Here is a 57,031-nt window from a genome sequence, read left to right as displayed (position 1 = left end):
TGACCATCGAACCGCCGAAGGTGAGTACGCCACCCTTGGCTTCTCCGGCAGCGGCCTGCTGCTTGTCGGCGGCCTTGAAGAACGCCTCGGCGCCCGCACCCTGCCAGGATTCCTTCGACTTGAGCTGGCTCGGGTCCAGGGACTCGGCGAAGTCGGCGGTCCGCGGACCCATGCCGTCACGGATCTTCTCACCGATGCACTTGATGTACCACGGCGCCACCAGGCCCTGGAGCGCCTGCTGATAGATGTCATAGGCCTTGTTGACGGCTTCCTGCCCCTTGCGGCAGGCGGCAAGCACGTCGTCGAGCCAGGGGATCACGCCGAGCGTGATCTTGTTGGCCCAGTCGATCGCCGTCTGCACGGTGTTCATCACGCCGTTGAAGATCGTCTGCAGCACTTCGACCGCAGCGACCACACCGTCGACCATGACACCCAGCGGTCCGGTATCGCACTCCTTGGCGAGCACACCGTCCGTCGCCCCGCCGTCTTGGGATTCTGTTGCCATGTAGGTCATCTCAGGGCTCCGTCCTGGTCGCCTGCTGCTGGTTCTGCATCTCGGTCTGGTCGTACTGGGTCGCGGTCTGGGTCAGCTTCTCCGACATCCGGTCGAGCGCCTTCTCCGCGTCGGTATAGATGGTCACGCAGCGATCGATCGCCTCGCCGTACGGCCCGGCCGCGGCGAACCAGAGGCCCCAGGACGGGACACCGCTCTTGAGTGAGCCGAAGGTCTTGGCGATACCGGCCGCCCGATTGGCCCGGTCGGCGTAGGTCTTCGCGTCCTCCCGCATGTCCCCGGTGTTGAACTGCGTGTCCTCCTTGGGCCCTCCGGGTTCGTCCGGCGGGTTCGTCGGCGGGGTCGGTGTCGGGGGCGGAGTGGTCGGGGGCGGAGTGGTGGGGGGCGGCGTGGTCGGGGGCGTGTTGGTACCGGGGCCACCGCCCTGGTTGCCGCCACCGCCGCCCTGGTTGCCGCCACCGCCGCCCTGGTTGCCACCGCCACCACCGGTGTTGCCACCACCGCCGCCCGAGTCCTGCTCGTCCTCGGCGTCCTTGTCGTCCTTCTTGTCTTCCTCGTCCTCGGCCTTGTCCTCGTCGCCCTTGCCGTCGGAATCCGCGTCCTCGCCCTGGCCGGCATCCTTGCCGCCGTCGGGGTCCGGTTTGCGATCGGACAGGTCGACCTCGACCTGGCCGTCGGGGGTGATGACGAACCGGGTGCCGTCGAGCTGGGTGACGGTCACCTTGTCGCCGTCGGTCTGGACCTTGGTGCCGTCCTCGGTCATGAGTACGCCGTCGCCGTTCAGTTCGGAGACGTCGTCGCTCTCCGCACCCGGAGTGTCGTTGTTGCTGATGTCGGCATCGACGGTGACCGAGCCGTCGGCCTTCCGGGTGACCTGCACCCCGCCGTTGGTGGTGATCACGGTGTCCTGGCCTCGGGTGTCGACCACCCCACCGTCAGCGAGCACGCCGACCTCCTCATCGGCGAGCGTGGTGTCGGAACTGATGTCCTGGTGCTCCGGCGGCACCTCGACCACCGGATCCTGGCGTTCCTTGTGCGCCGGTGCCGGTGACAGGTTCACCGCCTGATCGCCGACCGCCTCGGTGCTCGTGCCGATCTCGGTCTCGGTGACCACCTGATCCTGCTGGAGCTGCTGTTCCTCGAGGACCGCGTCGTCGACGGGCGCCTGCTGGGCGTCCTCCGGCGCACTCAGCAGGTCCGACGCCGGGCCCGCCTCGTCCAGCGTGTCCGAGGCCGGCGGCTGCACCATCGGCGCATCGCCCTCCCCGGCGTACCCCGACCAGTAGTCGGTCTCGTTGCTCTCGGTCGTCATCTCCCCGCTCCGCTCACTGTCCGAAGTTGCTCAGTTGATGGCGCTGCTCGGCCGCCTGCTCGAGGATCTCGGCGAAGGCCGTGGTGATCGTGTTGCCGCTCAGCCCGCGTACCCAGTTGCGGTCCAGGCGTACCTCGACCGGAAAGCCCGACTCGTAGACGATCGACGCGCGCCGGGAGTTGTTGAAGTACTCCACCCGCGCGCCCTCGTTCGCCCGCCGCTCGAGATCCGCGGCGATCCGGTCGAACTGCGCCATCGCCTGGTTGAACTGCGCCAGCAGGGCGTCCTGATCCCCGCTCGCGACCGCGGCGTCGAAATAGCGGGTCCGCTCGGCGACCATCTCCTGCGCCTCGTCCCGGATCGCCGGAGTGATCGCGGGCTCCCCCGACTCCGCCACCTCGGGCTGGTCAGCGCCGCCGAAGGACTGCACCATCCCGTCACTGATCGCTGCCTGCACCGCCTGCGCGAGCGCATCCGGTTCGACCTTCTCCTGCCACTTCGCCGCCACCGTGATCGCGGTCAGCCGCTGCTCGGCGTCCAGCGCGGCGGTCACCACACCGGCGGGGTCGTGCCCCTCACCGGGTTGGCTGACGACCTTCAGTTTCGCGGTCAACTGGTGCAGCTCGGCGAGCGACTGCTCCAGCTGCTGCATGGGATCCTGTGGGCTCATCTGGTCCTCCTTGCCACAACGGTGTCACCGGGCGGGGCCAGCGCGAGCACCCTGCGATACTCAGACCGTGAGCCGGGATACTCAAAAACTCCTCCCGCGCCCCCGCGGCGGCCTGCGCTGGCTGCTGAACTTCGTGAACCTGTCCACCCCGCTCGGGGTCGGCATCGCCCTGCTCGGCGGCGCGCGCCCTCGGCCCGGACCGCAGGGGCTGCTGCTCGCCGAGGGTTACCGGCTCGGCTTCCCGATCGCCGGCGCGTTCACCGTCGGAAACGTGGTGATCACCGCCGGCGGCCTGGACCGGTTGCTCGCCGACGACGGTCGGATGCTGCGGCACGAGGCCCGGCATGCCTGGCAGTACGCGGTCTGCGGTGGCCTGCCTTTCCTGCCCCTGTACGCCGTGGCGGCGGCCTGGTCGGTGGTCAGCACCGGTGATGTGGCCAGCCAGAATCCGTTCGAACGTCTCGCCGGGTTGGCCGACGGCGGCTATCCCCGCCGGCCGAGCCGATTCGCGATGAACCGTGGGGCCCTACGCTGAGCAACCGTGACCTCCGGATCCGAGATGCCCCCGATGCCCGATCCCAGGCGGCTGCTGGCGAAGCTGCAGGCCGATGTCCGCGGGTTCGAGGCCCGCGCCGAACGAACCAACCAGGCGCTGCGCCAGGCGAGCGTCGAGGTGCCCGGTGAGCAGGTGACGCTGCGGTTGCTCGGCAACCACCTGACCGGCATCGAGTTCCACCAGGCCGCGCTGCGGCTCACCCCGGCCCAGCTCACCGCCACCCTGGACGCGGCGCTGCGCCGCGGTGCGGGTCAGACCAACAAGAACGCCGAGGCGGTGGTCCGCGACGCCTTCGGCGACGAGGCGGCGGCCCGCGGGGTGGCCGCGGTCGCCCCCGAGGAGCGCCCGGTGGACGTGGACGCGGACGCGGGTGCGGGCGCTGCGGCGTACCGCTCCCCGCAGGCGGATGCGCCGATGACACCGGAACAGCAGGAGGACCTGCTGGACGACATCCTGAACCGGATGGACAGCGACGACGAACCGCTCGACCCGGCGGCGATCATGGCCGAGATCGGCTACGTCCCCTCGAGCGTGCCGCCGGATCAGCTGCAGGCCGACTTCGACGCCGAGATCGAGCGGATCAAGGCCAGCGCCACCCGCCTGCCGGAGCTGATGGAACGGGTCACCGGGACCGGCAGCGACGGTGCGGTCGAGGTCCGGGTGAACGCCGCCGGGGTGATCCTCGGCACCCGCTTCGGCGCCGGCTTCGACCGCGAGGGCACCACGGTGCTCGGCGAGCGCTTCACCGCCGCGTACGCCGCAGCGCGCAGCGACGCGCAGGCCCAGTTGCGCGACCAGCTCGATGACACCCTGGCCGGCAATCCCTTCCTGGACGAGCTCTGAGGCAACGACGAGCCGGAAGTTTCCACACCCGCTGACCGGGCGCGCGCGCCGGCCGGAATCTAGATTGGCCCCAACCCCGCAACCACAGGAGTCGACGTGACCGAGACCTTCAGCGTGCCGGAGATGCGGACGCATCACAGCAACCTGCAGGCAGTGGATTCCAGCACCCAGGACGTGGTCGGCCGGGCCCAGGACACCGGCATCGGCGACTGGAAGATGTATGGCATCTTCGCCAGCCCGATCGTCTGCCCGATCCTGATGCTCGGCGACCAGCTGCACGGGCGGACCATCGACGAGCTCGGCCGGGTCAGTGCGACGGTGACCGAGGGTTTCGGCACCACCGCCGACCTCTACGACGCCACCGAGCAGAGCAATGTCGATCTGGCGAAGTCGATCACCGCCGAACTGGCGAGCATGCGGGAGGCGACGGGCCGATGACCGCCACCAGTCAGGGTCTGCCCTTCGTCTCGGTCGGATCGGCCAATGTCACGCTCCCGATCTACAACGACATCGCCAGCGCCAGCCAGCACTGGGCCGACGGTGAGGCCTCCATCGGCGACGTCACCGCGGTCGCCGACATCGGCCTCGGCATCCTGTCGGTCGCCCTCGACCCGCTGAACGCGCTGATCGGTGCCGCGGTCGGCTCGCTGATGGACATCCTGGTCACGAACGTCTCGTGGTTGAAGGAGCCGGTGGATTTCCTGCTCGGCAACCCGGATGCGATCTACGCCCATGCGCAGAAGTGGCAGACGATCTCCGACGACCTGGTGGGCGTCGCCAACCAGCACGCCGGTACCGCGGGCGACCTGCCCGGCTGGCAGGGCCGCGCCTCGGAGGCGTACACCCAGGTGATGCAGGGGGTGAACGACAACTACCGGTCCGCCTCGGCCGCGGCGGCGAAGATGGCCGACTGGGTCTCCACCGCCGGGATGGTCGTCGGCATCTTCCGCGAGACCATCTGGAACCTGATCAAGATGTTCGTCACCGAGGTGGTGCAGGCCGCGATCCTGGCGGCGGCCGCCGCGGTGCCGTCGGTCGGCGCCTCGCTGGCCGCCTTCACCGGTTGGTTCGGCGCACGGATGGCGATGATCGGCGCCAAGATCGCGTCCAAGATGGGCAAGCTGATGCGGATCCTGTCGAAGCTGGCCAAGAAGATGAACCTGAGCAGCAAATTCTTCGACGACGCCGCCCGGGCCCTGTCCAAGGTCTCGCAGAAGCTGGCCCGCTCCGCCCGGCTGAAGATCGCCGGCGACGCGACCCGGCCGGCGGTCCGCGGCCGGCACTCGATCCCCAACGACCGGATCCCGATGAAGCCGAAGATGCCCGGACGCACCACCTCCGCGGAGGTGTTCGGCGAAAAGGGCGGGGAGATCTATGACCGGCTGCGCACGGTGAACCGGAACGTGGTCAAACCGATGGACCGCTCGCAGACCAGCGGCACCCTGGAGGCCAACGACACCCAGGAAGAGATCCAGGACATCGACCGCTGAACCGACCCGTCAGGGTGCCCGGATGCCATCCCCGAGTTCTTCGGCGTACGCCCGCCGCGGCGAGCGGGCGCGGGTGCTCGCGATCGTTGCCGGGGTGCTCTCCCTGGTCGCGGCGACCTGGGCGCTGCTCGCGGCGAGCCACTGGATCGGTCTGCAACCCAGTTCGGATCTGCTCGGCCGTGGCCGGGCCACGGTGACCGAGTGCCGAGCCGATCCGAGCCAGCTCTGGCTGATGCAGCGGTGTGTGGCGACGGTGGAATGGGATCCGGGGGCGGCCCCCGACGGTTACCGGACGCCGGCGACGATCGAGGCGCGGGAGCCGGTCTCCGGTGAGGTGGCCGTGGAGGCGTACCGATCCCAGTGGTCAGTCGGGACGAGCAGCAACCCGCGGACCGAGGTGGTGCAGGTCGCCGGCGACCATCGCTCGGCGGGTGGGTTGCTCACGGTGCTGTGCGTGCTGGGCGTGCTCGCGGTCCCGATCCTGGTCAGCGGCGCGCTGTCCGGGCTGCGACGCTGAGCGCCGGTCGTGCCGAGGTCAGTCCTTGTCGGGATCGAACCCGAGCCGACGCGCGGAGCGGGCGCGCTGCCGAGTGGCGCGCAGCCGGCGCAGCCGCTTCACCAGCAGCGGGTCGTGGGCCAGCGCCTCGGGCTTGTCGATGAGGGCGTTCAACACCTGGTAGTAGCGGGTGGTCGACATGTCGAAGCGCTCCCGGATGCCCTGTTCCTTGGCGCCGGCGTACTTCCACCACTGGCGCTCGAAGTCGAGGATCTCCGCGTCCCGCTCGCTGAGTGCGGCGGGGGCGCCGGTGGACGGCTGCGGGTTCAGGGCTGACATGGCCCCCATCGTAGGCGGAAACAACAACGGTGTCATTACCTTCGGCGCGTCGCGGGCTACGATGCCAGCATCCGCAGAGTAAGGGCCGAGGAGGCAACCGATGCAGCCCATCACCGGAGTCATCCAGGACTACCCGTGGGGGTCGACCGACGGCATCCCCGGCGTGCTCGGCCGCGAGGTCACCGGCCGGCCGCAGGCCGAATACTGGCTGGGCGCCCACACGAAGGCACCGGCCACCCTGGCCGAGGGTGATCTGGCCGGGTTCCTCGCCGACCACCCGGCCGAGATCGGCAGCGTCTCGGTCGAGCGGTTCGGCGACCGGCTGCCGTTCCTGCTCAAGGTGCTGTCGGCGAAGCAGGCCCTGTCGCTGCAGGCCCATCCCTCTCGCGCCCAGGCGATCGAGGGGTACGCCCGCGAGAACGACGCGGGGGTGGCTCTCGACGCCCCGGACCGGAACTACCGCGACGACTGGCCGAAGCCGGAGGCGATGGTCGCGCTGACCGAGTTCCACGGGCTCTGCGGGTTCCGCGAACCGGCGGAGACGCGGGCACTGTTCGCGAAGCTCGGCGTGGATGAGGCGGATCAGCTGATGGAACCGCTGACCGATCCCGACGGCATCGCGCGGGTGTTCCTGGAGGTCCTCGGGCTGGCCGATCAGGAGGGTGAATTGGTCGCCTCGGTGGTCACCGCCGCGTCGGCGTACGCCGCCGAGGATTCCGACTTCGGCCGGTTCTGCCGCACCGCGGTGGAGCTGAACGCCGACTACCCGAACGATGCCGGCATCCTGGCGGCGCTGCTGCTGAACCGGATCACCCTCGCTCCGGGCGAGGCATTCTTCATGCCCGCCGGGAATCTGCACGCCTACCTGCGCGGTACCGGGATCGAGATCATGTCGAACTCCGACAACGTGCTCCGCGGTGGTCTGACCGGCAAGCACATCGACATCGACGAACTGGCCCAGGTGGTCGACTTCTCCCCCGGCTTCCCGGGGGTGGTCACGCCGGTCGATGAGGGCAACGGGGTGCGCCGCTATCCGACCGAGGCGCCGGAGTTCGCGCTCTGGGAGGTGCAGGACTGCGCCGACGCCGCGCTGCCGGCCACCGGCCGCGGCCGGATCCTGCTGGTCGTCGACGGCACCGCCACCCTGCGTCGGGGCTCCGAGGTGCTCGAGGTGCCGCGCGGCGGCGCGGCCTTCATCGGCGCCACCGAGGACGATGTCCGCCTCGACGGCCCCACCCGCGGCTTCCTCGCCGCCAGCGGCATCTGAGGCAGGCCCGTTCATCTCGACACGGCAGCCATTGCTCCGCAAGCTCCGCATGGCTGCCTACTCGATGAACGCAGGGCGCGCGGGCGCGAGCCGACAAGAACGGGAGGCGAGCGTCGGAAGCGCGCCCCCGCGATGCAGACCCACCAAGGAGAAATCCCCGCGTCGCCGCCGCAACCACCAGCATGATCACCGCGAGGGGTTTCGACGACTGGGCCGAAGAGCGGGGATTGGGCGCGCGGGCGCGAGCCGACAAGAACGGGAGGCGAGCGTCGGAAGCGAGCCCCCGCGATGCAGACCCACCAAGGAGAAATCCCCGCGTCGCCGCCGCAACCACCAGCATGATCACCGCGAGGGGTTTCGACGACTGGGCCGAAGAGCGGGGATTGGGCGCGCGGGCGCGAGCCGACAAGAACGGGAGGCGAGCGTCGGAAGCGAGCCCCCGCGATGCAGACCCACCAAGGAGAAATCCCCGCGTCGCCGCCGCAACCACCAGCATGATCACCGCGAGGGGTTTCGACGACTGGGCCGAAGAGCGGGGATTGGGCGCGCGGGCGCGAGCCGACAAGAACTCGAGCCTCCGACAGGATTCGAACCCGCGACCCTCGCTTTACAAGAGCGACGCTCTACCAACTGAGCTACGGAGGCAAGGCATCCATCATGCCCGCACCGACCGCACGGTGTCGAAACCTTTGGTGCTGCTCCACGCGTTGGATAAGTTGACGATCGACCCCTGACCAGATCGAGGAGTACGCCACCTTGGCTCAGCCTGCCCGCCCGGGCGCCCGGTCCGCGGAGCAACGCGGCACCACGGCCGCACCCACGACCCCGCCGAAGACCAAGCGGCGCGGTGAGATCCACGGATTGCGCGGCCTGGCGATCGGTCTGGTGGTGGCGTACCACCTGTGGGGTGGCGGCCGGGTCTCCGGCGGTGTCGATGTCTTCCTGATGATCTCGGCGTACCTGATGGTCGGCAGTTTTGCCCGCAAGGGGATGGCGTTCAACGTCCTCGACTTCCTGGTGGGCCGGTTCCGGCGGTTGATCCCCTCCTCGGCGGTGGTGATCCTGCTGGTCTGCGGTGCCGGTTGGCTGCTGCTGCCGCCGGTGCGCTGGTATCCGCTGCTGGATCAGGCTCTCGCCTCGATCACCTATCGGCAGAACTGGCTGCTGATCAGCATGGCCACCGACTACACCTCCCCCGACCGTTCGGGCACCAGCCCGCTGCAGCACTACTGGTCGCTGTCGGTGCAGGGGCAGATCTTCGTCGTCTGGCCGCTGCTGATGCTGCTGGCGATGCTGGTGTTCAAGCTCGCCAAGGTGCCGATCAAGATCTCGCTGACGGTGATCTTCTCGGTGATCACCATCGCCTCCTTCGCGTACGCCCTGCGCGAGGTCGGCGCCAATCCGGTCGCGGCCTACTTCGACACGTACGCCCGGGCCTGGGAGTTCTCGCTGGCCTCCCTGTTCGCGCTGATGCCGATACCGAAGATGTCGGTGCTGCCGCGCGCGGTGCTGAGCTGGATCGGGCTGTTCGTGATCACCTTCTGCGGGGTCTTCTTCGGCAATCTGCCGTACCCGGGCCCGGTGGCGCTGATCCCCTCGATCGCGACCGCGCTGGTGATCATCGGCGGCAGTTCCCGCGAGGCCTGGCATCCGGCCCGGCTGCTGAACAGCCGGCCGATCGCCTGGCTGGGCGATCGGGCGTACGCCCTGTATCTGTGGCACTGGCCGGTGCTGATGTTCTGGCTGAACGCGACGGTCAGCAACTCTCCGGGCATCGTCGGCAGCGTGATCGTGATCGCGCTCTCGCTGATCCTGGCCGATCTGACCACCCGGACCATCGAGCAGCGGTTCAACCAGATGAAGTTCCTCGGCGCCAAGCGCTGGGGCCTGGCCACCATCGCCACCGGTCTGCTGATCGGTTTCGGGGCGATCAGCAGCTGGTCCTGGGTGCTGCAGCGTGATGTCCAGCAGACCAACTCGGCCCCGGCCGAGGCCCGCCCCGGTGCGCGCGCGATCACCCCGGGTGCCCCGGTCGAGACCGCCGTGCCGAACCGCAGCATCGCCCCCGGGGACACGATCATCCTCACCGACTGGCCGGAGGTGCAGCCGCCGTGTTCGGCCGATCTGACGCCGAAGCCGCCGGCATCGGAGTGCACCGAGATCAAGCCGCCCGGTGAGGCGCACAAGACCGTGGTGATCATGGGCGATTCGCACAGCAACCAGTGGCTGACGCTGATGAGCGATCTGGCCCGGCGCGAGCAGTGGCACCTGATCACCTCGATCCGGCCGGGTTGCCGGATCACCCTGCCCAATCCGGCCAGCGACGCGGCCTGCGTGCAGTACAGCCAGGAGATGGTGCAGTATCTGCTCGAACTGCGCCCGGACTTCGTCTTCACCGTCGGCAGCCGGGCCCAGGCGAACGGTCCCGAGATCGCGGTGGACACCTATCTTGAGGCCACCAAACCGCTCACCGATGCCGGGTTGAAGATCGTCAACATCCGCGACAATCCGCGCTTCGACTTCAAGATGCCCGAGTGCGTGCAGCGTTACGGTGCCGCGGATCCGCGCTGCCTGAAACCGCGCTCGGAGAAGCTGGCACCGATCTCACCGCAGGTGGCGCTGGAGCCGACGCCGGGGATGCTGACGATGGACCTCACCGAATACATCTGCCCCGGCGGGATGTGTCCCGGGGTGATCGGGAATGTCTACGTCTACATGGATGACAACCACTTGAGTCGCACCTATGTGACCACGCTCAAGGAGGAGTTCGAGGACCAGCTCTGGCGGGTGATCGAGAGATGACCAGGGCTCGGGGGATTCTGGTCGGCGTGCTGGCGGCGGTGGCGCTGCTCGCCGCCACCGTGGTGCTCGCGCCACGCGCCACCACCCGGTATGCGGTCGAGGCATCCGCCAGCCCCGCCCCGGCGGAGCTGGCCACCGACGGCACCGGTGACGGGTTGCCGCACAGCACCGCGCACCCGTCCTCGGCCGCGGCGGCGGATGACCTGACCCGCGGGCTGAGCCGCAATGTGGTGCTGCGCAGCACGATGATCGCCGAGAAGGATTTCAGCTACTGCTCCAACGGGCCGGTGGACGACCCGCCGGCCGAGGTGCGTCGGGTGGTCTTCGTGGTGCACGGCAACGATCGGCGCCCCTGCGGGATGGCCGGTGCGGTGCTCGCCGGGGCGACCGACGCCCAACGCGAGCAGACCCTGGTGGTGGCGCCGCGGTTCGCCAGCGCCGAGGACACCAAGGACCGGGCGAAGGAGCTCTACTGGACCTTCTCCGGCTGGTCCCAGGGCGATCCGTCGGTCAATCCCGGCGCCCAGATCTCCTCGTACGCGGTGCTGGACGAGCTGATCCGCCGGGTCGGTCACCGCTCGGTGGTGGTGGCGGGTTTCTCCGGCGGCGGCCAGTTCGTGAACCGGTTCGCGGCGGGGTCGGCGAGCCAGCCGGACCGGTTCGTGATCGCCAACCCCTCCTCCTACCTCTATTTCACCCCGGCCCGCCCGGGTACGCCGCCCGAGGAGGTGGCCCGCTGCCCGGGATACAACGACTACCGCTACGGGTTGAACCAGCTGAATCCCTACATGGCGGCCAGCGGCCCCAAGGGGTTGACCGAGCGCTACGGGAAGCGGAAGGTCGTCTATCTGCTCGGTGACCGGGACCGGGACCCGCGCTCGTCGTCGATGGACAAGTCCTGCGGTGCGAACGTCGAGGGGCCGAACCGGTTGGAGCGCGGCCAGCGCTACTGGGCGTACCTGCCGAGCGTCTATGGCCCCGAGATCCGCACCCGCCAGCAGCTGCACCTGGTACCGGGCGTGGCACACGACGCGGTCGGGATGTTCACCGCCGCACCGGCCCGGCAGGCCCTGCTCGGCTGAGGTCCGGCGACCGGGCGGATTCCCCAGGCGGCGAAAACCGACCTCGGGTCAGGAATAACGTTCCTGCAAATTTGCAGACGTCGACTGCGTAACTGGCGGTTGCGGGTGACAATTCCGAGTGACCATACTCGCCACAGCCTGCACGGGGCAGGTCGGTCAACGTAGACCCAGGAGGCTTGATGAGCACGTCCCAGCCAGCGCACGCTGACGAATCTCCGCAGAATGTTCGGACCCGGCTGCGTCGGGTGGTGGCGGCCTCGATGGCCGGCACCGTCGTCGAGTGGTACGAGTTCTTCCTGTACGCCGCAGCGGCCACCCTGGTCTTCGGCAGGCAGTTCTTCCCCAACACCGGCTCGGACCTGGACGGGATCATCAAGGCGTTCCTCACCTACGCCGTCGGCTTCGTCGCCCGCCCGCTCGGCGGCATCGTGTTCGGCCACTTCGGGGACAAGTTCGGCCGCAAGCACCTGCTGCAGGTCTCGATCATCATGGTCGGCGCGGCCACCTTCCTGATGGGCTGCCTGCCCACCTTCCACCAGGTCGGCTACCTGGCCCCGGTGCTGCTTGTCGTGCTGCGCTTCATCCAGGGCTTCGCGGTCGGCGGCGAGTGGGGCGGTGCGGTGCTGCTGGTCGCCGAGCACGCACCGGACAAGGAGCGCGGCTTCTGGGCCTCCTGGCCGCAGGCGGCGGTGCCGATGGGCAACCTGCTCGCCACCGGCGTACTGCTGGTGCTCTCCTCCACCCTCTCCCAGGCCGCCTTCCTCAGCTGGGGCTGGCGGATCGCGTTCTGGCTGTCGGCGGTGATCGTGCTGATCGGCTGGTACATCCGCACCAAGGTCACCGACGCCCCGATCTTCCAGAACGCCAAGGAGGAGCAGATCGAGGCCGCCAACGCCGGTTACGGTGTGGCCGAGGTGTTCAAGAAGTACCCGCGCGGCGTGTTCACCGCGATGGGTCTGCGGCTGGCCGAGAACGTCGTCTACTACCTGGTGGTGACCTTCACGATCACCTATCTCAGCGCCTACCTTAAGATGAACACCTCCCGGATCCTGCTGCTGCTGCTGATCGCACACGCCATCCACTTCTGCGTGGTACCGATGGTCGGCCGGGCCACCGACGTGCTGGGTCGTCGCCCGGTGTACGCGGCCGGCGCGATCCTGACCGCGACCTGGGGCTTCTGGGCATACCGGATGTTCGACACCCGCAGCGATTTCCTGATCGTGGTCGCGGTGATCATCGGTCTGATGTTCCACGCGCTGATGTACGCCGGGCAGCCGGCGATCATGGCGGAGATGTTCCCGACCCGGATGCGCTACTCCGGTGTCTCGCTCGGCTACCAGGTGACCTCGCTGTTCGCGGGTTCGATGGCGCCGATCATCGCGACCGCGCTGCTGGCCCGGTACAACTCCTCGGTGCCGATCGCGATCTATCTGGCGATCTGCTCGGCGATCACGCTGATCGCGGTCATCGCGGCCAAGGAGACCAAGGGCTCCTCGCTGCACGAACTGGATCGCCTGGACGCCGAAGGCCGGGCCCCCAAGCAGTCCGCCGTCGACGAGAACCTCACCCGCTGAGTCCGCTCACAGAGTAGGCAGGCCCGGTTCCGCGCAGCGGGGCCGGGTCTGCTGTTGTCGGGAGGTCCCACCCGCCCACTTACCGATCGGTCGAACCCCAGAATGCGCCCCGCGTTCTCACCCGCGGCCCGCAAACCCGCATCCGCTCGTCGGCCCCCGATCACTGGAGGCGAATTCTGGGGTTCGACCGATCGGTAACTCAGGACTCCCAGGTGGCCACCGCGTCGGCCAGGCCGTCGGGAGCGCGCACCTCGGGCGGCGGCAGCTCCGCGGGTGTCCGAGTGAACCGGGGCGCCGGCGCCGGCTGATCCACGCCCTCCGGGCTGACCAGCGTCCCGCGGGAGTGCAGGTGCGGATCGGTGACGGCCTCGTCGAAGTCCAGTACCGGGGTCACGCAGGCGTCGCTGCCGCGATAGATCGCGTCCCACTCGTCGCGGGTCCGACTCGCGAACACCCGGGTCAGCAGGGCACGCAGCTCCGGCCAGCGGTCCCGGTCCCACTGGCCCGGCACCTCCGCCGGCTCCACCCCGAGCCGCTCGACCATCGCGGCGAAGAACTGCGGCTCCAGGCAGGCGACCGCGACCTGCTTGCCGTCGGCACACAGATAGGTGTCATAGAACGGGTGCGAGCCATCGACCAGGTTCCGCCCCCGTCCGGGCGCCCAGGCCCCGCCGGCCCGCATCGACCAGGCCAGCGCACCGAGCATGCTCGCCCCGTCGACCATCGCGGCGTCGATCACCTGCCCCTGCCCGGAGCGTTCCCGCTCCCACAGCGCGGCCAGCACGCCGACCAGCAGCAGCATCGAACCGCCGCCGAAATCGCCGACCAGATTCAGCGGCGGCACCGAGCGCTCCCCCGGCCGGCCGATGTTGTCCAGCAACCCGGTGAGCGAGAGATAGTTCAGGTCGTGGCCGGCCGCCGGCGCCAGCTCGCCGTCCTGCCCCCAGCCGGTCATCCGGCCGTAGACCAGCCGCGGATTGGCGGCCAGACACTCCTCGGGCCCGAGTCCGAGCCGTTCGGCGACCCCGGGCCGGAATCCCTCGATCAGCACGTCCGCTGCCGCCGCGAGCCGGCGTACCGATGCCAGCTCGGCCGGATCCTTGAGGTCGGCGAGCACGGTGGTGCGTCCGCGCAGGATCGGCTCGGGGCCGGTCGGCGGGGTGTCGGTGAGCCGCGCCGCGGCCGCCCGCCGATCCACCCGCAGCACCTCGGCGCCGAGGTCGGCGAGCACCATGGCGGCATGCGGGACTGGTCCGATGGCGGGCAGTTCCAGCACCCGCAGCCCGGCCAGCGGGCCGGCACCGCTAGCGGGGCGCAACGAGCTTCCCGCTCTTGGCCAGCTCCGGGTCGGTACAGGCCGCCAGGTTGAAGCAGCACGGCCGGCGATGCTCCCCCTCCAGCTTGGAGACGGTCTTCTCGATCCGGGTGGCGCGGGTCGCCGGGTTGGCGGTGGCGTGCACCCAGCGCACCCATTCCCAGCGCGCCATCGGGGTGATCTCGCGCCACTTCTCGGCCACCTTGGGTGAGGCCGCCGCGAGCGCCTCGGCCAGGTCGGCGGGGATCTCCGGCTCGGGCCAGTCCTTGGTCGGCCGGAGCGTGAAGCTCACCGGATCCCCCGCCTGTACGCCCGCCGCGCGCGCCAGCTCGGCGGTGATCCGCAGCCAGTGCCCCTTCTCGCCGTCGGGTTCGACGACGGTCTCGAACGGCCTCCCGGCGATCGTCCCGGTCACGCTCACCTGCCCGCGCGACGGCAGGGCCGCACTCGCCTCGGCCGGCAGCCGGACGATGATCTGAGTGCCCACGGTCTGCACCGGCGCCTCGAAGCGGATCTCCTGCTCTACGGCCTTCATGGGTCGGTTATACCCCACCGACGGCGGCGCGCAGAGCGTCCATGGTGACGCCGACCGCCGGGTTGCGCAGCGACTCCTCCCGGATCACCGCCCAGTAGTCGGCCGGGTGGGCGTACTCGTCGGCCAGCACCCGAACCAGCCGCGGCTCGGGGTCGGCCATGAAGTCGGGCAGGATGCCGATCCCGGCCGAGGCCAGCGTGGTCTCCACGTGCACGAACACCGAGGTCGAGCGCATCGCCTGCCGGGGCGCGGGCAACCGTTCGGTGGCGAGGTCGAGTTCGTCGACCTGCAGTGACTGCTCGATGTAGTAGACGACGCAGTGCTCGGCCAGGTCGGCCAGCGACGTCGGCTCCCCGTTGCGGCGCAGATAGTCGGCGGTGGCGTACAACCCGAGGTGGTAGCCGCACAGCTGCACCGCCACCGCCCGGTGCACCTTCGGTTCGCCGACGATCACCTCGATGTCCACCCCGGAGCGGTGCTGCTTGAGCCGCTGGGTGGCGGTGATCAGCTCGGTCTGCAACTGCGGATGCTGCTCCCGCAGCCGGACCAGCGCGGGCACCGCGAAGTGGGTGCCGAACCCGTCCGGAGTCGCCAACCGGACCACCCCGGACAGCCCCTCGGGCGAGTCACCGCGATCGGTGAGCGATTTCACCGCCCGCTCCACGGTCTCGGCGGCACCCAGGATGGAGCGGCCCGCCTCGGTGAGCTCCCAGCCGTCGCTGGTCTGCACCAGCACCCGGGCACCGAGCGCCTTCTCCAGGCCACTGATCCGCCGGGAAACGGTGGTGTGATTGACCCCGAGGACATCGGCCGCGGCACTGTAGCGGCCCAGCCGGGCCACCGTGAGCAGCACCAGCAGGTCGTCGGCGCTCACCGGCGGTCTGCTCATCAACGCTCCTCCACTCCACCGCGCCGTGCAGAAACGCACGGAAAGGTTGCGGAATTCAGTCTATTCGGTGCATTGCTCCGCACCCGTCGGGCTCCTTACCGTAACTGGCAGGAACTCAAGGAGGAGGAGCACACATGGCGACCATCGGATGGATCGGCCTGGGCAACATGGGCAACCCGATGACGGCGAACCTGGTCAAGGCCGGGCACGAGGTACGCGGATTCGACCTGAACCCCGAGGCGCTGCGCACCGCCGCCGCGAACGGCGTCACCCCGGCCACCTCGATCGCCGACGCGGTCTCCGGCGCCGAGGTGGTGTTCACCATGCTGCCCAAGGGCGAGCACGCCCGCAGCGCGTACGCCGGCGCCGACGGCGTCTTCGCCAACGCGGCCCCCGGCACGCTGCTGATCGACTCCTCCACCATCGATGTGGAGACCGCCGGCGAGCTGCACCAGCAGGCGGCCGACCAGGGCTTCCGGTTCGTCGACGCCCCGGTCTCCGGCGGCATCTCGGGTGCCGCGGCCGGCACCCTGGCGTTCATGATCGGCGGCAAGGAGACCGACGTCGAGGCCGCCAAGCAGTTCATCGACCCGATGGCCGGCAACATGATCGCCACCGGCGGGCCGACCACCGGCCAGGCCGCCAAGATCTGCAACAACATGATGCTGTTCATCGAACTGCAGGCCTGCGCCGAGGGTGCGGTGCTGGCCAACAAGCTCGGCCTGGATGCGCAGGTGTTCTGGAACATCGCCTCGGTCTCCAGCGGCAACTGCTGGGCGCTGCGCACCTGGTACCCGGTGCCCGGGGTGGTCGAGACCGCCGCCGCGAACCGCAACTTCGATGCCACCTTCGCCACCTCGCTGGCCCACAAGGATGCCGGGCTGGCGCTCGCCGGTGCCAAGCAGGTCGGTGTCGAACTGCCGGCCGCCCAGCTGGCGTACGACCAGTTGCAGAAGCTGATGGATGACGGGTACGCCGACAAGGACTGCAGCCTGGTGATCCGCAACATCGACCCGCAGGCGCCGGGTACCGAGAACCTCTGAGCAACGAAATTTCGTTAGGAGCAAGGAAATGAAGCGAATCGGACATTACGTCGACGGCCAGCAGGTCGACGGCGGCGACCGGGTCGGCCCGGTCTACAACCCGGCCAGCGGTGAGCAGACCGGTGAGGTCGCGCTGGCCTCGGCGAGCGATCTCGAGACCGCGGTCTCGGCGGCGCAGAAGGCCCAGCCCGGCTGGCGCGCGACCCCGCTGTCCAAGCGGCAGGACATCATGTTCAAGCTCCGCCAGATCGTCACCGACCGCAAGGAGGAGCTGGCCCGGATCATCACCGCCGAGCACGGCAAGGTCGTCTCCGACGCCGCCGGTGAGGTCTCCCGCGGGCTGGAGAACGTCGACTGGTGCACCAACCTGATGCAGCAGCTCAAGGGTGACTATTCCGAGAACGTCGCGAACGGTGTCGACGTGCATTCGGTACGCCAGCCGCTCGGCGTGGTCGCCTGCATCACCCCGTTCAACTTCCCGGTGATGATCCCGCTGTGGATGGCGACCACCGCGATCGCCTGCGGCAACGCGGTGATCCTCAAGCCCTCGGAGCGGGATCCCTCCGCGGCGCTCTGGTTGGCCGAGGCGTTCGCCGAGGCGGGCCTGCCGGCCGGCGTACTCAATGTCGTCAACGGCGACGCCGACACCGTCAACGCGATCCTTGACCACAAGGCGATTTCGGCGGTGTCCTTCGTCGGCTCCACGCCGATCGCGGAGAAGATCTACACCCGGGCCGCGGCCAACGGCAAGCGGGTGCAGGCCCTCGGCGGAGCCAAGAACCACATGGTCGTGATGCCGGACGCCGACCTCGACTCGGCCGCCGACGCGGCCGTCTCCGCGGCGTACGGCTCGGCCGGTGAGCGCTGCATGGCGGTCTCGGTCGCGGTCGCGGTCGGTGAGGCCGGCGACGCGCTGGTCGAGAAGATCGCCGAGCGGATGCCGAAGCTGAAGGTCGGTGACGGCACCGATCCGGAATCGGAGATGGGCCCGCTGATCACCCAGGCCGCCCGCGATCGGGTCGCCGGTTACGTCGAGGGGGCCAGCGGCGAGGGGGCCAAGGTGGTCGTCGACGGCACCGAGCAGAAGTTCGACAACGACGGCTTCTTCATCGGTGTCTCCCTGGTCGACGACGTGAAGCCCGGCATGAAGGTCTATGACGACGAGATCTTCGGCCCGGTGCTGTCGGTGGTCCGGGTGGACAGCTATGACGAGGCGGTCGACCTGATCAACGCCAACCAGTACGCCAACGGGGTCGCGGTGTTCACCCGCGACGGCAAGACCGCGCGTCAGTTCGAGTTCGACATCGAGGTCGGCATGGTCGGGGTCAACGTGCCGATCCCGGTACCGATCGGCACCTTCTCCTTCGGTGGTTGGAAGCGCTCGCTGTTCGGCGACACCCACATGTACGGCGCGGAGGGCTTCAACTTCTACACCCGCCGCAAGGTGGTCACCACCCGCTGGCCGGAGCCCTCGGAGTCGCAGATCAGTCTCGGCTTCCCCACCCACTGACCGACTGGCCCGCGCGCCTGACAGGATTGGCCTCCGGGCGCGCGGGAGGGGGACTCTTGGCTGGGAAGCGATCGCTGACCGACATCTGGAAACCGGCGCTGGTCGTGGTGATCGGGTTGGTGCTGCTCGGTTACGGCCTGCGCATCGATCCGAACGCGCCCTCCTGTGGGTCGACCCCGATGTCGCCGGGGCAGATCTGTGAGACCACCAGCAAGGGCGTACCGCGCAAGCAGTCCTATGAGGACATGGTCGCCGAGGCGCAGCTACGCCGCCTCGGGTTCCCGATCGGTGGTGGCGTGGTCGCCCTGGCCGGGATCGCCTGGGGCGTGTTGCTGGTGGTACGCCGCCGCGGTGCGGCCGGGGCGAAGACCGGGCCGGCCGCGACCACGACCGCCCCGTCGGCCCCGGCTCCTCCCGGTCCCCCGGCTCCCCCGGCATCGGCCGGCAGCACCTCATCCGGACAGTGGGTACGCCAGCCGCGCGAGCCCAACCCACCCCAACCACCCCAACCGCAGCCGCCCCAACCCGGCCCGCAGTGGCCGCACGGCCGGTCCTCGGCACCCTGGCCGCAGCAGCGGCCGTACCCGCAGCAGCCGCCGTACCCGCAGGCCCCGCCGCAGCAGCAGCCGCCACCGCAGCCCTATCCGCCGCAGGCGTACCCCCCGCAGACGCACCCGCCGCCGCAGCCCGGCCCGACCCCCTGGCCGAACCAGCCGCCCCAGGCGTACCCGCCCCAGCAGCCGTATCCGCCGGATCCGTTCTCCGGCCCCACTCCGCCCCGTCGCTGACCCGGCCGTCGGCTGAGCGAGCGCCAGCGAGTCGAAGCCACGTGGCCTGCCGAATTGGCTTCGACTCGGTCGTCCCTCCCTCGCTCAGCCGTCGTGTGCGCTGGCCGCGGCCTTCTTCCGCCGGTTCCACCACCAGGTGACGATCATCCCGAACAGGATCGCCAGCGTGAGGTACCAGGCGTACTTCGCGTACTCGGTCACCACCGCCACCGCGGGCGCACCGATCCGATAGCCGAGGTACATGTAGCCCGACTGCATCAGGGCGGCGAAGCAGACGTTCACAGTCAGGAATCTCCGCCAGCTCATCCCCGCGGCACCGAGGGTCGCATAGATCACCGAGGACGGCAGCGGGATCGGCAGATAGGTGATCAGGATCGCCGGCACGGCGAAGCGGCGGGCGAGTTTTTCGGCGCGCTCGGCGTTCCGCCGGGCCCGCGGCGAGCGACCGGCGACCATCTCGAAAACGCCCTGGCCCCACAGTTTCCCGGCCCAGAAGTAGACCGGGTCGAACTTCATCACGCTCAGGGTGGCCAGCACCAGCCAGAGCGGACAAGTGGTCTCGACCCCGGTCGCGGTCAGCGCGCCGATGGTCACCACCCCGGTCCGCGAACCGGTCAGGGTGGCCGCCAGATAGGGCTGGGTGACCAGCACGGCGCGGAACGGCAGCAGCGCCAGCGCGTAGAGACCGAGGGCGCTGATCAGCGCGAAGCAGGCGATGTCGGCGCGGGTGGGCTTGTGCCCCCACGGCATCCGCGGGTCCTCCCACCACTCCGGCTCGCGCTCCTCGGCGGTCTCCTCGGGGTCCGCTGGTTCGTCGCGCCGGGGCTCAGTCACCCCGCGAGTCTAGGCGCACCGCGTCCCACGTTCGGCCCGGCGCAGCGAAGCGGAGCCGGGCGACGTTCATCGAGTAGCCGGCCCGGCGCAGCGAAGCGGAGCCGGGCGACGTTCATCGAGTAGCCGGCCCGGCGCAGCGAAGCGGAGCCGGGCAACCCCGTTCATCGAGTAGCCGGCCCGGCGCAGCGAAGCGGAGCCGGGCCTGCGTGTCGAGATGAACTCCAGCCAGGGGTCATCTCGACATGGTCGCTGCGCGACCTACTCGATGAGCGTGGGGACACGGTCGCTGCGCGACCTACTCGATGAGCGTGGGGACATGGTCGCTGCGCGACCTACTCGATGAGCGTACGAGGACCGGTCAGGCGTCGCGGGCGTCCAGTTTGGCGGCGATGTCGGCGGGGAATCCGCCGGTGGCGATCGGGGACCAGCGGGTCGGGGTGATCCGCAGCAGCGACTTGTTCTGCAGCCGCATCGCCTCGCGGTATTCGTCCCAGTCCGGGTGTTCACCGGAGATCGAGCGGAAGTAGTCGACCAGGGCGTCGGCGGCCTCGGGCATGTGGATCACCTCGGCGTCGCCGTCGACCTGCACCCAGGGGCCGTTCCAGTCATCGGAGAGCACCAGCACCGACACCTGCGGATTGCGTTCGGCGTTCAGCGTCTTGGCCCGGCCGGGATAGGTGGAGGTGACGATCCGCCCCTCGGCGTCCACCCCGCCGCTGACCGGGGAGATCTGCGGCCGGCCGTCCCGGCGCGCGGTGGCGATCAGCATCTTGTGGCGCGGGCGGACGAACTCGAGCAGTTCCGCCCGCTCGACCTCGGTGTTGGTGGCAACGGTGCGCGGCATCAGCTCTCCTCGTCTCGGGCCGCGATGAACGCGGCGATCGCCTTGTCCAGATCCTCCCGGCTGTGCGCGGCCGACATCTGGGTCCGGATCCTGGCCTTGCCCTTCGGCACCACAGGATAGGAGAACGCCCGCACGTAGATTCCCTTGTCCAGCACCGAATCCGCCATCCGGGCAGCCTTCGCGGCGTCACCGATCATCACCGGAACGATCGCATGCTCCGATTCCGGGATCTCGAAACCCTCGGCGACCATCCGCTCACGGAAGTACGCCGTGTTGTCCCGCAACTGCTGCAGCAGGTCACCGGAGCGCTCGATCCGATCCACCGCTGCCAGCGTCGCCGCCGCGATCGACGGGGCCAGCGAGTTGGAGAACAGGTAGGGCCGGGAACGCTGCCGCAACAGCTCGACGATCTCCTTGCGCGCCGCGGTGTAGCCACCCGACGCCCCACCGAGCGCCTTGCCGAAGGTTCCGGTCAGCACATCGACCCGATCCTGTACGCCGAACAGTTCCGGCGTACCGGCACCGGTCGCACCGGTGAACCCGACCGCATGCGAGTCGTCGACCATCACCAGCGCGTCGTACTTCTCGGCCAGGTCACAGATCTCGTCCAGCGGCGCCAGATAGCCGTCCATCGAGAACACCCCGTCGGTGGCGATCATCGTGAACCGGGCATCGGCGGCGGCCTGCAGCTGGGCCTCCAGATCCGCCATGTCCCGATTCTTGTAGCGGAACCGACGCGCCTTGGACAGGCGTACGCCGTCGATGATCGAGGCATGGTTGAGCTCATCGGAGATGATCGCGTCCTCGGCCCCGAGCAGCACCTCGAACAACCCGCCGTTGGCGTCGAAGCAGGAGCTGTAGAGGATCGCGTCCTGCTGCCCGAGGAAGTCGGCGATCCGGCGCTCCAGCTCGGTGTGCAGGGTCGTGGTACCGCAGATGAAGCGCACCGACGCCATCCCGAAACCCCAACGCTGCAGGGCATCGGTCGCCGCGGCGATCAGCTCCGGATCGTCGGCCAGGCCGAGATAGTTGTTGGCGCAGAAGTTCACCACCGCTGCCTCGGCCGCGGTTGCTTGCAGAGCAGAGGATTCCGTGCTGATGTGCGCGGCCTGCGGGGTGGTCAGCGGCACCTCGACCTTGTAGGTGCCGTCGGCGCGCAGGCCCGCGATCTCCTGCTCCAGATGGGTTTTCAGCGATCGGTACATCTCACTCCCAGCTCATCACGATCTTGCCGCAGTGTCCGCCGCGGGCGGTGGCGAAGGCCTCTTCGAAATCGGTGTGGTCGAAGCGGTGGGTGATCACCCCGGAGATGTCCAGACCGGCCTGGACCAGCACGCTCATCGCGTACCAGGTCTCGAACATCTCGCGGCCGTAGATCCCTTTCAGCGTGAGCATCCGCAGCACCACCGAGGAGAAGTCCAGCGAGATCTCCTCACCGGGCAGCCCGAGCATCGCGATCCGGCCGCCGTGCGCCATCGAGTCGACCATGTCGCGCAGCGCGACCGGGGCACCGGACATCTCCAGCCCGATGTCGAAACCCTCCTTCATGCCGAGCTGCTCGGCCGCCTGCGGGATCGGGGTGTCGCGCGGGTCGATCGTCAGCGTCGCCCCGAGCCGGCCGGCGAGTTCCAGCCGTTCGGCGGACAGGTCGGAGACCACCACATGTCGGGCGCCGGCGTGCCGGACCACCATCGCGGCCATGATGCCGATCGGGCCGGCGCCGGTGACCAGCACATCCTCACCCAGGCAGGGAAAACTGAGTGCGGTGTGCACCGCGTTGCCGAACGGGTCGAAGATCGCGGCCACCTCCGGGGCGACCGGGGTCCGGTGCACCCAGACGTTCATCGCCGGCATCACCAGGTATTCGGCGAAGCAGCCGTCGACCTGGACGCCGATACCGCGGGTGTTCGCACACAGGTGCCGGCGCCCGGCCATGCAGTTGCGGCAGCGCCCGCAGACCAGATGCCCCTCACCGGAGACGAAGTCACCGACCGAGACCTCGGTGACCGCCTCCCCCACCGCGACCACGTCGCCGCAGAACTCGTGGCCGACGATCCGCGGGGTGGTCAGGGTGGCCGCCGCCCATCGGTCCCAGGAATCGATGTGCAGATCGGTACCGCAGATGCCGGTCAGCCGAACCTTGATCAGCACCTCGCTCGGACCCGGTTCGGGGATCGGCACATCGGTCAGTTCGAGCCCCGGTCCGGGGGCGGTCTTCACCAGTGCACGCACACCGAGACTGTAGCGTCCGTCTCGAATATTGGGCACACTGGTGCGGGTGACCATCAGCGTTTTCGAGCTCTTCAAGATCGGCATCGGACCGTCGAGTTCGCACACGGTCGGGCCGATGCGGGCCGCTGCCCGGTTCGCCGCCGGGCTGGCCTCCGATGGGCTGCTCGATCAGGTCACGAAGGTCCGCGCGGAGCTGTTCGGGTCGCTCGGTGCGACCGGTCACGGCCACGGTTCCCGGGGTGCGGTGCTCTGGGGGCTGGAGGGCGAGGATCCCGAGACCGTGGACACCCGGACGGCCCCGCAGCGCAGCGCCGAGATCGCCGAGACCCACCGGCTGCTGCTCGACGGCAGCCACGAGATCGACTTCGATCCCGACCACGACCTGGTGCTGCACCGGCGGCGTACCCTCCCCTTCCACCCGAACGGGATGACCTTCACCGCGTTCGCCGGTGACCGCGAACTCATCGCGCGCACCTACTACTCCATCGGCGGCGGCTTCGTGCTCGACGACGACGGCTCCGGCGCCCCGGTGGTGACCCGTGATCCGACCCCGGTCCCGTATCCGTTCAGCACCGGAGCCGACCTGCTCGCCCAGTGCCGCGACAGCGGCCTGTCGATCAGCGAGCTGGCGTACGCCAACGAGTGCGCGCGGCGCACCCCGGCCGAGGTGGATGCCGGACTGGACCGGATCTGGCAGGTGATGGCCGAATGCATCGGCAACGGCCAGGCGACCACCGGCACCCTGCCCGGCGGTCTCAAGGTGCACCGCCGCGCGGCCGAACTGCACCACCGGTTGACCCGGCGCGGTGGTGAACCCGGCCCGATCGACCCGCTCGCGGCGATGGACTGGGTGACCCTGTGGGCGCTGGCGGTGAACGAGGAGAACGCCGCCGGCGGCCGGGTGGTCACCGCACCGACCAACGGCGCGGCCGGGATCATCCCCGCGGTGCTGCACTATGCGGTCTCGTTCGTACCCGGCGTGGACGCCGCCGCGATCCGCCGCTTCCTGCTCACCGCCGGTGCGATCGGCTCGATCTATGCCCAGACCGCCTCGATCTCCGGGGCCGAGGTGGGCTGCCAGGGTGAGGTCGGGACCGCCTGCTCGATGGCGGCGGGAGCACTGGCCGAGATCCTCGGCGGTACGCCGCAGCAGGTCGAGTGCGCCGCCGAGATCGGCATGGAGCACCACCTCGGACTGACCTGCGATCCGGTCGGCGGACTGGTCCAGATTCCTTGCATCGAACGGAATGCGGTCGGATCGATCAAGGCGATCACCGCCGCCCGGTTGGCGCTGCACGGCCAGGGCACGCAGAAGGTCAGCCTGGACCAGGTGGTCCGCACGATGATGCAGACCGGAGCGGACATGAAGGTCAAGTACAAGGAGACCGCGCGCGGTGGCCTGGCGGTGAACATCGTCGAATGCTGACCCTTCCCGCGATCCATCGATCCCTGGGTGCACCCATCGCGCCCCGCAGCAATCGACTGGTACGCCGAGGGTTCGATGGATGGCAGGACGGAGCCGATCCTGACCACCGGTAACAGATAACGGAGCCGTCTCAACTGGTCGGACGACGTGACCTGTTCCACACGCGATGCAACAATGGGTCCCGCCGACCCCACCGGAGTGGTCGGCTTGTCGTTTATTTCCACTACGGATCGTCGGGCACGTACCTGCCCGTGGAAAGGATGTGGCCCCATGGCCTCAGTCAGCTTCAGGGACGCGACCCGGGTCTACCCCGGCGCCGACCACCCCGCCGTCGACAAGCTCAATCTTGAGATCGGTGACGGCGAGTTCATGGTCCTGGTCGGACCGTCCGGTTGCGGAAAGTCCACCTCGCTGCGGATGCTCGCCGGCCTCGAAGAGGTCAACGCCGGTGACATCATGATCGGCGACAAGAACGTCACCACGCTGCCGCCCAAGGACCGCGACATCGCGATGGTGTTCCAGAACTACGCGCTCTACCCGCACATGACGGTGGGCGAGAACATGGGCTTCGCCCTGAAGATGCAGAACGTGCCCAAGGCCGAGCGCGAGCAGCGCGTCGCCGAGGCCGCGAAGCTGCTCGGCCTGGAGGAATACCTGAGCCGCAAGCCGAAGGCGCTCTCGGGTGGTCAGCGACAGCGTGTCGCGATGGGCCGCGCGATCGTCCGGCAGCCGCAGGTCTTCCTGATGGACGAGCCGCTGTCGAACCTGGACGCCAAGCTGCGCGTCTCGACCCGCACCCAGATCGCCGCCCTGCAGACCCGGCTCGGCGTCACCACCGTCTACGTCACCCACGACCAGGTCGAGGCGATGACGATGGGTGACCGGGTCGCGGTGATGAAGGACGGCATCCTGCAGCAGGTGGACAGCCCGCTGGCGCTCTACGACACCCCGAAGAATCTCTTCGTGGCCGGCTTCATCGGCTCGCCCGCGATGAACCTGATGGAGGGCACCGTCAGCGAGGGCGGCGTCAAGGTCGGCGACTTCGTCGTTCCGGTGCCGCGTGAGGTGCTCGGCAACCTGGGCAGCGAGACCGATGTCACCCTGGGCATCCGCCCGGAGAACTTCTCCCTCTCCGACGGTGCCGGCATCGGCCTGGACGTGGCCGTGGTCGAGGAACTCGGTGCGGACGCCTACCTCTACGGCACCCCGGCCGGGCTGACCGAGGACCAGCAGCTGCAGGCACCGCAGATCGTCGCCCGGATCTCCTCCCGGCGCCCACCGCAGCGCGGCACCCAGGTGCGGCTCGGCGTGGATCCCGATCACATCCACGTGTTCTCGAACAAGACCGGGGACCGCGTCAGCTGACCCGGCGGGGCACCGCCCCACACCCCGGCACCCGGGGATGAACATGCACCGCCGAACCGGCGGTCGGCCCACGGGCCGGCCGCCGGTTTCGCGTCTCCACGGCCTTTCCAGCGGGCCGCGTACGCCGACTCCACTCAATATGAGAGTTCTGTTAGGTTGGCCGGACCCGACGCGCAAGGAGCTGGATGTCGAGTTCGCCACCGCCCGGAACCGGACCGGTACCCCACCCCTGGGGTGAGGCCCCCGGAGCAGACCGACCGACCCCGCCCGGCCAATCCCCGTCCGGCCCGTCCCCGTCCGGCCCCTCGGCGTTCCCTCCCGGACCCCCCGGTGGGCCGAACCAGCTGCCGCCGCGGCCACCGGTCGGCCGCCCACCCGTCCAGAACTGGCTGCGGCCCGGTACCGTCCCGCTGCACCCGCTGGGTTTCACCGGGGTCCTGGAGGGCGCGTTCCGCACCTACCGCTGGAGCCCGAAGGCAATGGTGCTGGTCCCGCTGCTCCTGCTCGGCGTGATCGCGGTCATCACCACCCCGCTGGCCTGGCTGGCCAGCGCCGACCTGAACTTCCTCGACACCGACAACCCCGATCTGGGCGCCCTGTCGCGGGCCGTGGGGCTGCTGATGGTGCCGATGCTGCTGCCGCTGCTCGCCGATCTGGCGATCACCCCGCTCGCCGCCGGGGCCACGATGGCCGGCGTACAGGGGCACCGCCCCGGCCTCGGTGAACTCTGGCGCCGGGTCCGCGGTCGGATCCTGCCCTACCTGCTCATCGCCGTGGTGCTCAGCCTCGCCCAACTGCTCATCCTCGCCCTGGGCACCGGCCTGCTGATCGCCGCCCTGGTGCTGAGCGGCGACGGTGACCCAGACCTGGGTCTGCTGATCGGCGGCATCGCGCTGCTGCTGGCCAGCGTGGTGGCGATGACCTGGCTCAGCATCCGGCTGCTGCTCTCCCCGATCCTGGTGATCGTGGAACGGGCCGGCATCATCTCGGCGATCAGGCGCTCCTTCGCCCTGACCCGGCGAGCCTTCTGGATCACCTTCGCGACCATCCTGGTGGCCGGCCTGATCGCCAGCACCGCGGCGCAGGTGCTGAGCACCGCGGTCAGCTTCATCCTGCCGCTGGTGGCGACCGCGACCGGTGGCCAGGAGCAGGTCCCGCGACTCGCCATCGTCACCATCGCGCTGACCCAGGCCATCACCGTCGCCCTCACCCAGCCCTATCTGGCGTCGATCAGGACGATGATCTATGTCGACCGGCGGATGCGGGCGGAGGCCTACGATGCCGAGCTGATCGCCGCCCACCGACCGGCACCCGAGGGCACCCCGTGGCACCCCCGCTGACCCCGGATCCCGAGACCGCGGAGCGGCTGCTGCGCGAGGAGCTGGCCAACGGTGACTACCGGCTGGGTGTGAATCCGCTGACCCTGCTGCAGGAGTGGCTGCAGAATCTGCTCGCCTCGTTGTTCCGCGGCCGCGGCACCTCCGCCTGGCAGGAGACCGCGGTGGTGGCCGTCGTGCTCGCCGTCGCGATCATCGCGCTTTTCCTTCTGGTACGCCGATTCTGGCCCCGCGCGGCCCGGTCGGGCACGCCGGCCGATCCGCCCGCGACCGAGGCCCGGCGCAGCGCCGCGGACCATCGCCGGGACGCGGTCGCCGCCGCCGAGGCCGGCGAGTCGGACCGTGCGGTCCTGGAGACCGTGCGGGCCCTGATCGCCGGCTCGGCCGAACGCGGCCTGCTCGACCTGCACGACGGCATGACGATCCGCGAAGCGGCCGAGCAGCTCGGCGCGGTGTTCCCGCAGGAGACCGATCTCGGGTTCGCCGCCGACCGGTTCGCCCTGGCCCGCTACGCGGTGCATCATCCCGACGGACTCCAGCAGCTCTGCTCCGCGGCGGACCTGGCGCGGGTCAGCGAGCTGGAGCACCGGCTGCGCGAGGCCACCCCCGACCTGGCGGCCGTGTGACCCGGCGCCGGAAGCTGGCGTGGCTGCTGGCCCCGCTGGTGCTGCTGCTCGTGGTGCTCGGCATCACCCTGCTCACCCCCGACCGGGGGAACCAGGTCGCCGGCGATCCGGACAACTTCGGCCGCCCCGGCACCCGGGCGGTGGCCCAGGTGCTCCGCCAGCAGGGCATCCAGGTCGACGAGGCGCGTCGCCGCGACCAGCTCACCGCCGTGGACGCGAACACCACCGTGCTCGTCGCCCGCACCGACCGACTCACCGAATCCGCCGCCGCGGACCTGGCCGACCGGGCCTCCTCGGCCGGGCAGCTGGTGCTGCTCACCCCGACCCCGCGCACCCTGACCGATCTGGGCATCGACGGGGTCCGGATCGAGGAGCCGCTGGTCGACACCCGGGCGGCCGGCTGCGATCGCTTCCCCGGCCGGGTGTCCGGGTTCGAACAGAGCTACACCCGAACCGATCCCGCCCCGGACCCGGCCCCCGCCGGCGGCTGTTTCACCGACCCCGCAGGCGCCGGGCTGCTGACCCTCGGGCAGACGACCCTGGTCGGTACCAGCGAGGCCTTCAGCAACGCCCAGGTGATCGACCAGGACAATGCCGCGTTCGCGCTGCGGCTGCTCGGCGAACGACCACGGGTGATCTGGTACGTCCCCTCCCCCGACGACCTGGTCCCGGGTGAGGCCGCCTCCCCGATCCCGGACTGGTTCGGCCCCGCGGTCTGGCTGGCCGGGCTGGCCGCGGTGGCCCTGGTGTTCGTCGCCGGTCGCCGGCTGGGCCCGCTGGCCACCGAACCGATGCCGGTGGTGGTCCGCGCCATCGAGACCACCCTGGGCCGCGGCCGCCTCTATCAACGCTCCGGAGATCGGGCGTACGCCCTGGCCAGGCTCCGCGAGGGCTGCCGACGCCGACTGGCCCGCCGCGCCCGGTTGGGCCGCGACGCCCCGACCGCCGACCTCATCCGCCACGCCGCCGCCGAGACCGGCCGACCGAGCGCCGAGATCGCTGAGCTGCTCACCGGCCCCGCCCCCGCCACCGACCGGGAGCTGCTGGAGCAGGCCCGGGCGCTCGCCGCCCTGGCCGCCCCGCACGGCGGCCCCACCGATGCCACCGAACCGCACCCAGGAAAGGACCGTCATGACCGACCAGCTCCCCAGGACTGAGGCCGATCTGGCCCGCGCACGGATCCAGGCGGTCCGCGATCAGGTCGCCTCGGTGGTCCTCGGCCAGGACCAGGCGGTCGCCGGCCTGCTGATCGGCCTGATCGCCCGCGGCCACGTGCTGCTGGAGGGCGTACCGGGGGTGGCCAAGACCCTGCTGATCCGCACCCTGGCCGCCTCCCTGTCACTGACCACCCGGCGGATCCAGTTCACCGCCGACATGATGCCCGGTGATGTCACCGGCTCGTTGGTCTATGACAACCGCAGCGCCGATTTCAGCTTCCGCCCCGGCCCGGTGTTCACCCAGATCCTGCTGGCCGATGAGATCAACCGCACCCCACCGAAGACCCAGGCGGCGTTGCTGGAGGCGATGGAGGAGCGGCAGGTGTCGGCCGACGGCGTGACCCGCGCACTGCCCGAACCCTTCCTGGTGGCCGCCACCCAGAACCCGCTGGAGCAGGAGGGCACCTATCCCCTGCCGGAGGCGCAGCTGGACCGGTTCCTGATCAAGGCGATCCTGCCGATCCCGCCGCGCGCCGCGGAGATCGAGGTGGTCAGCCGACACGCGGCCGGATTCGATCCGCGCCAGTTGCCGATCGAGCCGCTCGCCGGTGCCGAGGACATCGACCGGGCCCAGCAGAGCGTCCGGTCGGTGGCCGTCGCTCCGGAGGTGGTGGCCTACATCGTCGATCTCGCCCGCGCCACCCGGGCGCTGCCGTCGCTGGCCGCCGGGGTGAGCCCGCGGGCGGCCACCGCACTGCTGGCCACCGGCCGCGCCTGGGCCTGGCTCGCCGGCCGCGACTTCGTCACTCCCGATGATGTGAAGGCGCTCGCCTCGGCGACCTGGGCGCACCGGTTGAGCCTGCGCCCGGAGGCCGAACTGGAGGGCACCACGATCGACTCGGTCCTGACCAGCGCCATCGAATCCGTCCCGGTACCACGCTGATGGCCGTTTCGCCACGGCTGATCTGGCTGCTGCTCGCCGGTCTGCTGCCGGTGCTGGTCTGGCCGACCCGCACCACGGTGCTGGTGTGGGTGGGGCTGTGCCTGCTGCTCACGGTGCTCGATCTGGTGTTGGCCCCGGCACCGCAGCAGGTGCGGCTCTCCCGTGCGCCGCTCGGCCCGATCCGTTGGGGGGAGAGCGTCGAGACCGAGCTGCGGGTGTACGCCGAACGCCGGCTCCGCGGGGTGCTGCGCGATGCCTGGCAGCCCTCGGCCGGTGCCGCCGAACCGGCCGGCGACCGGCACCGGCTCACCGTTCCGGCCCGCCGGCTGGCCCGGTTCCGGACCCGGCTCACCCCGACCCGGCGCGGCCTGCTGCGCAGCGACCGGGTGACCCTGCGGCTGTTCGGCCCGCTCGGCCTGGCCGCCCGCCAGCGCAGTATCGAGGTGCCCGGGGAGCTGCAGGTGCTGCCCGCCTTCGAATCCCGCCGCCAACTGCCGAGCCGGCTGGCCCGGCTCCGCGAACTCGACGGCCGCTCGGCGGTGCGTACCCGCGGCCAGGGCACCGAGTTCGACTCCCTGCGCGACTACGTCCGCGGCGATGATGTGCGCTCCCTCGACTGGCGCGCCAGCGCCCGACGCCGCGAGCTGGTGGTGCGGACCTGGCAGCCCGAACGCGACCGCCGGATCACCGTGCTGCTGGACACCTCCCGGCTCTCCGCCGGCCGGGTCGCCCCGAGCGCCGACGCCGCCCGGCGGGCCGATCCGGACACCGACATCCCCCGCCTCGACGCCGGCATGGATGCGGTCCTGCTGCTCAGCGCGCTGAGCGCGCGTGCCGGTGACAAGGTCACCTTCCTGGCCGGCGACCGGCGACTGCGGGCCCGGGTCAGCGGGCTGGCCCGCCATGACCTGCTGCCCGCCCTGAGCCGCAGCATGAGCCCGCTGCAGGCGGCGCTCTCGGAGGCCGACTGGACCAGCCTGGGCGGTGAGATCGCCCGCGCCGGCCGCCGGGCCTCGCTGATCGTGCTGGTCACCCCGCTGGAACCGCAACCGGTCCGCGAATCGCTGCTGCCGGTACTGGCGGGGATGGCGCACCGCTCGCGGATCGTGATCGCCTCGGTCCGCGATCCGGGCCTGGACGCCCTGGCCGGGGAGGCGGCGTACGACTCGGTCGATCAGGTCTACACCGCCGCGGCCGCCGAACGCTCGCTGGCCGAGCGGATGCGGATGATCGAGGTGCTGTCCGGGCTCGGGGTGACCGTGCTGGACGCCGCCCCCGACGAGCTCCCGGCCCGGCTCGCCGACCACTATCTGCTGCTCAAGGCCCAGGGGAGGCTCTGATGGATCTGGATGCCTTCATCACCGCCAACGAACCGCAGTGGCGCGAACTCGAGGAGCTGCTGAAACGGCGCCGGCTCACCGCCGCCGAAGCGGACCGGATGCTCGATCTGTACGCCCGGATCGGCTCCCAGTTGGCCGAACTGCGCGCGGCCTCCCCCGACCCCGCACTGGTGGCCTGGTTGTCCGCGCTGCTGGCCCGGGCCCGGCACCGGACCGCCCCCGCCCAGCCGCTCGGCCCGGCCACCATCGGCCGGTTCCTCGGCCAGGACTTCCCGGCCGCGCTGTGGCGGATGCGTCGCTGGCTGTGCTGGAGCTGGGGGCTGAACGTGCTCGCGGTGGCCCTGCTCACCTGGTGGTTCCTGGCGAATCCGCGGGTCGAGAACGCGCTGATGTCGCCCGAACAGCTCCGGTCGCTGATCGAGGTGGACTTCGAGAAGTACTACAGCGAGAACGCGGCCGGCAGCTTCGCGCTGCGGGTGTGGACCAACAACGCCTGGGTGGCTGCACAGTGCATCGTGGTCGGCGTGCTCGGTTTCCCGGTGATCATGATCCTGTTCCAGAATCTGGTGAACCTGGCGGTCATCGCCTCGGTGATGATCCGGCCCGACCGGGCGGGCCTGTTCTTCGGGCTGATCCTGCCGCACGGGCTGTTGGAGCTGACGGTGGTGTTCTGCGCGGCGGCGGTGGGGTTGCGGTTGTTCTGGGCGTGGGTGGCGCCGGGCGATCGGACCCGGGGCGCCTCCCTCGCCCACTGGGGGCGGACCGCGATGACCGTGGTGCTGGGGCTGGCGGTGGTGCTCGCCCTCTCCGGGCTGATCGAGGCCTTCGTCACCCCCTCGGGGCTGCCGGCCTGGGCCCGGATCGGGATCGGTGTCCTGGCGCTGGCGCTCTTCGTCGCCTATGTGGCAGGTCCCGGCCGGCGGGCCGCGAACCGTGGGGTGACCGGGGACCTGCGCGAGTTCGACCGCGGTAGCGAGGAGCTGACCCGTGGCTGAGCCCCGTTACGCCGATGACGTGGTGACCGGTGACGCGGTCGCCCTCGAGGTGCCCGCCGCCGGGGCGGGGGTGCGGATCGCGGCGACCCTGATCGACGGCGTGGTGCTGGTGCTCGGCCTGATCCTGTCCCTGACGCTGGCCGACCGGGTCACCCGCAATCTCGATGCGGCGCTCGCCGGCACCACCAGCCTGGTGATCAGCATCTTCTGGCTGGTCGGCTGGCCGCTGCTCTGCGAACAGCTCACCGGGGGCCGCAGCCTCGGCAAGTGGGCGCTCGGCACCCGGGTGGTGCGCACCGACGGCGGCCCGGTCCGGGCCCGGCAGTCGCTGGCCCGGGCGCTGATGGGATCGGTCGAGATCTGGGGCATGGCGGGGTTGCCGGCGCTGGTGGCGGCGGTGGCCGGCCGGCGCGGGCAGCGTCTCGGCGATCATCTGGCCGGCACCTATGTGGTCTCCGAGCGGGTCCGCTGGCAGCAGCCACCGGCCCCGAGCACGCCCGCACCGGAGCTGACCCGCTGGGTGCAGGGCTGCGATCTCGGCGCACTGCAGCCGGCGACGTTGATCGCCGCGCGCGCCTTCCTGGCGCGTACCGAGCAGCTCACCCCGGCCGCCCGGGCCGCCATCGCCACCGACCTGGCCACCCGGCTGTGCCGGGAACTCTCCCCCCAGCCACCGGCCCAGGCGGCCCCCGAAGCGGTGCTGGCCGCGGTGCTCGGCGAGCATCGGCACCGCCACGACGAACGCCTGGCGCGCCGCGCCGAGCTGCGCCACCGACTGCTGCCGGATCGCGAATGAGACGCCCAACCGCTTGTGCCGCTTTTCACCCGTGGGAGAATGTGCCGGTGCCTCGATTCCTGTCCGCCAAGCCGGATGCCCGGTTGATCCCACTGCCGTGGGACGTGCCGCTCGCGGAGTGGCCGCTGGAGCATCTGGTGGCGCTGCCGCGCGGCATCTCCCGGCACGTGGTGCGCTTCATCAAGGTCGGTTCCGAGGTGGATGCCGCCAAGGAGGTGCTGGAGCATCTGGCGATCCACGAGTACCGGCTGCTGCACGATCTGGTGCGGATGAACACCCCGGCGGTGCAGCCGGTCGCGGTGGTCACCGGGCGGGTGGATCGCGACGGCAACCCGCTCGATCCGGTGCTGGTGACCAAGCATCTGCAGTTCTCGCTGCCCTATCGCTCGTTGTTCAACCGTGGTGTCCGCACCGAGACGGTGAACCGGTTGGTCGATGCGATGGTGGTGCTGCTGGCCCGGTTGCATCTGGTCGGTTTCCTGTGGGGTGACGTATCGCTGTCGAACACGCTGTTCCGGCGCGACGCGGGTGAGTTCGCGGCCTACCTGGTGGATGCCGAGACCGGTGAGCTGCACGACCAGTTGACCGACGGCCAGCGCGAGCACGATCTGGCGATCGCGCGGACCAATCTGTTCGGCGAGTTCTGCGACCTGGAAGCCGGCGGGATGTTGGATGAATCCCTGCAGCCCAAGGCATTGGTGGAGTTGATCGAGTCCCGCTACCGGGAGCTGTGGCAGGAGTTGACCGGGGTCGAGGAGTTCGACGACAGCCAGATCTATCGGATCGAGCGGCGGGTACGCCGGTTGAATGCGTTGGGCTTCGACGTCGCCGAGCTGGACATCACCACCGACCTGGACGGCACCACGATCCGGATCCAGCCGAAGGTGGTGGACGCCGGTCACCACTCCCGCCGACTGCTGCGGCTCACCGGTCTGGACACCGAGGAGAACCAGGCGCGTCGACTGCTGAACGATCTGGACACCTACCGGGCGCGGACCGGGCAGCAGAACGCCGACGAGGCGGTCGTCGCGCACCAGTGGCTGACCCGCTGCTTCGAACCCGTGGTGCACGCGATCCCCGACGATCTGCGCGGCAAGCTGGAGGCGGCGCAGATCTATCACGAGGTGCTGGAGTACCGCTGGTACCGCTCGGAGGAGGCCGGTGAGGAGATCCCGCTCACCGAGGCCGTGGACGGCTACATCGGTGATGTGCTGGAGAAACTGCCCGATGAGGAGGTCTCCACCGACAACCTGACGCCGGTGGTCACCGAGGGTGGGCGCCGGCTGGCGAACCCCTTCGATCCCAGCCAGGGTTACGAGGACGAGCAGGACACCGGCCCGATCCCGGTCGACCCCTGGGAGGTCACCGCCGCCGAGGAACCCGAACCCAGCGGCTACCTCGACATCAACGCCCTGCGCGCCAAGGCCGCCGCCCGCAAGGCCTGACGCTCATCGAGTAACCGCCCCCACGCTCATCAAGTAACCGCCCCCACGCTCATCGAGTAGCTGGCCCGGCGCAGCGAAGCGGAGCCGGGGCAGCGTGTCGAGATGAGCCCCGCGAGCTGCGCGCCGCTCACCCCAGCAGACCGCGCGCGATCACCATCCGCTGGATCTGGTTGGTGCCCTCGAAGATCTGGGTGACCTTGGCCTCGCGCATGAAGCGCTCCAGCGGGAATTCCTTGGTGTAGCCGTATCCGCCCAGCACCTGCACGGCGTCGGTGGTGACCTTCATCGCGGCATCGGTGGCGACCAGCTTGGCAACCGCGGCGGCGCGGGTGAAGTCCTGGCCGGCGTCGCGGCGGCGGGCGGCGTCGAGATAGGTCGCGCGGGCGGTCGCGACGGCGGCCTCCATGTCGGCGAGCAGGAACTGCAGGCCCTGGAAGTCGGCGATCCGCTGCCCGAACTGCTGGCGTTCCTTCGCGTACGCCACCGCATTGTCCAGGGCCGTTTGGGCCAGTCCGGTGGCGCAGGCGGCGATCCCCAGCCGGCCGTTGTCGAGGGCGGAGAGGGCGATCCGCATGCCCTGCCCCTCCTCACCGATCCGGCGGTCCGCCGCCACCCGGACCCCGTCGAAATAGACGGCCGCGGTGGTCGAGGCGGTCAGCCCCATCTTCTGCTCCGGGGCGCCGAAGCTCAGCCCCTCGGCATCGGCCGGGACCAGGAAGCAGGACAGGTCGCGCGGCCCCGGACCGGTGCGGGCGAACGTCGTGTAGTAGTCGGCGTGCGAGGCGTGGGTGATCCAGGCCTTCGCACCGGTCAGCAGATAGTCGTCACCGTCGGCCTTGGCGGTGGTCGTCATCGAGGTGATGTCGCTGCCCGCCTGGGCCTCGGAGAGGGCGTACGCCCCCAGCAGTCGCCCGCCGACCAGGTCTCCGGCGAACCGCTCGCGCTGCTGCGGCGTACCGAATTCCAGCAGCGGGAAACAGGTCATGATGTGCACCGACACCCCGACGCCGACGCTCAGCCAGGCCGCGGAGACCTCCTCGAGCGCCTGCAGATAGACCTCGTAGGGCTGGCCCATCCCGCCGAACTCATCCGGGTAGGGCATGCCGAGCAGGCCGAGCTCCCCCAACCGGCGGAACACCTCCCGCGGGAACTCCTCCGCCTTCTCGGCCGCGGCGGCGACCGGTTGCAGTTCGGCGCGGGAGAAACCGGCCACCAGATCGACCAGTTCGCGGGCGTCCTCGTCGGGCAACAGGCGGTCTACGGCCATCTCACACCTCGGGCAGGGGATTCATCAGCGGTACTCAAAGCAGTACTGTAGTACCACTATGGGTTCCTCTGCCAGCACCTCCGGGGACATTTCACCGGGCAATGTGATCCGACTGACGGGCCGCCAGGAGCAGCTCCGCGACCAGCTGCTGCGGTTGTTCCTGGCCGAGGGGTTCGTCGATTTCACCCTGGACGACCTGGCCGGCAAGCTCGGCTGCTCCAAGCGGACGCTCTATGCCCTGGCCGACAGCAAGGAACAGCTCGCCACCTCGGTGACCCGGCTGTTCTTCCGCCGCGCGACCAACCAGGTGGAGGCCGCGATCGCCCGGCTGCGCTCCCCCGAGCGGCGGGTCACCGGTTATCTGGAGGCGGTCGCCGAAGCGCTGCGGCCGGCATCCCGGCAGTTCCTGAACGACCTCTCCCGGCTCACCCCGACCCGCGAGATCTATGTCGAGAACACCACCGCCGCGGCCGCCCGGTTGCGCAGCCTGGTCGACGAGGGCACCGCCGCCGGCGCCTTCCGTGAGGTGCAGGCCGATTTCCTGGTCGAGGTGGTCACCGCGACCATGCAGCGGATCGGCTCCGGTCGGGTGCAGTCCAACACCGGCCTCGATGACGCCGAGGCGTACGCCCAGCTCGCCCAGCTCGTGCTGGCCGCCGTCCGCGCCTGAGCGGACCGCGTCTCGGTCAGTCGCCGGAGGCCGGGCGCCCGAAGTCGTCGTCGTAGCGGACGATGTCGTCCTGCTGCCAGTCACCGAACGCGACCTCCAGCACTCGCACGGTGCCGCGCTCACTGGCCAGCCGGTGCTTGCCGTTGGCCGGAATGAAGATCTCCTCGCCGACGACGGGGCGCCACACCTTGTCATCGACCGTGACCACCGCACCCTCATCGAGCACGATCCACAGCTCTGCCCTGCCGGGATGCGACTGATAGCTGAGCCGCTTCCCCTCATCGACGTGCATCAGGCTGACGGTGACCGGTTCGTTGTGCGCCCACTGCAGGAAGCGGCCCCAGGGGCGGGTCACTTCGGTGGTGGGGCGCCGGTGGCTGGGCGGAGTGAGGTCGGACACGATGATAACGATACCAGGATCGGTCTCGCGGTGACACCGGCACAGGGATCGTGGCTCGCCACTCGCTGAGCGGCGTGCTAGAGAGGACCCATGGCTGACCCCGAGCTCGATGTCGAGCGGATCCGCGCCCAGTTCCCGTCGCTGCAGGGCCCCGACGCGGCGGCCCATTTCGACGGGCCGGGTGGCTCGCAGACCCCGACCCCGGTAGCCCGGGCGATCGCCGACACCCTCACCGCACCACTCGCCAACCGCGGCCAGAACACGCTCGCCGAACGGAACGCCGACCAGACCGTGCGCGCCGCCCGGCAGGCGCTGGCCGACCTGCTCGGCTCCGAGCCCGAGGGCATCGTCTTCGGCCGCTCGATGACCCAGCTGACGATGGACCTCGCGCGCACCCTGGCCCAGACCTGGCAGCCCGGTGACGAGATCATCGTCAGCCGCCTCGACCACGACGCGAACATCCGCCCCTGGCTGATCGCCGCCGAGCGCGTCGGCGCGGTGGTCCGCTGGGCCGAGTTCGACCCGGCCACCGGCGAACTGCCGGTCGAGGCGGTCACCGCCCAGCTGAGCCCGCGGACCCGGTTGGTCGCGGTCACCGCGGCCTCGAACCTGCTCGGTACGATGCCGGACCTGCCGGCCATCGCCGCCGCGGTGCACGCGGCCGGTGCGGTGTTCTTCGTCGACGCGGTGCACTACGCGGCCCACGAGCTGGTGGACCGCAAGGCCCTCGGCGCCGACCTGGTGGCCTGCTCGCCGTACAAGTTCTGCGGGCCGCACTGCGGCGTACTCGCCGGTGACCCGGCGCTGCTGGAGACCCTGCATCCGGACAAGCTGAAGCCGTCCAGCGAGCAGGTGCCGGAGCGCTTCGAGCTGGGCACCCTCCCCTACGAGGTGCTCGCCGGTTGCACGGCGACGGTGGATTTCCTGGCCGACCTGGTACCGGGCCCGGGTTCCCGCCGCGAGCGCCTGGCGCGCAGTTTCGCCGCCCTGGCACGGCACGAGCTGCGGCTCCGGGAGCGGATCGAGACGCGGCTGGCCGAACTGGGGGCGACCGTCTGGTCGCGCGCGGGCCGGCGTACCCCGACCCTGCTGTTCTCCTTGCCCGGCAGCGAACCCGCCGCCCTCGCGGCCCGGTTGGCGAGCCGTGGGGTGAACGCACCGGCCGGCAGCTTCTATGCGATCGAGTGCGCGACGGCGCTCGGCCTGGGCGCCGCCGGCGGGGTACGCGTGGGCCTGGCGCCCTACACCAGCGACGCCGATGTCGACAGATTGCTCGCCGAACTGGGTGACGCCGATAGGCTTGCCGGGTGACGTTCCACCTCTATGACACCGCCACCCGCCAGGTGCGCGAGTTCGTCCCGCTGCAACCCGGCGCCGTGTCCATCTATCACTGCGGGCTGACGGTGCAGTCGGCTCCGCATGTCGGCCACATCCGCAAGGAGGTGGTCTTCGATGTGCTGCGCCGCTGGCTGAGCCACAGCGGCTACCGGGTCAGCGTGATCGCCAACGTCACCGACATCGACGACAAGATCCTGAACAAGTCGGCCGAGGCCGGTGAGCCCTGGTACGCCTGGGCGTACCGCTTCGAGCGGGAGCTGCACGAGGCGTACGCCGCCCTGGGCTGCATCCCACCGACCTATGAGCCGCGGGCGACCGGTCACATCCCGGAGATGGTGGAGCTGATCGGTGAGCTGATCGAGTCCGGGCACGCCTATCCGGCGACCGACGGTTCGGGTGATGTCTACTTCGATGTGCTGTCCTGGCCCCGCTACGGCGAGCTGTCCGGGATGCGGGTCGACGAGATGGAGGCGGCCACCGATGCCGACCCGCGCGGCAAGCGCGATCCGCGGGATTTCGCACTGTGGAAGGGACACAAGGAATCCGAACCGGAGACGGCGAGCTGGCCCTCGCCCTGGGGGCGGGGCCGGCCGGGTTGGCACATCGAGTGCTCGGCGATGGCCGGGAAGTATCTCGGCCCGGAGTTCGACATCCACGGCGGCGGCATCGATCTGCGCTTCCCGCACCACGAGAACGAGCTGGCCCAGTCGGCGGCGGCGGGTCGCCCGTTCGCGCGTTACTGGATGCACAATGCCTGGGTCACGATGGCCGGGGAGAAGATGTCGAAGTCGCTCGGCAACACCGCCCTGGTCGCCGAGGTGACCCGCACCAACGATCCGCGCGCGGTGCGGTATTTCCTGCTGGCGCCGCACTACCGCTCGACCATCGAGTTCTCCCCCGCCGATGAGGAGACGAAGGGCTCACTCGCCGAGGCCGAGAAGGCCATCGAGCGCATCGATTCCTTCGTCCACCGTGCCCGCGCAGCCACATCGGCTGAGGACCCCTCGACTCGCTCCGCTCGCTCGGGGAACGGGGAGGGGGGCCCCTTCTGGGACGACTTCGCCCGCGCCATGGATGACGATCTGGGTACGCCGCAGGCGGTGGCCGCGTTGTTCGCGGCGATCCGGCGCGGCAACCAGCTGCTCACCGAGGGGGACCAGGCGGAGCTGGCGCAGGTGTTGGACCAGGTGGCCCGGATGCTCGATGTCCTCGGCCTGGATCCGGATTCGACGACCTGGCAGGACACCGACCGCACCGAGCAGGCCCTGGAACCGGTCGTCGACGGGTTGGTGCAGGCGCTGCTCACCCAGCGCCAGGAAGCCCGTAGCCGCAAGGATTGGGCGGCCGCCGATGCGGTCCGCGACACCCTGGCCGAGCTCGGCCTGAAGATCACCGACACCCCCGATGGCTCCACCTGGAGCCTCGAGCCGAAGGGAGCCTGATGCCCGGGAACTCGCAGCGCAAGGGCGCGGTCCGTCGCAAGGGCCGCGGCAACACCGCCGGTTCCGGCGGCCGGGTCCGTCGCGGCCTGGAGGGCAAGGGTCCGACGCCGAAGGCCGAGGATCGCCCGTATCACAAGGCGCACAAGCAGAAGCAGCGCCAATCCAGCGGTGGTGCTGGCCAGCGCCCGCGCAGCCAGACCCCGCGCACCGGACGCCCCGGTTCGGGCCCGGAATGGGTGGCCGGTCGCAATCCGGTGTTGGAGGCGCTGCAGGCCGGGATCCCTGTGCAGACGGCATTCGTGGCCGAGGGCGCGGACCGCGACGACCGGTTGCGCGAGATCATGAAGTTCTGCGCGGATCACTCGATCCCGCTGATGCAGGCGACCCGGACCGATCTGGACCGGATGACCGGCGGCGCGATCCACCAGTCGGTGGCGCTGAAACTGCCGGAATACGAGTACGCCCACCCCGACGACCTGCTGGCCGACGCGCTGGATTCGGAGGAGCCGCCGCTGGTGGTGATGCTCGATCAGATCACCGACCCGCGCAACCTCGGTGCGATCGTGCGGTCCGCGGCCGCCTTCGGTGCGAACGGGGTGGTGATTCCCGAGCGCCGCTCGGCCTCGATGACCGCGGCGGCCTGGAAGACCTCGGCGGGGGCGGCGGCCCGGCTGCCGATCGCGCGGGCCACCAACCTGAACCGCACGCTGCAGGCGTACGCCAAGGCCGGTTTCACCATCGTCGGCCTGGCCGGTGACGGCGACACCGACATCGAGGGTGTGCCCGGCGTCGACGGCCCGCTGGTGCTGGTCGTCGGCTCCGAGGGCGAGGGCCTGTCCCGGCTGGTCCGGGAGAACTGCGACGTGCTCGCCTCGATCCCGAGCGCCAGCGATGTCGAATCGTTGAACGCCGGCGTCGCCACCGGGATCGCGCTCTACGAGGTGAGCCGGCACCGCTGACCGTTGGATTCTCGGCACTGAGCCCGCTTGGGGGCGTTGGATACGATCTTTTTCAACCAGATAGCCGACACCCCCGACGGCCAGGAGGTCACCCGGATGCCCAAGCCAACCGTGCGCCGCGCGAGCGCACTGCTCGCCGGGGCGGTGCTCGTCGTCACCGGGTGCACCCAGGCACCGAGCACCGTCGCCCCCGATCTGATCCTCACCAACGGTGAGGTGCTGACCATGGACGCCGGCTCCACCACCCAGCAGGCGGTGGCCATCGACGACGGACGGATCACCGCGGTCGGCAGCAGCGCGGAGATCGACCGGCTCGCCGGATCCACGACGAAGACCGTCGATCTGGCCGGTCGCACCGTCGTCCCCGGATTGACCGACGGCCACACCCACGCGATCCGCGGCGGCCAGACCTTCGATCAGGAGACCTACTGGCTGGACGCCACCTCCCTGACCGACGCCCTCGGTCAGCTGACCACCGCGGCCCGGGACCGCGAGCCGAACCAGTGGGTGGCCGTGGTCGGCTCCTTGGTGCCCAACCAGTTCGCCGAGAATCGGGTGCCGACGGTGGAGGAACTGTCCGCCGCCGTGCCGAACAATCCTGCCTATGTGCAATATCTCTACGACTGGGCCCTGGTCAACCAGTCCGGCATCGACGCTCTCGGGTTGAACACCAGCACCGAACCACCGGTGCCCGGGATCGTCGTCGAACGCGACCCCCAGGGTCGGGCCACCGGCAAGCTGACCGGCACCATCGGCTCCTTCAACGCGCTCACCTCGCGGCTGCTCGCCGCCGACGCGCCGAAACGCGAACAGAGCCTGCAGAAGTACCTCCAGGATCTGAACAGTCGCGGCATCACCGCCGTCATCGACGACAGCGCCGGCCCGGCCGAGGCGTACCAACCGCTCTGGACGCTGCGCGACACCGGCCGGTTGACGGTGCGGGCCGGCTTCCGGCTCTCGGCCCCGACACCGGGCAGGGAGGCCGAGTTCTTCGAGACCCAGATGGCCTATCGGGCGCCGACCCAACCGGAGGGGATGACCCCGTTCCTGGGGATCGGCGAAGGCCCGGTCGCCGGCGTCAACGACGGGGTGACGATGGGCCCCGGTTTCGTCGCCTCCCCGGAATCCCTGGCCAGCTTGGAAGAGGTCGCGACCCTGGCAGCGTCGCGGCGGATCCCGATGGAGCTGCACGCCTACACCGATGATGCGGCGGCACAGATCCTGGGTGTGCTCGAGCGGGTGAACGCGCAGTACCCGATCAAGGATCTGCGCTGGGCGATGGCGCACCTGAACACCGGGTCGCCGGAGACGATCAGGCGGATGCAGGCGCTTGGGATGGCGTTCTCGGTGCAGATGGGCCCCTATTTCGAGGGGCCGGCGATCCAGGCCGCGAACGGTCCGGAGGTGGCCGGTCGTTCGGCCACCCGGATGGCACTGGACGCCGGGGTGCTCGCCGCAGGTGGCAGCGACGCGACCCGGATCGGTGACTACCGGATCTGGCCGGCGCTGGAATACAACGTCACCGGCGCCTCCCCCGGCGATGCGGTGGTCCGCCCGGTCGACCAGCGACTGAACCGGATGGAAGCGCTTCGGCTCTACACCACCAACTCGGCCTGGCTTTCTTTTGCTGATGCGGATCGCGGCTCGATCGAACCGGGCAAGCTGGCCGACCTGGCAGTGCTCGATCGCCCCTATCTGACGATCCCGGAGACCGAGATCAGCGAGATCCGTTCGGTGCTCACCCTGCTCGAGGGAAAACCGGTCTTCGACCAGCTCGGCGTGGGCGGCTGACCGGAGCTCACTTCTCCTCGTGGTACTCCTGCTCGACGTTGACGTCCCAGACCGAATCCTTGTCGGTGCTGCCGGCGGCGATGTTGTCCACCGCCACCATCGCGGTGAGCATCGAATGGTCGGCGTTGTTGTAACGGTGCTGGCCGTTGCGGCCCAGCAGCCACAGATTCTCGAACCGGTCGGTGAACTCGCGGATCTTGTCGAACTCGGTATAGGAGCCGAAGTATGCGGGGTAGGTCTTCGGCACCCGGATCACGCAGGTGTCCAACACATCCTCACTGTTGACCACGCCGATCCTGGCGAGCTCCTCGACACCGAACTTCGCCATCTCGTCATCGGATGCGCTCCACAGCTCATCGCCCTCGTCGACGAAATATTCCATGCCCAGCCAGACATTGCGCTCATCGGCGACCATCCACGGGCTCCAGTTGTTGAAGATCTGCAACCGGCCGACCTTCACATCCGGTTCCTGGATGTAGATCCAGTTGTCCGGCACCAGGTGGAAGCGGGTCTCCCGGTCGGTGTTGTTGCGGATCTTCAGCTGCTTGGCGAGTACGCCGACGGTCAGAAAATCGCGGTAGGGCAGGGATCCGGCGATCTCGGCGACCTTCGCCGGCACCTCGACACCGTCGACGGCGGCGATCAGGTCGGCGACCGGCATCGTGGAGAAGAAGTGATCCCCCACCAGCCGTTCGACGTTGCCGTCCCAGTCGGTGAGTTCGACCGCGGTGATCCGGCCCTGCTCGGCACAGACCTTGGTGACGGCCTGCTTCATCCGCACCTCGCCACCGGCCTCGACCACCTTGCGGGCCACGGTTTCCCACATCTGACCGGGACCGAACTTCGGATAGAGGAAGGCCTCGATCAGTGAGGTCTCGACATCCTTCTGGGAGAGGTCCTTCTCGACCTCGCGGCCGAGCTTCGGCGCGATCTTGTCGGAATAGATCTTCTTGCCGGCGTGCGCCAGGGTGCCCGAGATGGACAGCCCCTTGACCCGTTGCGCACCCCAGTCGGGCGCGATCTGGTTCACCTTCACCCCCCACACCTTCTCGGTGTAGTCGCGGAAGAAGGTGTTGTAGAGCTCGCGGCCGAAGCGGTTCACATAGAACTCCTCCAGCGACTGCTCGGCCAGCGGATGCACCCGCGCCTTCAGATAGGAGAAGCCGATCTTCGCCATCTTCGCCAGTCCCAGGTTGCGGATCGTCTCCGGCTCCAGCGTGACCGGATAGTTGAAGAAGCGGCGGTTGTAGTAGATCCGCGAGAGCCGGCTGCGGACCAGCATCACCTCGTCGGTCTGCTCCGGGTCGGCGGTCCCGCCCGCGGGCAGATCCCGTTGCTGACCGCGGTAGCGCATCGTGAACTTCCGGCCCTCGGGCGTCTGCTCGATCGGCATGATCGAGGTCCACCACTCCATCACCCGATCGGACTTGGAGAAGAACCGGTGACCGCCGATGTCGATCCGATTCCCCTTGTGGTTCACGGTTTTCGAGATGCCACCGATCTCGTCGGAGGCCTCCACCACGATCGGGTGGATGTCGGTGTGCTGCAGCAGTTCGTAGGCCGCGGTCAGCCCGGCCGGGCCGGCCCCGATGATGATTGCGGTCTTCTTGTCTGACATCTGGTCATTCCTCTGGTGCATGGGATGAAGGCTTGGGGGTGTAGATCAGGAAACGGCGGAGCAGGAAGTTCCAGAAGAAGACGACCGCGGTCGAGATCAGCTTGGCGACCATCGCCCAGATCCCGAGCACCTCGTGGCCGAACCAGACGATCAGGGCGTTCAGCCCGAGTCCGGTGACACCGACCAGCAGGAACAGGCCCATCTTGACGTGCCGCCGCCGCGCGGAGGAGTCGAACACCCAGAGCGTGCTGGTGATGAAATTCACGATGATGCCGAGGCTGAACGCGATCGTGGTGGCGAGGAGCACCGGCAGCTTGAAGGCGTGGATGCCGGCGTACATGCTGAAGAAGTCGACCAGGAAGGCCAGCCCGGAGACGAAACCGTAGCGGATCATCTGGGCCAGCACCCGGTTGTTGCCGCGGCTCAGTGCGGAGCGGGCGCGGTCGAAAAGGGTACGCCGAGAGGACAGTTCGGTCATCGCCATCGGCCCTCCCCCCGGTGACCGCGACGAGGCGCCCCGGCCATCGGCGAACCTATCCCAGAGCGGTGTCGGCTGCCAGCACTACCGATCAACGAGGCCGGGATCACACGATCATCCGGGTCCAACTCATCAGCCAGGCCAGCAGCAGCACGCCCTGCAAGGCCGATGAGGTGGCGATGCCGGCGAGCCGGCTGCCGGGGGTGCGCAGCCAGTGCGTGAGCACCCAGGCCAGCGGGAAGATCTCCACGGCGTACCGCCAGATGGACTGCTGCCACTTCTCCCCGATCATCAGCGGGATGAGCAGCAGCAGCCAACCGGTCACCTGGTAGGCGAGCGGCAGCAGGCGCACCCCGGAGATCAGCAGTGCCCCGATCAGCAGCACCGAGAGCATCTTGACCATCGGTCGGCCGAACTGGCCGGTGAGCAGCGGCTGCCAGAAGTCGGTCGGCGGTTCGGCGACCACCCCCCAGCCGGCGTACTGCAGATGGCTGTAGGCGAGCAGGTCACCGGTCATCCAGCGGCAGTAGAGCAGGAACCCGGCCCAGGCGAGGATCGGCGCGAGCACCGCCGGCGCGGCCTTCAGATAGTTCTTCCAGGATTCCCAACGGACGAACGAGTAGCCGCCCTGGCGCAGCGCGATCAGACCGAGCGGCAGGGCCAGCACGAAGCCCGAGGATCGGGTCAGCGCGAACCCGACGCAGGCCAGGATCGCCCAGCCCCAGCGACGTTTCTCGGCGAGCACGAACGCGGCCAGCACCAGCGCCAGGAACAGGGATTCGGTGAGCACGGCCTGCAGCAGGAAGGCGCTCGGCAACACCACCAGCCAGGTGGTCGCATCGAGCGGGGTCACCCCGGCGGCGCGCGGGCCGGCGCGTTCGGCACCCGGTGACGACCCAGGACCGCGCCGTGTGAAGACGGTGTGGGTGAGGTCGTACATCAGCGCGATGCAGGCCAGCATCGCCAGGTTGGACACGATCCACAGCGAGGTGGCCGCGCCGACCAGCGGGGCCAGCGGTTTACCCAGCAGCGGATAGAGCGGGCCGAAGGTGAAGCGATGCAGCGAACCGGGCACCGAGAACCGCTCCCCCGCCTCCGCGCGCTGGATCAGCGTCTGCTCCTCGGGGGTGAGCGGCGCAAGATAGTCCCGGTCGACGAGCGCGATGTAGTGCTCCGAGTCGAAGTGCTGCCACATCATCACCGGGCCGAAGTTGGCCTCGCTGAGCTCGTCGGGCCACAGCTGGCCGCTCGGCAGGAGCTGCTGGCGCGGGAACTCCATCACCGTCACCGCGACCGCACCGACCCCGAAGGCCGCCACCTTGCAGATCAGGAAGATCAGCAGCACCTTGCGCCACTTGGCCAGATCCGGGCGCCATCGTCCGGGTCCGGGTCCGGGCCCGGTGACCCGGGTGGCACCCGCGGTGGGTTCGTCGACGCTCTCATCCGCGTCGGCTGCTCGAGATGTCACGCAACTGCTCCAGGTCTGCCGGCTCCGACCCAGACAACCACATGGCCGAGCCACCGGGCGTACGCCGCGCTGCGCCTGTGACTACCGGCCGTCGCGCCGCGAGCGTTGTTCACGCCGGCTGCGTTCGCGTGCCGCTCGCTCGAGTTCGGGCCGCATGGCGGGGGTGCTTCTCGAACCAGCCGACCGAGACCACCTTCGTTCCATGAACATGGACCAGCCCATCCGCCAGACCGGGGTTCTTGTCGAAGGGGTCGAACACCACCGCCGATTCGAACCCCAGAGCACCGATCCACGCCTGTCGCCCCGCGACCTCATCGGGCCACTCGGCCCGCGCCAACCACAGCACCCGTGCGACGCTCGGCTCCACCGGATTGCTCATCCGCTACCTCCCCTGCCTCCCCAGAGTAGGCCCGCCAACGTGTACGGAAGTGCTGCCGCTGTGGCAGCACTTCCGTAGCGTTTGGAAGCGGGTCAGCCGAGGAAGAGCGCGGAAGCCTTCAGCAGCGTCTGCCAGAGGCCGTACGCCAGCGGGATGCCGACGGCCAGCCAGGCCAGCAGCACCAGGAAGGCCGGTGTGGACCGGGCATCCCCGGCCGTCTGATCGTGCTCGCTCATTCGTGTCCTCCGGTGGTCTCGGCCGCGGACTCGCGGTGACGGGTGGCCCCGTGATCGCCGGCACCACGCAGGGTGGCGATGGCCTCGGTGTCGTGGAAGCGCTCCGGCACGTCCTTGATCAGCAGGTTGCAGACGAAGCCGATCACCAGCAGCACCACCATGGTCAGCAGCGCCGGGCGGTAGTCGGCCGCCATCAGCTCACCGGGCTTGCCGGCGGCGTCCAGGAAGCCGTTCACGATCAGCGGCCCGGCGATGCCGGCAGCGGACCAGGCGGTGAGCAGCCGGCCGTGGATGGCACCCACCTCGAGGGTGCCGAAGAGGTCCTTCAGATAGGCCGGCACGGTCGCGAAACCACCGCCGTAGAAGGAGATGATGAACAGCGCCAGGATCACGAACAGTGCGGTATGGGTGCTGCCGAGGAACGCCAGGATCAGATAGAGCACCGCCCCCAGCCCCAGATAGAACATGTAGATCCGCGGCCGGCCGATCACATCGGACAGCGTCGACCAGGCGAACCGGCCGCCCATGTTGGCCAGGCTGAGGATGCCGACGAAGCCACCGGCCACCGCCGCGGTCACCGTGGAGGTGCCGTTCTCGTTGCGGAAGAAGTCCTGGATCATCGGCGAGGCCTGCTCGAGGATGCCGATACCGGCGGTGACGTTGCAGAACAGCACCACCCACAACAGCCAGAACTGCGGCGTACGGATGCCCAGATTGGCCCGCACCAGCGCCCCGCCGCGGCCCGCCTTGTGGGGTGCGGTCGCATCGTCGGCATAACCCTGTGGGAGCCGGATCAGCGCCACCCCGATCATCATGAACAACCCGTAGACGATGCCCAGGGTGAGGAAGGTCTGCCAGAGCGCGGTGCCGTTGGCGAGCGCACCGCGGCCGCTCGGATCGAAGGCCGGGTCGTAGGTCCGCAGCAGCGCGTTGGACAGCGGCGAGGCGACCAGCGCGCCACCGCCGAATCCCATGATCGCCATCCCGGTGGCCAGCCCTGGCCGGTCGGGGAACCACTTGATCAGCGTGGAGACCGGCGAGATGTAGCCGATGCCGAGGCCGATGCCGCCGATCACGCCATAACCCAGATAGAGCAGCCACAGCTGGCCGGTGGCGATGCCGGCGGCGCCGACGAGGAAGCCGACCGACCAGCAGATCGCGGCGACCAGCATCGCCTTGCGCGGTCCGTTGCGCTCCACCCAGGTGCCGAAGATCGCGGCCGACAGGCCGAGCATCAGGATCGCGATCGAGAAGATCCAGGCCACCGCGGTCTGCGAGGACTGGAAATGGGCGACGAGCGAGTTCTTGAAGACCGAGAAGGCATACACCTGTCCGATGGACAGATGCACCGCCAGCGCAGCCGGTGGAATCAGCCACTTGCTGTACCCCGGTCTGGCTACGATGTGTTGCTTGTCCAGCACGCTCATCCTGCACACCTCCCTGTGAGACCCGCGTCACCCTAATGCCCGGTAAGTGGGAGGTCCACACTAGATTTGCGTGTGCCGCCGAACTTCAGGAGCAGATGTGTCCTCAACCGATGTGAATCGGGAGCTGTCCAGCGCGTACCGCACGATCCTGTCGGTGATCGACCAGATCGAGCCGCGGATCGCCGACGCCACCCGGGCCGAGCTGACCGATCAGCGCGAGTCGCTGAAGCTGATCGCCTCGGAGAACTATGCCTCGCTGCCGGTGCTGGCCACCATGGGCACCTGGTTCTCCGACAAGTACGCCGAGGGCACCGTCGGACACCGCTTCTATGCGGGTTGCCAGAACGTGGACACCGTCGAGTCGGTGGCCACCGAGCACGCCCGCGAGCTGTTCGGCGCCGAGTACGCCTACGCCCAGCCGCACTCGGGTATCGATGCCAACCTGACCGCCTTCTGGGCGATCCTGGCGCACCGGGTGGAGCAGCCGCGGCTGGCCGAGTTCGGCGCGAAGAACGTCAACGACCTCTCCGAGGCCGACTGGGAGACGCTGCGCAAGGAGTTCGGTGAGCAGCGGCTGATGGGCATGTCGCTGGACGCCGGCGGTCACCTGACCCACGGTTTCCGGCCGAACATCTCGGGCAAGATGTTCCACCAGCGCTCCTACGGCACCGACCCCGAGACCCAGCTGCTGGACTACGACAAGGTCCGCGAGGCGGTGCGGGAGTTCAAGCCGCTGGTGCTGGTCGCCGGCTACTCGGCGTACCCGCGGCGGATCAACTTCGCCACCATGCGCGAGATCGCCGACGAGGTCGGTGCGACGCTGCTGGTCGACATGGCGCACTTCGCCGGCCTGGTCGCCGGCAAGGTGTTCACCGGTGATGAGGATCCGGTGCCGCACGCCCATGTGGTCACCACCACCACCCACAAGTCGCTGCGCGGCCCGCGCGGTGGCCTGATCCTGGCCACCGAGGAGTACGCCCCCAGCGTCGACCGCGGGTGCCCGCTGGTGCTCGGCGGTCCGCTGTCGCATGTGATGGCGGCCAAGGCGGTGGCGCTGGCCGAGGCCCGCACCCCCGACTTCCAGGCGTACGCCCGGGACGTGGCCGACAACGCCAAGTCGCTGGCAGAGGGGCTGCTGTCCCGGGGCGCGAAGCTGGTCACCGGCGGTACCGACAACCACCTCGTGCTGATCGATGTGAACAACTTCGGGCTCACCGGGCGGCAGGCCGAGTCGGCGCTGCTGGACGCCGGGGTGGTCACCAACCGCAACGCGGTGCCCAACGACCCGAACGGCGCCTGGTACACCTCCGGTGTCCGGATCGGTACGCCGGCCCTCACCTCCCGCGGCTTCGGTGCCGACGAGTTCGACAAGGTCGCCGAGCTGATCGTCGAGGTGCTGCAGAACACCGAGCCGGTGACCGCCTCGACCGGCAAGCCGGGCAAGGCCAAGTACACCCTGGCCGACGGCGTCGCCGACCGGGTCAAGGCGCAGTCCACGGAGCTGCTGGGCAACCACCCGCTCTACCCCGGCCTCGAACTCTGACGCTCCTCGAGTAGGCCGCCCGCGGCCGTGTCGAGAGGAGCCCCTACGAAGGTTCAGCCGTACCCGTGCTCCTTGAGCCGCGCGGCGACCTCGCGGGAGACCCGTTGCCAGGCGGGTGAATCCCCGAGCGAGTGGGTGTTCACCATGTCGATCCCGACCTGGTCGTTGATCTGCCAGCGCGGGTCGTTGGCGAGTTCGGGCGGGAAGTGGCGTTGGGTCAGCTCGACAGACAACTCGATCACCTCCTCGAGCCGCGGATCGTCGGCCGCCCAGCTCCGGCAGGCGGTCATCAGCGGATAGAGCCGCTGCCCGAGTGGATCCTCCAGCGCGCGCAGTTGGCGGTCGGCCCAGTCGTCCAGACCGTCGGGATGCACCGCCCGCATCAGGATCCAGGACTCCCGCTCGATCCGTACCGCGTCCTCATCGACCCCGATCTCCCGCATCCGTTCGAACAACCGGACCGCATTCGGCGGCAGCACCAGCTCGCCACCCTCGCGCAACCGGGCCAACCGTTTCCGCGTCTGCTGCAGTTCGGTGATCCGGACCCGCAGCTCGCGGTCGATCTCGGTCACCGCCTGGTCCAGCTCGGCCTGCGGGGCATCGATCAGTTCGGCGATCCGGCTCAGCGGTACGCCGGAGTCGGCCAGGGTACGGATCCGGACCAGCGCCACCAGGTCCGCCGCGGCGTACCGCCGATAGCCCGACGCGTCCCGGTCCGGCTCGGGCAGCAGGCCGATCTGGTGGTAGTGCCGCACCGTGCGTACGCTCACCTCGGCGTACGCCGCCAGCTGGCCGATCGTCAGCACGCATCCTCCACGGGTTCGGGCTCGGGCTCCACCGGCGGTACCACGAAATCACGCAGCCCCGGCGCCACCAACGAGTAGACCAGAACCGGCAGGTAGGCGATCGCGCAGACCCAGGCGCCGACCCCGATCGACCCACCGACGAGCAGCATCGACATCAGCCCGAGCCCGATCGGCGCACCGAGCATGGTCATCCCGCCATAGACCGCCATCACCCGGCCACGCAACGCATCCGGCACCTTCTCGGTCATCGCGACGGTGAACATCGGGCCGACCAGACCACCGCCCAGGCCGGCCAGGAAGATGCCGACGGCCACCGGCCAGAAGCCGGCCAGGGTGGCGATCAGGAAGAACGAGCCGCCGAGCAGCAGATTCGCCACCAGCCAGGTCGGCCACCGCCAGCGCGACATGCCGGCGGTCCACAGCACCGATCCGGCGACCGTGCCGACGGCGTACGCCGACAGGGTCACCCCGAGCAGGGTGGGCGCACCCATCCGCTGGAAGTGGGCGGGCAGGATCACCCCGAGCAGCGGAGCCACCGGGATGGTCGCGAGCGAGCCGATCAGCAGCATCGCGAACAGCCCGCGGTCGCGGCGGATCAGGTGGAAGCCGCTGAACGGATTCCGGTCGGCCTCCGCCGCCGGTGTGTTCGTCGATCCGGCCAGCGGCATCAGCGCGGTGCAGAGCGCGGCCAGGGCGGAGCAACCGGCGGTCAACCAGACCACCCGGATCGGGTCGAGGACCGCCATCAGCGCACCGGCGATCCCCGGGCCGGCCAGGAAGCTGAGCCCGAAGACCGTCTGCCGCAGCCCGGAGATCCGTTCCACGCTGATCCCGGTGGCCTCGGACACGTTGGCGATCAGGGTCTGTCGGGCCGTCATCCCGGGCACGTCGAAGAGCGCCCCGAGGACGCCGAGCGCGATGAACCACCCGAGGTTCAGCCCGACGACCGCGTCGACGATCGCCAGGGCGGCGACCGAGATCGCCGACCCGCAGTCGGCGAGGACCGCGATCCGCCGCCGGCCGATCAGGTCGATCAGGTGGCCACCGACCAGGGTGGCGAGAATCGCCGGCAGGCTGGAGATCGTGGCGACCAGACCGGCCGCGGCCGGATCACCGGTACGCGCCAGGACCAGCCAGGGCAGCACGATCGAGATCGCCGAATTGCCGAACAGCGAGGACGCCTCGGCGAGCAGGAACAACGGTAAGGACAGACGGGTACGCGGCATGCCGCCCATCGTCCGACCCTGACGCCACGTCAGGGTCAAGCCTGCCCACGCTCATCGAGTAGCGAGCCATGCGCAGCACCCCACCCACGCTCATCGAGTAGCGAGCCATGCGCAGCGAAGCGGAGCAATGGCTCGCGTGTCGAGATGAGCCAGACCAACGCAGGTCCTCTCGACACGCTCGCTGCGCGAGCTACTCGAGGACCGTGGGAACGAACGCTCGCTGCGCGAGCTACTCGAGGACCGTGGGAACGAACGCTCGCTGCGCGAGCTACTCGAGGACCGTGGAGGTCAGCCGCTCAACCCGTACCGCGAGTTCCACACGATGCGGCCACCCTGGAAGGTCTGCGTGCATTCCCTGGCATCGGGGAGATTGCGGCATTCCTCGGGGCCGACCGGGTAACCGAACCGGCCTGTCTCCCACCCGGCGCGGCCGTAGTGGTCGAAGATCAATCCCTGGACACCCCAGGCCCCACTGGCCGGGGACCAGTAGATGTGTCCGTTCTCGCCCTGGAAGCGTTGGAAACATCCACCGTCACGGATCCCGCAGATCTCATCGCTGATCGGATAGCCGAACGAGCCGGTCTCCCAACCCATCGCCCCGTAACGCCCGAAGATGGCACCGCGGACGAAGTGCGCGTCGGTGGCCGGCGACCAGTAGATGTGCCCGTTCTCGCCCTGGAACCGCTGGAAACATCCACCGTCACGGATCCCGCAGATCTCATCGGTGGTCGGGAAGCCGATGTTGCTGTTCTCCCAGCCCATCTCGGCGTACTTGTCCAGGATCCGGCCACGCATCCAGTGCGCCCCGGTCCCCGGGGACCAGAACATGGTCACGTTCTGGAAGCGCTGTGAGGCGCCACCGCGAACGGCCATCTCGCTCTGCAGCGGCAGACCGAGCGCCTTGTCGCCGCCGGCGGCGTCATAGGCCTCCAGGATCGCGCCCTTCACCACATTGGCCCCGGTGTCCGGCGACCAGTAGACGCGCCCGTTCTGGAAGGTCTGCACCCGTGCCCCGGGTACCGCGGCATTGGTCTCGCAACCGGTCTGCTGGCCGAGGTCGGGCCGGGTCCGTGCCAGCTCGCCGATCGCGCCATAGGGCGTACAGGCGGCCGGGTCGAAGGTCTCGTAACGCACGTAGTCGAAGAGATCGTGGCGATCGGGGAAGGGTTTGCCGTCATCGACCCAGGGCGCCCAGCCGCCGTTGACCGGGACGGTGATGCCGAACACCCCGGTCTCGGTGAGCACGACCGCGTGATGGGTGCGTTGATGAGTATCGACCCCGGCCACCACCGGGGTCGGGTCTTGAGGCGTGGCATGGTTGGTGGTCATCATGGGTGATGTCTCCCTCTACAACTGGATCGAGGGATGACCTCCCAGGCCGGGCGGACACCACAGTGATGAGACACCGATCAAGGTCCTATCAAGTCACACCCGCCCGGTCTGGCCATCCAAACCGAAAGAGGGGCCCGGCGGGCCGGCCGTCGACAAGTCGCGTTCAAGGCACCCAACCAACAGCGCCAGTGTCGAGATCGGTCAAACGAACAACCCAGACCCCAAAGACATCATCCCCAAGGCCACCGGACCCCCACCACCATCCTCACTGTGTCGAGAGGAGCCCACCCCCAGCCTGCTCAGCGGGCGAACAGATTGCCCGAGACGGTGGTGATGAAGTTCCGCAGCGAATCCGGCAGGTCCCGCAGGTGCCAGTTGTCCGGGCCGTGGTACCAGGACAGATCGGTCGGGTCCGGGGCGTCGTCGTCATCGGCGGCGACGATCGCATCCAGCCAGCGATCCGCCCCGCCGAGCACGATGGCGTACGGCAGCACCTCGGACAGCTCGCGGTATTCCTGGCCCTTCGGCATCCGGTCGGTGGGTTCGCTGCGCAGTTCCTGGCGGAGTACGCCGAGGCCGGCGAGCAACCGGGCGCCGAGCGCGGTCCGCGCCGGCATCTCCTGGGCGACGAACGCCAGCCCCAGGCCGAGCGCGACGACGGCCAACCCGGTCAGTCCGAAGGTGGTGAAGGCCGCGAGCACACCGGTGAGCACCACACCGACGATGAGCAGGATCAGCGCGGCCTGGTTCCACACGTTGCGGGTCGAGTCGGGGCGCCGGTCGTACCAGCCGTTGTCGACCATGTCGTCGTAGAGGTCGTTCTGCACCGTCGGGATGACACCGGAGATCGAGGGGCCGATCTCGGAGACCTGCACCGACGACCCGTCGGCGGGCGCCAGCGCGTCCAGCAGCGCCTTCTCGTAGGGCTGCAACCGGGACTCGTCACCGGGCATCCGGTGGAAGGTCCAGTCGGTGGGGGCGAACTCGCTGCGCCGCGGCAGTTCGACGATCAGCAGGTGCCCGCGGACCGCGAGGTCGATGATGGTGGCGGTGACATCGATCGGGTCGACGCGCTCGTCGGCCACCGTACCGATCTGGCCGGGCAGCACCTCGCCACCGGCCTTGAACTCCACCACCCCGGCGCCGACGGGCACGAACTCCGCGACCCGGATCGGGTCACCGGAGGGGTTGGCGTCCCGGCCGGCGCGCCGGTGCAGCAGGAACAGGGCCAGCGCACCGAGGGCCAGCAGACCCAGCGCGACCGCGAGCGGGACACCGGTGCCGGTGAAGGCCCGGCCGAGCGTCCACTGGTCGTCGACCTGCTCGTCGCTGGCGACCGCGCCGGCCGGGAAGGCGATGCGTACGCCGACGATCTCGCCCGCCCCGCGCGGGCCGTCGGAGATCCGGGGGGCGATGCCGGAGGCGGAGGTCCCATCGGCCAGCGCGCAGGAGGCCTCGGTACCGGGCGGGCCGGCGACGCACTTGAAGTCACTGAACTGGGCCGGCATGGCGAACTCGGCGGTCACCTGGTCCACCGGGACCGACAGACCCTGCAGCACGTTCCAGCGGACCAGGGTGCCGCCACCGGGGGTGGTCACGCTGGCGCCGGCGACCCGATAGCTGACCTCGACCTCGTTCGCGCCACCCGGGGTGATGGTGATGATCTCCCGGTCGCCCTCGGTTCGCACCTGGCCGACATCGCGGCCACCGGCGGTCGCCCGCAGTTCGCTCACCCGGTACACGTACTCGCGCTGGTTGACGATCTCCTCCCGCAGCGCGAACGCCTGCTCGATGGAGTTCGGCGGTGCACCGTCGAAGGTGAGCACCGATCGCACCTGCAGGGAGCCGTCCTGGCCGACGGTCACCGAGCTGGCGTGACTGGTCAGCTTGTCGGCGGCGCGGGCCGGGGCGGCCGCCCCGAACAGCGCCAACTGCGCGAGCAACAGGGTCGCCAGCAGGGCCAGCAGCGCTCTGGGTCGCCGGTGTGCCATCGATCCTCCCGGGGTCCGCGACCCGCTCCGGGGCCGCGCGCCCACTATGACACAGGAACAGGGGCGCGCCGCTGCCGCGAGCACGCGAGTTCCACCGACACGATCGGACCGCGGGCCCTACGCTGGGCGGCGTGACCTCACCCGCCGCCGCCAGCCCCGCCCCGTTCCGCACCGGAATCGGGGTCGATGTGCACGCCCTCGCCCCCGGTCGGCCGATGGTCGTCGCCGGGTTGTCCTTCCCCGACGAGAAGTTCGGCCCCGAGGGGCACTCCGACGGGGACGTCGCCTGCCATGCCGCCTGCGACGCGCTGCTGTCGGCGGCGGGGCTGGGGGATCTGGGCAGCAACTACGGCACCTCGGACCCGCGGTGGTCCGGTGCCGCGGGGACGGCCTTCCTGACCGAGACCGCGCGCCGGCTGCGCGCCGCGGGATTCGAGATCGGCAATGTCGCGATCCAGGTGATCGGCAACCGGCCACGGTTGGGCGTACGCCGCGGGGCGGCGGAGGCGCTGCTGAGCCGCACCGTGAACGCCCCGGTCTCGATCGCCGCGACGACCACCGACGGGTTGGGCCTGACCGGGCGCGGCGAGGGACTGGCCGCGATCGCGACCGCGCTGGTCGTCGGACCCGTGGGCCGTTAAGGTCACTCCCAAGCATCCAGGAGGCGCCATGAGTCAGGGGTACCCCGGCGGACCGGGCCAGCAGGGTTACGGGCAGCAGCCCGGTTTCGGCCGCCAGCCCGGTTTCGGGCAGGCGTACCCCACCGGTTGGCAGCAGCCGCAGTCCCCCTGGGGCCAGCCGCAGGGCCAGCCCGGTGGATACGGCGTACCGCAGCAGTATTCCCAGGGCCCGTACGGATCACCGCAGTTCCCGCCGCCCTCGCCGCGCCCGAAGAGCCGGATGCGTCCGGTGCTGCTCGCCGCGCTGGCGATCGTCGGCCTGGCGATCGCGGGATTCGTGATCAACTCGATGCGGCAGCCGGCGTACCAGAACGAGGACTACACCCCGCCCCCGCCCGGCAACGTGAAGCCCTTCCCCGATGCCCCGGTCAGCGAGGTCAAGTCGATCACCGACGACAACGCGCTCTATCGCCAGCAGGTGCCGGTGCCGGTGCGCTGCGAGATGCGCGATCCGGACATGAACCTCCGCACCGCCAGCGACCAGGAGGTGAAGGACTACATCGACGATCTGATGGGATGCAACATGCGGGTCTGGAACCCGCCGTTCACCGGCACCGGGAAATACGAACTGGTCCGCCCGATCGTCAACGTCTACGGCGAAAGCGTCACCTCACCGTGCGGCGGCGGCAAGGCGATGGGTCCGAACGCGATGTACTGCGCGGCGAACCAGCAGGTCTACTACTCCCGCAAGATCCAGGACGCGAACCCGGCGCTGGCGGTGATGATCGAACCCCATGTGATCGATGAGGTGATGGCGCACGAGTTCGGGCACTCGATCCAGGCACGCACGCTGATCCTGCAGGCGAACCAGTACCAGCAGGTGCAGTCCGACGACAAGAAGGCAGCCCTGGAGATGAGCCGGCGGATCGAGTTGCAGGCCGACTGCTTCGCCGGCATGTATCTGCAGTCGGTCGGCCGGTCGATGAACTACACCGACCAGAACTGGCAGGACATCCAGACGAGTATTCGCAATGGTGGTGACGACATCCTCACCGGCAAGCCGAACGTGGACGGCACCCATGGCCTGGGTGACAGCCGCCTCTACTGGGGCCAGCTGGGCCTGACGAACACCGACATCGGCAAGTGCAACACGATGACCGCCCCCTCCCAGTTCGTCCGCTGACCCGCTCATCGAGTAGTCGAGCCACACGCTCATCGAGTAGCGAGCCACACGCTCATCGAGTAGCGAGCCACACGCTCATCGAGTAGCGAGCCATGCGGAGCGAAGCGGAGCAATGGATCGCGTGTCGAGATGAGCCAAGCGTGCGACAGTCCTCTCGATGCTCCGGGCGTGCTGGGGGACCGCCCACCACCGCGCCCTGCGAAATCTGCGGCTCGATCGCAGAATCGACCGTTCTGGGCACCGATTCGAAATCGAGCCGCAGATTTCGGTGGGGCTGGGCGGGCGCGAACCGGTGGTGGGCCGGGTTCATCTCGACACGCTCGCTGCGCGAGCTGCTCGATGGGCGTGGGAGACAACGCTCGTCGCGACGGTCCTATAGATCGTCAAGTGGTCATGAGGTCGGTTTTGAGGTTTCGGTAGATGGTGCGGGCGAGGTGGCGTTTGAGGCATCGGATGGTTTCGGCGCGGGTCTTGTGTTCGCTGGTGCGTCGG

Annotated in this window: 53 protein-coding genes and 1 tRNA gene (1 of these 54 cut by a window edge); 30 read left to right on the top strand and 24 right to left on the bottom strand. The window is 69.5% G+C overall.

Annotated features, from left to right (window positions below):
- The 3 genes in view from BI335_RS20335 to BI335_RS20325 are tightly spaced (at most 13 nt apart) and all read right to left on the bottom strand, a layout consistent with a single transcriptional unit that may run on beyond the window.
- On the bottom strand, window positions 1-505 hold the 5' portion of the coding sequence (locus BI335_RS20335; protein ID WP_133626632.1) for a hypothetical protein. The gene continues 275 nt to the left of window position 1, outside the view; 505 of the gene's 780 nt are visible here — the first part of the coding sequence; the start codon lies at window positions 503-505; its stop codon lies off the left edge, out of view.
- Window positions 506-515: 10 nt separating this feature from the next.
- Window positions 516-1,826, bottom strand: coding sequence for a hypothetical protein (locus tag BI335_RS21260; protein WP_133626631.1), 1,311 nt, complete (start codon window positions 1,824-1,826; stop codon window positions 516-518).
- Window positions 1,827-1,839: 13 nt separating this feature from the next.
- Window positions 1,840-2,496: a hypothetical protein gene (locus BI335_RS20325; protein ID WP_094433240.1), complete on the bottom strand. Its 657-nt coding sequence runs from the start codon at window positions 2,494-2,496 to the stop codon at window positions 1,840-1,842.
- A 67-nt stretch (window positions 2,497-2,563) separates the two neighbouring features.
- On the opposite strand from BI335_RS20325, the gene BI335_RS20320 reads away from it, so the two are divergent.
- The 5 genes from BI335_RS20320 to BI335_RS20300 all read left to right on the top strand — a co-directional run bounded on the left by BI335_RS20320 (window position 2,564) and on the right by BI335_RS20300 (window position 5,902).
- Window positions 2,564-3,031 carry a hypothetical protein gene (locus BI335_RS20320; RefSeq protein WP_229118011.1) on the top strand — a complete coding sequence of 156 codons (468 nt, stop codon included), beginning with the start codon at window positions 2,564-2,566 and terminating at the stop codon, window positions 3,029-3,031.
- Window positions 3,032-3,064: 33 nt separating this feature from the next.
- Window positions 3,065-3,895 carry a hypothetical protein gene (locus tag BI335_RS20315; RefSeq protein WP_133626629.1) on the top strand — a complete coding sequence of 277 codons (831 nt, stop codon included), beginning with the start codon at window positions 3,065-3,067 and terminating at the stop codon, window positions 3,893-3,895.
- 96 nt (window positions 3,896-3,991) lie between these two features.
- A complete protein-coding gene (locus tag BI335_RS20310; RefSeq protein WP_094355695.1) occupies window positions 3,992-4,333 on the top strand; it encodes a Rossmann-fold NAD(P)-binding domain-containing protein in 342 nt (113 codons plus the stop codon).
- Window positions 4,330-5,385, top strand: a complete 1,056-nt coding sequence (locus BI335_RS20305) for a WXG100 family type VII secretion target (protein WP_094433236.1) — start codon at window positions 4,330-4,332, stop codon at window positions 5,383-5,385. The genes BI335_RS20310 and BI335_RS20305 overlap by 4 nt, the downstream gene beginning before the upstream one ends.
- Window positions 5,386-5,407: 22 nt before the next feature.
- Window positions 5,408-5,902: a hypothetical protein gene (locus tag BI335_RS20300; RefSeq protein WP_133626628.1), complete on the top strand. Its 495-nt coding sequence runs from the start codon at window positions 5,408-5,410 to the stop codon at window positions 5,900-5,902.
- Window positions 5,903-5,920: 18 nt separating this feature from the next.
- On the opposite strand, the gene BI335_RS20295 is transcribed toward BI335_RS20300, so the two are convergent.
- The gene (locus BI335_RS20295; RefSeq protein WP_172421987.1) at window positions 5,921-6,220 is read right to left on the bottom strand and encodes a DUF3263 domain-containing protein; all 300 of its coding nucleotides are present in this window, start codon (window positions 6,218-6,220) and stop codon (window positions 5,921-5,923) included.
- A gap of 100 nt (window positions 6,221-6,320) precedes the next feature.
- Between BI335_RS20295 and manA the strand changes: the two genes are divergently transcribed.
- Window positions 6,321-7,487 (top strand): mannose-6-phosphate isomerase, class I, encoded by a 1,167-nt coding sequence (manA, locus tag BI335_RS20290; RefSeq protein WP_094427713.1) that lies wholly within the window; start codon window positions 6,321-6,323, stop codon window positions 7,485-7,487.
- A 572-nt stretch (window positions 7,488-8,059) separates the two neighbouring features.
- On the opposite strand, the gene BI335_RS20285 is transcribed toward manA, so the two are convergent.
- A tRNA-Thr gene (locus BI335_RS20285) sits at window positions 8,060-8,132 on the bottom strand.
- Between the two features lie 111 nt (window positions 8,133-8,243).
- Between BI335_RS20285 and BI335_RS20280 the strand changes: the two genes are divergently transcribed.
- From BI335_RS20280 to BI335_RS20270, 3 genes are all read left to right on the top strand, one after another.
- Complete coding sequence (locus tag BI335_RS20280) at window positions 8,244-10,289, top strand: acyltransferase family protein (protein ID WP_172421985.1); 2,046 nt, start codon at window positions 8,244-8,246, stop codon at window positions 10,287-10,289.
- A complete protein-coding gene (locus BI335_RS20275; RefSeq protein ID WP_094399295.1) occupies window positions 10,286-11,371 on the top strand; it encodes an alpha/beta hydrolase family protein in 1,086 nt (361 codons plus the stop codon). The genes BI335_RS20280 and BI335_RS20275 overlap by 4 nt, the downstream gene beginning before the upstream one ends.
- 179 nt (window positions 11,372-11,550) lie before the next feature.
- Window positions 11,551-12,945, top strand: a complete 1,395-nt coding sequence (locus BI335_RS20270) for an MFS transporter (RefSeq protein ID WP_094433234.1) — start codon at window positions 11,551-11,553, stop codon at window positions 12,943-12,945.
- 199 nt (window positions 12,946-13,144) lie between these two features.
- On the opposite strand, the gene BI335_RS20265 is transcribed toward BI335_RS20270, so the two are convergent.
- The 3 genes from BI335_RS20265 to BI335_RS20255 are packed head-to-tail and all read right to left on the bottom strand — an operon-like array spanning window position 13,145 to window position 15,684.
- On the bottom strand, window positions 13,145-14,263 hold the full coding sequence (locus BI335_RS20265; protein ID WP_094406117.1) for a CaiB/BaiF CoA transferase family protein: 1,119 nt from the start codon (window positions 14,261-14,263) through the stop codon (window positions 13,145-13,147).
- Entirely contained in the window at window positions 14,250-14,795 is a 546-nt protein-coding gene (locus BI335_RS20260) for a YdeI/OmpD-associated family protein (protein WP_094433232.1), read from the bottom strand. The genes BI335_RS20265 and BI335_RS20260 overlap by 14 nt, the downstream gene beginning before the upstream one ends.
- A 7-nt stretch (window positions 14,796-14,802) precedes the next feature.
- Entirely contained in the window at window positions 14,803-15,684 is an 882-nt protein-coding gene (locus BI335_RS20255; RefSeq protein ID WP_172421983.1) for a LysR family transcriptional regulator, read from the bottom strand.
- A 134-nt stretch (window positions 15,685-15,818) separates the two neighbouring features.
- Between BI335_RS20255 and mmsB the strand changes: the two genes are divergently transcribed.
- The 3 genes from mmsB to BI335_RS21680 are packed head-to-tail and all read left to right on the top strand — an operon-like array spanning window position 15,819 to window position 19,025.
- Window positions 15,819-16,727, top strand: a complete 909-nt coding sequence (gene mmsB, locus BI335_RS20250; protein WP_094427719.1) for a 3-hydroxyisobutyrate dehydrogenase — start codon at window positions 15,819-15,821, stop codon at window positions 16,725-16,727.
- Window positions 16,728-16,755: 28 nt separating this feature from the next.
- Window positions 16,756-18,237: a CoA-acylating methylmalonate-semialdehyde dehydrogenase gene (locus BI335_RS20245; protein WP_094433230.1), complete on the top strand. Its 1,482-nt coding sequence runs from the start codon at window positions 16,756-16,758 to the stop codon at window positions 18,235-18,237.
- Window positions 18,238-18,293: 56 nt separating this feature from the next.
- Window positions 18,294-19,025: a hypothetical protein gene (locus BI335_RS21680; RefSeq protein ID WP_166646903.1), complete on the top strand. Its 732-nt coding sequence runs from the start codon at window positions 18,294-18,296 to the stop codon at window positions 19,023-19,025.
- 84 nt (window positions 19,026-19,109) lie between these two features.
- Here the strand turns inward: BI335_RS21680 and BI335_RS20235 are convergent, their stop codons facing one another.
- From BI335_RS20235 to tdh, 4 genes are all read right to left on the bottom strand, one after another.
- A complete protein-coding gene (locus BI335_RS20235) occupies window positions 19,110-19,859 on the bottom strand; it encodes a DedA family protein (protein WP_094433226.1) in 750 nt (249 codons plus the stop codon).
- A 358-nt stretch (window positions 19,860-20,217) separates the two neighbouring features.
- Window positions 20,218-20,703, bottom strand: coding sequence for a PPOX class F420-dependent oxidoreductase (locus BI335_RS20230; RefSeq protein ID WP_094355710.1), 486 nt, complete (start codon window positions 20,701-20,703; stop codon window positions 20,218-20,220).
- Window positions 20,703-21,896 (bottom strand): glycine C-acetyltransferase, encoded by a 1,194-nt coding sequence (locus tag BI335_RS20225; RefSeq protein ID WP_407644085.1) that lies wholly within the window; start codon window positions 21,894-21,896, stop codon window positions 20,703-20,705. Before BI335_RS20225 ends, BI335_RS20230 begins: the two co-directional genes overlap by 1 nt.
- A 13-nt stretch (window positions 21,897-21,909) precedes the next feature.
- A complete protein-coding gene (tdh, locus tag BI335_RS20220) occupies window positions 21,910-22,935 on the bottom strand; it encodes an L-threonine 3-dehydrogenase (protein WP_094433224.1) in 1,026 nt (341 codons plus the stop codon).
- Window positions 22,936-22,975: 40 nt separating this feature from the next.
- Here tdh and BI335_RS20215 point away from each other — a divergent pair, with 40 nt between their 5' ends.
- From BI335_RS20215 to BI335_RS20175, 10 genes are all read left to right on the top strand, one after another.
- Window positions 22,976-24,361, top strand: coding sequence for an L-serine ammonia-lyase (locus BI335_RS20215; RefSeq protein ID WP_229119710.1), 1,386 nt, complete (start codon window positions 22,976-22,978; stop codon window positions 24,359-24,361).
- Between the two features lie 270 nt (window positions 24,362-24,631).
- Window positions 24,632-25,726, top strand: a complete 1,095-nt coding sequence (locus BI335_RS20210; protein ID WP_094355713.1) for an ABC transporter ATP-binding protein — start codon at window positions 24,632-24,634, stop codon at window positions 25,724-25,726.
- Window positions 25,727-25,911: 185 nt separating this feature from the next.
- On the top strand, window positions 25,912-27,066 hold the full coding sequence (locus BI335_RS20205; protein WP_144009154.1) for a hypothetical protein: 1,155 nt from the start codon (window positions 25,912-25,914) through the stop codon (window positions 27,064-27,066).
- Window positions 27,051-27,689 (top strand): hypothetical protein, encoded by a 639-nt coding sequence (locus BI335_RS21675; protein ID WP_172421981.1) that lies wholly within the window; start codon window positions 27,051-27,053, stop codon window positions 27,687-27,689. Before BI335_RS20205 ends, BI335_RS21675 begins: the two co-directional genes overlap by 16 nt.
- Window positions 27,686-28,846: a DUF4350 domain-containing protein gene (locus BI335_RS20200; protein ID WP_172421979.1), complete on the top strand. Its 1,161-nt coding sequence runs from the start codon at window positions 27,686-27,688 to the stop codon at window positions 28,844-28,846. Before BI335_RS21675 ends, BI335_RS20200 begins: the two co-directional genes overlap by 4 nt.
- A complete protein-coding gene (locus BI335_RS20195; RefSeq protein WP_094355718.1) occupies window positions 28,821-29,789 on the top strand; it encodes an AAA family ATPase in 969 nt (322 codons plus the stop codon). Before BI335_RS20200 ends, BI335_RS20195 begins: the two co-directional genes overlap by 26 nt.
- Window positions 29,789-31,129, top strand: coding sequence for a DUF58 domain-containing protein (locus tag BI335_RS20190; RefSeq protein ID WP_094433218.1), 1,341 nt, complete (start codon window positions 29,789-29,791; stop codon window positions 31,127-31,129). The genes BI335_RS20195 and BI335_RS20190 overlap by 1 nt, the downstream gene beginning before the upstream one ends.
- The gene (locus BI335_RS20185; RefSeq protein ID WP_094433216.1) at window positions 31,129-32,124 is read left to right on the top strand and encodes a stage II sporulation protein M; all 996 of its coding nucleotides are present in this window, start codon (window positions 31,129-31,131) and stop codon (window positions 32,122-32,124) included. Before BI335_RS20190 ends, BI335_RS20185 begins: the two co-directional genes overlap by 1 nt.
- Window positions 32,117-32,920, top strand: coding sequence for an RDD family protein (locus BI335_RS20180; RefSeq protein ID WP_094433214.1), 804 nt, complete (start codon window positions 32,117-32,119; stop codon window positions 32,918-32,920). The genes BI335_RS20185 and BI335_RS20180 overlap by 8 nt, the downstream gene beginning before the upstream one ends.
- A gap of 47 nt (window positions 32,921-32,967) precedes the next feature.
- A complete protein-coding gene (locus BI335_RS20175; protein WP_229119709.1) occupies window positions 32,968-34,365 on the top strand; it encodes a DUF4032 domain-containing protein in 1,398 nt (465 codons plus the stop codon).
- 127 nt (window positions 34,366-34,492) lie between these two features.
- On the opposite strand, the gene BI335_RS20170 is transcribed toward BI335_RS20175, so the two are convergent.
- Window positions 34,493-35,632 carry an acyl-CoA dehydrogenase family protein gene (locus BI335_RS20170; protein WP_094433210.1) on the bottom strand — a complete coding sequence of 380 codons (1,140 nt, stop codon included), beginning with the start codon at window positions 35,630-35,632 and terminating at the stop codon, window positions 34,493-34,495.
- A 58-nt stretch (window positions 35,633-35,690) separates the two neighbouring features.
- On the opposite strand from BI335_RS20170, the gene BI335_RS20165 reads away from it, so the two are divergent.
- Window positions 35,691-36,302: a TetR/AcrR family transcriptional regulator gene (locus BI335_RS20165; RefSeq protein ID WP_094433208.1), complete on the top strand. Its 612-nt coding sequence runs from the start codon at window positions 35,691-35,693 to the stop codon at window positions 36,300-36,302.
- A 16-nt stretch (window positions 36,303-36,318) separates the two neighbouring features.
- On the opposite strand, the gene BI335_RS20160 is transcribed toward BI335_RS20165, so the two are convergent.
- Entirely contained in the window at window positions 36,319-36,702 is a 384-nt protein-coding gene (locus BI335_RS20160) for a phosphomannose isomerase type II C-terminal cupin domain (protein ID WP_208109404.1), read from the bottom strand.
- 90 nt (window positions 36,703-36,792) lie between these two features.
- On the opposite strand from BI335_RS20160, the gene BI335_RS20155 reads away from it, so the two are divergent.
- The 4 genes from BI335_RS20155 to BI335_RS20140 all read left to right on the top strand — a co-directional run bounded on the left by BI335_RS20155 (window position 36,793) and on the right by BI335_RS20140 (window position 42,232).
- Window positions 36,793-38,013 (top strand): cysteine desulfurase-like protein, encoded by a 1,221-nt coding sequence (locus BI335_RS20155; protein WP_094433203.1) that lies wholly within the window; start codon window positions 36,793-36,795, stop codon window positions 38,011-38,013.
- Window positions 38,010-39,482: a cysteine--tRNA ligase gene (cysS, locus tag BI335_RS20150; RefSeq protein ID WP_094433201.1), complete on the top strand. Its 1,473-nt coding sequence runs from the start codon at window positions 38,010-38,012 to the stop codon at window positions 39,480-39,482. Before BI335_RS20155 ends, cysS begins: the two co-directional genes overlap by 4 nt.
- Window positions 39,482-40,441, top strand: a complete 960-nt coding sequence (rlmB, locus tag BI335_RS20145; RefSeq protein WP_094433198.1) for a 23S rRNA (guanosine(2251)-2'-O)-methyltransferase RlmB — start codon at window positions 39,482-39,484, stop codon at window positions 40,439-40,441. The genes cysS and rlmB overlap by 1 nt, the downstream gene beginning before the upstream one ends.
- 96 nt (window positions 40,442-40,537) lie before the next feature.
- Window positions 40,538-42,232, top strand: coding sequence for an amidohydrolase (locus BI335_RS20140; RefSeq protein WP_094433379.1), 1,695 nt, complete (start codon window positions 40,538-40,540; stop codon window positions 42,230-42,232).
- 7 nt (window positions 42,233-42,239) lie between these two features.
- Here BI335_RS20140 and BI335_RS20135 read toward each other — a convergent pair whose 3' ends face one another.
- The 6 genes from BI335_RS20135 to BI335_RS20115 form a co-directional block, all read right to left on the bottom strand.
- The gene (locus BI335_RS20135; protein ID WP_094433195.1) at window positions 42,240-43,850 is read right to left on the bottom strand and encodes an NAD(P)/FAD-dependent oxidoreductase; all 1,611 of its coding nucleotides are present in this window, start codon (window positions 43,848-43,850) and stop codon (window positions 42,240-42,242) included.
- Window positions 43,851-43,854: 4 nt separating this feature from the next.
- On the bottom strand, window positions 43,855-44,334 hold the full coding sequence (locus BI335_RS20130) for a GtrA family protein (RefSeq protein WP_094433193.1): 480 nt from the start codon (window positions 44,332-44,334) through the stop codon (window positions 43,855-43,857).
- A 100-nt stretch (window positions 44,335-44,434) separates the two neighbouring features.
- Window positions 44,435-45,796, bottom strand: coding sequence for a hypothetical protein (locus BI335_RS20125; RefSeq protein ID WP_094433191.1), 1,362 nt, complete (start codon window positions 45,794-45,796; stop codon window positions 44,435-44,437).
- Window positions 45,797-45,905: 109 nt separating this feature from the next.
- Complete coding sequence (locus BI335_RS20120; RefSeq protein WP_094433188.1) at window positions 45,906-46,175, bottom strand: hypothetical protein; 270 nt, start codon at window positions 46,173-46,175, stop codon at window positions 45,906-45,908.
- A 92-nt stretch (window positions 46,176-46,267) separates the two neighbouring features.
- Window positions 46,268-46,411 carry an MFS transporter small subunit gene (locus BI335_RS21670; RefSeq protein ID WP_166646901.1) on the bottom strand — a complete coding sequence of 48 codons (144 nt, stop codon included), beginning with the start codon at window positions 46,409-46,411 and terminating at the stop codon, window positions 46,268-46,270.
- A complete protein-coding gene (locus BI335_RS20115; protein WP_094355743.1) occupies window positions 46,408-47,838 on the bottom strand; it encodes an OFA family MFS transporter in 1,431 nt (476 codons plus the stop codon). The genes BI335_RS21670 and BI335_RS20115 overlap by 4 nt, the downstream gene beginning before the upstream one ends.
- A 97-nt stretch (window positions 47,839-47,935) precedes the next feature.
- Here BI335_RS20115 and BI335_RS20110 point away from each other — a divergent pair, with 97 nt between their 5' ends.
- Window positions 47,936-49,381, top strand: coding sequence for a glycine hydroxymethyltransferase (locus BI335_RS20110; RefSeq protein ID WP_407644082.1), 1,446 nt, complete (start codon window positions 47,936-47,938; stop codon window positions 49,379-49,381).
- Window positions 49,382-49,434: 53 nt separating this feature from the next.
- Here BI335_RS20110 and BI335_RS20105 read toward each other — a convergent pair whose 3' ends face one another.
- The 4 genes from BI335_RS20105 to BI335_RS20090 all read right to left on the bottom strand — a co-directional run bounded on the left by BI335_RS20105 (window position 49,435) and on the right by BI335_RS20090 (window position 54,736).
- The gene (locus BI335_RS20105) at window positions 49,435-50,187 is read right to left on the bottom strand and encodes a helix-turn-helix domain-containing protein (protein WP_094433184.1); all 753 of its coding nucleotides are present in this window, start codon (window positions 50,185-50,187) and stop codon (window positions 49,435-49,437) included.
- Window positions 50,181-51,413 carry an MFS transporter gene (locus BI335_RS20100; RefSeq protein ID WP_166646899.1) on the bottom strand — a complete coding sequence of 411 codons (1,233 nt, stop codon included), beginning with the start codon at window positions 51,411-51,413 and terminating at the stop codon, window positions 50,181-50,183. Before BI335_RS20100 ends, BI335_RS20105 begins: the two co-directional genes overlap by 7 nt.
- Window positions 51,414-51,701: 288 nt before the next feature.
- Window positions 51,702-52,745 (bottom strand): LGFP repeat-containing protein, encoded by a 1,044-nt coding sequence (locus BI335_RS20095; protein ID WP_094433181.1) that lies wholly within the window; start codon window positions 52,743-52,745, stop codon window positions 51,702-51,704.
- Window positions 52,746-53,044: 299 nt separating this feature from the next.
- A complete protein-coding gene (locus tag BI335_RS20090; RefSeq protein WP_094433179.1) occupies window positions 53,045-54,736 on the bottom strand; it encodes a DUF2207 domain-containing protein in 1,692 nt (563 codons plus the stop codon).
- Window positions 54,737-54,867: 131 nt separating this feature from the next.
- Here BI335_RS20090 and ispF point away from each other — a divergent pair, with 131 nt between their 5' ends.
- Together ispF and BI335_RS20080 are read left to right on the top strand one after the other, a co-directional pair.
- Complete coding sequence (gene ispF / locus BI335_RS20085; RefSeq protein WP_094433177.1) at window positions 54,868-55,377, top strand: 2-C-methyl-D-erythritol 2,4-cyclodiphosphate synthase; 510 nt, start codon at window positions 54,868-54,870, stop codon at window positions 55,375-55,377.
- A gap of 28 nt (window positions 55,378-55,405) precedes the next feature.
- Complete coding sequence (locus BI335_RS20080) at window positions 55,406-56,539, top strand: neutral zinc metallopeptidase (protein ID WP_094357251.1); 1,134 nt, start codon at window positions 55,406-55,408, stop codon at window positions 56,537-56,539.
- Window positions 56,540-57,031: the final 492 nt, after the last annotated feature.

The sequence above is a fragment of the Enemella evansiae genome (assembly GCF_002250705.1).
In the GTDB taxonomy this organism is placed as follows: Bacteria; Actinomycetota; Actinomycetes; order Propionibacteriales; family Propionibacteriaceae; genus Enemella; species Enemella evansiae.
The sequence above is the reverse complement of the archived record's forward strand: the minus strand, read 5'-3'. Positions and strand labels throughout refer to the sequence as shown.

What these genes read in the sequence shown, in the direction of transcription:
- BI335_RS20315 (WP_133626629.1), top strand. Translation starts at nt 3,065, where the DNA reads ATGCCCGATCCCAGGCGGCTGCTGGCGAAGCTGCAGGCCGATGTCCGC.
- BI335_RS21670 (WP_166646901.1), bottom strand. Translation starts at nt 46,411, where the DNA reads ATGAGCGAGCACGATCAGACGGCCGGGGATGCCCGGTCCACACCGGCC.
- BI335_RS21260 (WP_133626631.1), bottom strand. Translation starts at nt 1,826, where the DNA reads ATGACGACCGAGAGCAACGAGACCGACTACTGGTCGGGGTACGCCGGG.
- mmsB (WP_094427719.1), top strand. Translation starts at nt 15,819, where the DNA reads ATGGCGACCATCGGATGGATCGGCCTGGGCAACATGGGCAACCCGATG.
- BI335_RS20190 (WP_094433218.1), top strand. Translation starts at nt 29,789, where the DNA reads ATGGCCGTTTCGCCACGGCTGATCTGGCTGCTGCTCGCCGGTCTGCTG.
- BI335_RS20140 (WP_094433379.1), top strand. Translation starts at nt 40,538, where the DNA reads ATGCCCAAGCCAACCGTGCGCCGCGCGAGCGCACTGCTCGCCGGGGCG.
- BI335_RS20130 (WP_094433193.1), bottom strand. Translation starts at nt 44,334, where the DNA reads ATGGCGATGACCGAACTGTCCTCTCGGCGTACCCTTTTCGACCGCGCC.
- BI335_RS20100 (WP_166646899.1), bottom strand. Translation starts at nt 51,413, where the DNA reads ATGCCGCGTACCCGTCTGTCCTTACCGTTGTTCCTGCTCGCCGAGGCG.
- BI335_RS20245 (WP_094433230.1), top strand. Translation starts at nt 16,756, where the DNA reads ATGAAGCGAATCGGACATTACGTCGACGGCCAGCAGGTCGACGGCGGC.
- BI335_RS20210 (WP_094355713.1), top strand. Translation starts at nt 24,632, where the DNA reads ATGGCCTCAGTCAGCTTCAGGGACGCGACCCGGGTCTACCCCGGCGCC.
- BI335_RS20080 (WP_094357251.1), top strand. Translation starts at nt 55,406, where the DNA reads ATGAGTCAGGGGTACCCCGGCGGACCGGGCCAGCAGGGTTACGGGCAG.
- BI335_RS20230 (WP_094355710.1), bottom strand. Translation starts at nt 20,703, where the DNA reads ATGCCGCGCACCGTTGCCACCAACACCGAGGTCGAGCGGGCGGAACTG.
- BI335_RS20305 (WP_094433236.1), top strand. Translation starts at nt 4,330, where the DNA reads ATGACCGCCACCAGTCAGGGTCTGCCCTTCGTCTCGGTCGGATCGGCC.
- BI335_RS20270 (WP_094433234.1), top strand. Translation starts at nt 11,551, where the DNA reads ATGAGCACGTCCCAGCCAGCGCACGCTGACGAATCTCCGCAGAATGTT.
- BI335_RS20185 (WP_094433216.1), top strand. Translation starts at nt 31,129, where the DNA reads ATGGATCTGGATGCCTTCATCACCGCCAACGAACCGCAGTGGCGCGAA.
- BI335_RS20260 (WP_094433232.1), bottom strand. Translation starts at nt 14,795, where the DNA reads ATGAAGGCCGTAGAGCAGGAGATCCGCTTCGAGGCGCCGGTGCAGACC.
- BI335_RS20300 (WP_133626628.1), top strand. Translation starts at nt 5,408, where the DNA reads ATGCCATCCCCGAGTTCTTCGGCGTACGCCCGCCGCGGCGAGCGGGCG.
- BI335_RS20205 (WP_144009154.1), top strand. Translation starts at nt 25,912, where the DNA reads ATGTCGAGTTCGCCACCGCCCGGAACCGGACCGGTACCCCACCCCTGG.
- BI335_RS20120 (WP_094433188.1), bottom strand. Translation starts at nt 46,175, where the DNA reads ATGAGCAATCCGGTGGAGCCGAGCGTCGCACGGGTGCTGTGGTTGGCG.
- BI335_RS20095 (WP_094433181.1), bottom strand. Translation starts at nt 52,745, where the DNA reads ATGATGACCACCAACCATGCCACGCCTCAAGACCCGACCCCGGTGGTG.
- BI335_RS20325 (WP_094433240.1), bottom strand. Translation starts at nt 2,496, where the DNA reads ATGAGCCCACAGGATCCCATGCAGCAGCTGGAGCAGTCGCTCGCCGAG.
- BI335_RS20090 (WP_094433179.1), bottom strand. Translation starts at nt 54,736, where the DNA reads ATGGCACACCGGCGACCCAGAGCGCTGCTGGCCCTGCTGGCGACCCTG.
- BI335_RS20195 (WP_094355718.1), top strand. Translation starts at nt 28,821, where the DNA reads ATGACCGACCAGCTCCCCAGGACTGAGGCCGATCTGGCCCGCGCACGG.
- rlmB (WP_094433198.1), top strand. Translation starts at nt 39,482, where the DNA reads ATGCCCGGGAACTCGCAGCGCAAGGGCGCGGTCCGTCGCAAGGGCCGC.
- BI335_RS20255 (WP_172421983.1), bottom strand. Translation starts at nt 15,684, where the DNA reads ATGAGCAGACCGCCGGTGAGCGCCGACGACCTGCTGGTGCTGCTCACG.
- manA (WP_094427713.1), top strand. Translation starts at nt 6,321, where the DNA reads ATGCAGCCCATCACCGGAGTCATCCAGGACTACCCGTGGGGGTCGACC.
- BI335_RS20135 (WP_094433195.1), bottom strand. Translation starts at nt 43,850, where the DNA reads ATGTCAGACAAGAAGACCGCAATCATCATCGGGGCCGGCCCGGCCGGG.
- BI335_RS20170 (WP_094433210.1), bottom strand. Translation starts at nt 35,632, where the DNA reads ATGGCCGTAGACCGCCTGTTGCCCGACGAGGACGCCCGCGAACTGGTC.
- BI335_RS20295 (WP_172421987.1), bottom strand. Translation starts at nt 6,220, where the DNA reads ATGTCAGCCCTGAACCCGCAGCCGTCCACCGGCGCCCCCGCCGCACTC.
- BI335_RS20165 (WP_094433208.1), top strand. Translation starts at nt 35,691, where the DNA reads ATGGGTTCCTCTGCCAGCACCTCCGGGGACATTTCACCGGGCAATGTG.
- BI335_RS20275 (WP_094399295.1), top strand. Translation starts at nt 10,286, where the DNA reads ATGACCAGGGCTCGGGGGATTCTGGTCGGCGTGCTGGCGGCGGTGGCG.
- BI335_RS20155 (WP_094433203.1), top strand. Translation starts at nt 36,793, where the DNA reads ATGGCTGACCCCGAGCTCGATGTCGAGCGGATCCGCGCCCAGTTCCCG.
- BI335_RS20115 (WP_094355743.1), bottom strand. Translation starts at nt 47,838, where the DNA reads ATGAGCGTGCTGGACAAGCAACACATCGTAGCCAGACCGGGGTACAGC.